Source organism: Rothia nasimurium, from assembly GCF_035916755.1.
Lineage (GTDB): Bacteria > Actinomycetota > Actinomycetes > Actinomycetales > Micrococcaceae > Rothia.
In genome coordinates this window covers 346,029-403,699 of the sequence record NZ_JAYWIX010000001.1, presented here as the reverse complement: position 1 = coordinate 403,699, position 57,671 = coordinate 346,029, and the positions used below count along the sequence as shown (strand labels likewise).

General features: G+C 59.9%; 51 protein-coding genes and 2 tRNA genes (2 of these 53 cut by a window edge). 19 read left to right on the top strand and 34 right to left on the bottom strand.

Annotated features, from left to right (window positions below; genetic code table 11):
- Positions 1-462 carry the 3' end of an SPFH domain-containing protein gene (locus VSX42_RS01740; protein WP_326502685.1) on the top strand. 663 nt of this gene lie to the left of the window's left edge, so the window shows 462 of its 1,125 coding nt (coding positions 664-1,125); its start codon lies beyond the left edge, outside the window; the stop codon is at positions 460-462.
- A gap of 93 nt (positions 463-555) precedes the next feature.
- Positions 556-894 carry an RNA polymerase-binding protein RbpA gene (locus VSX42_RS01735; RefSeq protein ID WP_135011868.1) on the top strand — a complete coding sequence of 113 codons (339 nt, stop codon included), beginning with the start codon at positions 556-558 and terminating at the stop codon, positions 892-894.
- A 64-nt stretch (positions 895-958) separates the two neighbouring features.
- On the opposite strand, the gene VSX42_RS01730 is transcribed toward VSX42_RS01735, so the two are convergent.
- The 15 genes from VSX42_RS01730 to VSX42_RS01660 form a co-directional block, all read right to left on the bottom strand.
- Complete coding sequence (locus VSX42_RS01730; RefSeq protein ID WP_326502684.1) at positions 959-1,693, bottom strand: polyprenol monophosphomannose synthase; 735 nt, start codon at positions 1,691-1,693, stop codon at positions 959-961.
- A 114-nt stretch (positions 1,694-1,807) separates the two neighbouring features.
- Positions 1,808-2,857: a hypothetical protein gene (locus tag VSX42_RS01725; protein WP_326502683.1), complete on the bottom strand. Its 1,050-nt coding sequence runs from the start codon at positions 2,855-2,857 to the stop codon at positions 1,808-1,810.
- A 34-nt stretch (positions 2,858-2,891) separates the two neighbouring features.
- Positions 2,892-5,732 carry a DEAD/DEAH box helicase gene (locus VSX42_RS01720; RefSeq protein WP_326502682.1) on the bottom strand — a complete coding sequence of 947 codons (2,841 nt, stop codon included), beginning with the start codon at positions 5,730-5,732 and terminating at the stop codon, positions 2,892-2,894.
- A 108-nt stretch (positions 5,733-5,840) separates the two neighbouring features.
- Positions 5,841-6,689 (bottom strand): twin-arginine translocase subunit TatC, encoded by an 849-nt coding sequence (gene tatC, locus VSX42_RS01715; RefSeq protein WP_326502681.1) that lies wholly within the window; start codon positions 6,687-6,689, stop codon positions 5,841-5,843.
- A 102-nt stretch (positions 6,690-6,791) separates the two neighbouring features.
- The gene (gene tatA, locus VSX42_RS01710) at positions 6,792-7,049 is read right to left on the bottom strand and encodes a Sec-independent protein translocase subunit TatA (RefSeq protein WP_135013989.1); all 258 of its coding nucleotides are present in this window, start codon (positions 7,047-7,049) and stop codon (positions 6,792-6,794) included.
- A gap of 5 nt (positions 7,050-7,054) precedes the next feature.
- Positions 7,055-7,402 (bottom strand): hypothetical protein, encoded by a 348-nt coding sequence (locus VSX42_RS01705; RefSeq protein ID WP_326502680.1) that lies wholly within the window; start codon positions 7,400-7,402, stop codon positions 7,055-7,057.
- Between the two features lie 114 nt (positions 7,403-7,516).
- Positions 7,517-9,466, bottom strand: coding sequence for a helix-turn-helix transcriptional regulator (locus VSX42_RS01700; protein WP_326502679.1), 1,950 nt, complete (start codon positions 9,464-9,466; stop codon positions 7,517-7,519).
- Between the two features lie 72 nt (positions 9,467-9,538).
- On the bottom strand, positions 9,539-9,940 hold the full coding sequence (locus tag VSX42_RS01695) for an FKBP-type peptidyl-prolyl cis-trans isomerase (RefSeq protein ID WP_237185669.1): 402 nt from the start codon (positions 9,938-9,940) through the stop codon (positions 9,539-9,541).
- Between the two features lie 38 nt (positions 9,941-9,978).
- Positions 9,979-10,953: an FKBP-type peptidyl-prolyl cis-trans isomerase gene (locus VSX42_RS01690; RefSeq protein ID WP_326502678.1), complete on the bottom strand. Its 975-nt coding sequence runs from the start codon at positions 10,951-10,953 to the stop codon at positions 9,979-9,981.
- 105 nt (positions 10,954-11,058) lie between these two features.
- The gene (gene pafA, locus VSX42_RS01685) at positions 11,059-12,492 is read right to left on the bottom strand and encodes a Pup--protein ligase (RefSeq protein WP_326502677.1); all 1,434 of its coding nucleotides are present in this window, start codon (positions 12,490-12,492) and stop codon (positions 11,059-11,061) included.
- A 52-nt stretch (positions 12,493-12,544) separates the two neighbouring features.
- Positions 12,545-12,742, bottom strand: coding sequence for a ubiquitin-like protein Pup (locus VSX42_RS01680; RefSeq protein WP_326502676.1), 198 nt, complete (start codon positions 12,740-12,742; stop codon positions 12,545-12,547).
- Positions 12,743-12,771: 29 nt separating this feature from the next.
- On the bottom strand, positions 12,772-14,373 hold the full coding sequence (gene dop, locus VSX42_RS01675; protein WP_326502675.1) for a depupylase/deamidase Dop: 1,602 nt from the start codon (positions 14,371-14,373) through the stop codon (positions 12,772-12,774).
- Between the two features lie 2 nt (positions 14,374-14,375).
- The gene (arc, locus tag VSX42_RS01670; RefSeq protein WP_326502674.1) at positions 14,376-16,061 is read right to left on the bottom strand and encodes a proteasome ATPase; all 1,686 of its coding nucleotides are present in this window, start codon (positions 16,059-16,061) and stop codon (positions 14,376-14,378) included.
- A gap of 87 nt (positions 16,062-16,148) precedes the next feature.
- Positions 16,149-17,183 (bottom strand): tRNA (adenine-N1)-methyltransferase, encoded by a 1,035-nt coding sequence (locus VSX42_RS01665; RefSeq protein WP_237185663.1) that lies wholly within the window; start codon positions 17,181-17,183, stop codon positions 16,149-16,151.
- Positions 17,184-17,248: 65 nt separating this feature from the next.
- Positions 17,249-18,394 carry a site-2 protease family protein gene (locus VSX42_RS01660; RefSeq protein ID WP_326502673.1) on the bottom strand — a complete coding sequence of 382 codons (1,146 nt, stop codon included), beginning with the start codon at positions 18,392-18,394 and terminating at the stop codon, positions 17,249-17,251.
- Between the two features lie 100 nt (positions 18,395-18,494).
- Here VSX42_RS01660 and VSX42_RS01655 point away from each other — a divergent pair, with 100 nt between their 5' ends.
- Positions 18,495-19,379, top strand: a complete 885-nt coding sequence (locus VSX42_RS01655) for a PAC2 family protein (RefSeq protein ID WP_326502672.1) — start codon at positions 18,495-18,497, stop codon at positions 19,377-19,379.
- Here VSX42_RS01655 and mshC read toward each other — a convergent pair.
- From mshC to VSX42_RS01635, 4 genes are all read right to left on the bottom strand, one after another.
- Complete coding sequence (gene mshC / locus VSX42_RS01650; RefSeq protein WP_326502671.1) at positions 19,376-20,680, bottom strand: cysteine--1-D-myo-inosityl 2-amino-2-deoxy-alpha-D-glucopyranoside ligase; 1,305 nt, start codon at positions 20,678-20,680, stop codon at positions 19,376-19,378. The genes VSX42_RS01655 and mshC overlap by 4 nt on opposite strands.
- Before the next feature lie 121 nt (positions 20,681-20,801).
- Entirely contained in the window at positions 20,802-21,632 is an 831-nt protein-coding gene (locus tag VSX42_RS01645; protein ID WP_326502670.1) for an undecaprenyl-diphosphate phosphatase, read from the bottom strand.
- 89 nt (positions 21,633-21,721) lie between these two features.
- Positions 21,722-22,009 (bottom strand): hypothetical protein, encoded by a 288-nt coding sequence (locus VSX42_RS01640; RefSeq protein ID WP_326502669.1) that lies wholly within the window; start codon positions 22,007-22,009, stop codon positions 21,722-21,724.
- 151 nt (positions 22,010-22,160) lie between these two features.
- The gene (locus tag VSX42_RS01635) at positions 22,161-23,123 is read right to left on the bottom strand and encodes an L-lactate dehydrogenase (RefSeq protein ID WP_326502668.1); all 963 of its coding nucleotides are present in this window, start codon (positions 23,121-23,123) and stop codon (positions 22,161-22,163) included.
- 387 nt (positions 23,124-23,510) lie between these two features.
- Between VSX42_RS01635 and VSX42_RS01630 the strand changes: the two genes are divergently transcribed.
- Positions 23,511-25,559 carry an MDR family MFS transporter gene (locus VSX42_RS01630; RefSeq protein ID WP_326502667.1) on the top strand — a complete coding sequence of 683 codons (2,049 nt, stop codon included), beginning with the start codon at positions 23,511-23,513 and terminating at the stop codon, positions 25,557-25,559.
- Positions 25,560-25,641: 82 nt separating this feature from the next.
- On the opposite strand, the gene VSX42_RS01625 is transcribed toward VSX42_RS01630, so the two are convergent.
- The 3 genes from VSX42_RS01625 to VSX42_RS01615 all read right to left on the bottom strand — a co-directional run bounded on the left by VSX42_RS01625 (position 25,642) and on the right by VSX42_RS01615 (position 27,836).
- The gene (locus tag VSX42_RS01625; RefSeq protein WP_326502666.1) at positions 25,642-27,147 is read right to left on the bottom strand and encodes a protein adenylyltransferase SelO family protein; all 1,506 of its coding nucleotides are present in this window, start codon (positions 27,145-27,147) and stop codon (positions 25,642-25,644) included.
- Positions 27,148-27,396: 249 nt separating this feature from the next.
- A tRNA-Leu gene (locus tag VSX42_RS01620) sits at positions 27,397-27,482 on the bottom strand.
- Positions 27,483-27,750: 268 nt separating this feature from the next.
- A tRNA-Leu gene (locus tag VSX42_RS01615) sits at positions 27,751-27,836 on the bottom strand.
- A 150-nt stretch (positions 27,837-27,986) separates the two neighbouring features.
- Between VSX42_RS01615 and pepN the strand changes: the two genes are divergently transcribed.
- A complete protein-coding gene (pepN, locus tag VSX42_RS01610; protein ID WP_326502665.1) occupies positions 27,987-30,647 on the top strand; it encodes an aminopeptidase N in 2,661 nt (886 codons plus the stop codon).
- A 115-nt stretch (positions 30,648-30,762) separates the two neighbouring features.
- The gene (locus VSX42_RS01605; RefSeq protein WP_326502664.1) at positions 30,763-31,932 is read left to right on the top strand and encodes a hypothetical protein; all 1,170 of its coding nucleotides are present in this window, start codon (positions 30,763-30,765) and stop codon (positions 31,930-31,932) included.
- An 87-nt stretch (positions 31,933-32,019) separates the two neighbouring features.
- Here VSX42_RS01605 and VSX42_RS01600 read toward each other — a convergent pair whose 3' ends face one another.
- The 4 genes from VSX42_RS01600 to VSX42_RS01585 form a co-directional block, all read right to left on the bottom strand.
- Entirely contained in the window at positions 32,020-33,177 is a 1,158-nt protein-coding gene (locus VSX42_RS01600; RefSeq protein ID WP_326502663.1) for an LCP family protein, read from the bottom strand.
- A 174-nt stretch (positions 33,178-33,351) separates the two neighbouring features.
- Positions 33,352-33,609: a type B 50S ribosomal protein L31 gene (locus VSX42_RS01595; protein ID WP_083091002.1), complete on the bottom strand. Its 258-nt coding sequence runs from the start codon at positions 33,607-33,609 to the stop codon at positions 33,352-33,354.
- Between the two features lie 96 nt (positions 33,610-33,705).
- A complete protein-coding gene (locus tag VSX42_RS01590) occupies positions 33,706-34,584 on the bottom strand; it encodes an RNA methyltransferase (protein WP_326502662.1) in 879 nt (292 codons plus the stop codon).
- A gap of 9 nt (positions 34,585-34,593) precedes the next feature.
- Positions 34,594-35,379, bottom strand: a complete 786-nt coding sequence (locus VSX42_RS01585; RefSeq protein WP_237185651.1) for an ABC transporter ATP-binding protein — start codon at positions 35,377-35,379, stop codon at positions 34,594-34,596.
- Positions 35,380-35,409: 30 nt separating this feature from the next.
- Here VSX42_RS01585 and serB point away from each other — a divergent pair, with 30 nt between their 5' ends.
- A complete protein-coding gene (serB, locus tag VSX42_RS01580; protein WP_326502661.1) occupies positions 35,410-36,345 on the top strand; it encodes a phosphoserine phosphatase SerB in 936 nt (311 codons plus the stop codon).
- A gap of 158 nt (positions 36,346-36,503) precedes the next feature.
- Here serB and VSX42_RS01575 read toward each other — a convergent pair whose 3' ends face one another.
- Together VSX42_RS01575 and VSX42_RS01570 are read right to left on the bottom strand one after the other, a co-directional pair.
- Positions 36,504-37,244: an SDR family oxidoreductase gene (locus VSX42_RS01575; protein WP_326502660.1), complete on the bottom strand. Its 741-nt coding sequence runs from the start codon at positions 37,242-37,244 to the stop codon at positions 36,504-36,506.
- Positions 37,245-37,487: 243 nt separating this feature from the next.
- Positions 37,488-38,195 (bottom strand): beta-ketoacyl-ACP reductase, encoded by a 708-nt coding sequence (locus tag VSX42_RS01570; protein WP_326502659.1) that lies wholly within the window; start codon positions 38,193-38,195, stop codon positions 37,488-37,490.
- A 183-nt stretch (positions 38,196-38,378) separates the two neighbouring features.
- Between VSX42_RS01570 and VSX42_RS01565 the strand changes: the two genes are divergently transcribed.
- The 3 genes from VSX42_RS01565 (at position 38,379) to VSX42_RS01555 (ending at position 40,994) form a co-directional block, all read left to right on the top strand.
- On the top strand, positions 38,379-38,894 hold the full coding sequence (locus VSX42_RS01565; protein ID WP_326502658.1) for a DUF3099 domain-containing protein: 516 nt from the start codon (positions 38,379-38,381) through the stop codon (positions 38,892-38,894).
- 257 nt (positions 38,895-39,151) lie between these two features.
- Positions 39,152-40,120, top strand: a complete 969-nt coding sequence (locus VSX42_RS01560; RefSeq protein WP_326502657.1) for an SURF1 family protein — start codon at positions 39,152-39,154, stop codon at positions 40,118-40,120.
- A 142-nt stretch (positions 40,121-40,262) separates the two neighbouring features.
- Positions 40,263-40,994 (top strand): metal-dependent hydrolase, encoded by a 732-nt coding sequence (locus VSX42_RS01555; RefSeq protein ID WP_326502656.1) that lies wholly within the window; start codon positions 40,263-40,265, stop codon positions 40,992-40,994.
- Between the two features lie 586 nt (positions 40,995-41,580).
- Here the strand turns inward: VSX42_RS01555 and abc-f are convergent.
- Positions 41,581-43,179: a ribosomal protection-like ABC-F family protein gene (gene abc-f, locus VSX42_RS01550; RefSeq protein WP_326502655.1), complete on the bottom strand. Its 1,599-nt coding sequence runs from the start codon at positions 43,177-43,179 to the stop codon at positions 41,581-41,583.
- Positions 43,180-43,349: 170 nt separating this feature from the next.
- Between abc-f and VSX42_RS01545 the strand changes: the two genes are divergently transcribed.
- The 9 genes from VSX42_RS01545 to VSX42_RS01505 all read left to right on the top strand — a co-directional run bounded on the left by VSX42_RS01545 (position 43,350) and on the right by VSX42_RS01505 (position 50,685).
- On the top strand, positions 43,350-43,952 hold the full coding sequence (locus tag VSX42_RS01545; protein WP_326502654.1) for a biotin transporter BioY: 603 nt from the start codon (positions 43,350-43,352) through the stop codon (positions 43,950-43,952).
- 14 nt (positions 43,953-43,966) lie between these two features.
- A complete protein-coding gene (locus tag VSX42_RS01540) occupies positions 43,967-44,773 on the top strand; it encodes an energy-coupling factor ABC transporter ATP-binding protein (RefSeq protein ID WP_237199044.1) in 807 nt (268 codons plus the stop codon).
- Entirely contained in the window at positions 44,770-45,387 is a 618-nt protein-coding gene (locus VSX42_RS01535; protein WP_326502653.1) for an energy-coupling factor transporter transmembrane protein EcfT, read from the top strand. The genes VSX42_RS01540 and VSX42_RS01535 overlap by 4 nt, the downstream gene beginning before the upstream one ends.
- A 145-nt stretch (positions 45,388-45,532) precedes the next feature.
- The gene (locus VSX42_RS01530) at positions 45,533-47,287 is read left to right on the top strand and encodes an ABC transporter ATP-binding protein (RefSeq protein ID WP_326502652.1); all 1,755 of its coding nucleotides are present in this window, start codon (positions 45,533-45,535) and stop codon (positions 47,285-47,287) included.
- Complete coding sequence (locus VSX42_RS01525) at positions 47,284-49,206, top strand: ABC transporter ATP-binding protein (protein ID WP_326502651.1); 1,923 nt, start codon at positions 47,284-47,286, stop codon at positions 49,204-49,206. The genes VSX42_RS01530 and VSX42_RS01525 overlap by 4 nt, the downstream gene beginning before the upstream one ends.
- Before the next feature lie 86 nt (positions 49,207-49,292).
- Positions 49,293-49,670: a TipAS antibiotic-recognition domain-containing protein gene (locus VSX42_RS01520; protein WP_326502650.1), complete on the top strand. Its 378-nt coding sequence runs from the start codon at positions 49,293-49,295 to the stop codon at positions 49,668-49,670.
- 90 nt (positions 49,671-49,760) lie between these two features.
- Positions 49,761-50,108 (top strand): DUF664 domain-containing protein, encoded by a 348-nt coding sequence (locus tag VSX42_RS01515; protein WP_326502649.1) that lies wholly within the window; start codon positions 49,761-49,763, stop codon positions 50,106-50,108.
- 59 nt (positions 50,109-50,167) lie between these two features.
- Entirely contained in the window at positions 50,168-50,422 is a 255-nt protein-coding gene (locus VSX42_RS01510) for a type II toxin-antitoxin system Phd/YefM family antitoxin (protein ID WP_326502648.1), read from the top strand.
- Complete coding sequence (locus VSX42_RS01505; protein ID WP_326502647.1) at positions 50,419-50,685, top strand: type II toxin-antitoxin system RelE/ParE family toxin; 267 nt, start codon at positions 50,419-50,421, stop codon at positions 50,683-50,685. Before VSX42_RS01510 ends, VSX42_RS01505 begins: the two co-directional genes overlap by 4 nt.
- Positions 50,686-50,842: 157 nt before the next feature.
- Here the strand turns inward: VSX42_RS01505 and VSX42_RS01500 are convergent, their stop codons facing one another.
- From VSX42_RS01500 to sufD, 5 genes are all read right to left on the bottom strand, one after another.
- Positions 50,843-52,105, bottom strand: a complete 1,263-nt coding sequence (locus VSX42_RS01500) for an FAD-dependent oxidoreductase (RefSeq protein WP_326502646.1) — start codon at positions 52,103-52,105, stop codon at positions 50,843-50,845.
- A 167-nt stretch (positions 52,106-52,272) separates the two neighbouring features.
- Entirely contained in the window at positions 52,273-55,455 is a 3,183-nt protein-coding gene (locus tag VSX42_RS01495; protein ID WP_326502645.1) for a fibrinogen-like YCDxxxxGGGW domain-containing protein, read from the bottom strand.
- A gap of 493 nt (positions 55,456-55,948) precedes the next feature.
- Positions 55,949-56,278 carry a metal-sulfur cluster assembly factor gene (locus tag VSX42_RS01490; RefSeq protein ID WP_326502644.1) on the bottom strand — a complete coding sequence of 110 codons (330 nt, stop codon included), beginning with the start codon at positions 56,276-56,278 and terminating at the stop codon, positions 55,949-55,951.
- Positions 56,279-56,305: 27 nt separating this feature from the next.
- A complete protein-coding gene (gene sufC / locus VSX42_RS01485; RefSeq protein ID WP_135011738.1) occupies positions 56,306-57,064 on the bottom strand; it encodes a Fe-S cluster assembly ATPase SufC in 759 nt (252 codons plus the stop codon).
- A gap of 29 nt (positions 57,065-57,093) precedes the next feature.
- A protein-coding gene (gene sufD, locus VSX42_RS01480; protein ID WP_326502643.1) for a Fe-S cluster assembly protein SufD crosses the window boundary here: on the bottom strand, positions 57,094-57,671 show its final stretch. 670 nt of this gene lie beyond the right edge of the window; only the last 578 of its 1,248 coding nucleotides appear in the window; its start codon lies off the right edge, out of view — the gene reads right to left on this strand; its stop codon occupies positions 57,094-57,096.

The following is a 57,671-nucleotide window of genomic DNA, read 5'->3' as shown; positions in this document are numbered from 1 at the left end:
AAGCAATCCCAGATTCTGACCGCTGAGGGTGATGCTAAGGCTGCTATCCTGCGCGCTGACGGTGAAGCCCAGGCTATCCAGAAGGTCTTCCACGCTATCCACGCCTCGAACCCCAGCCAGAAGTTGCTGACCTACCAGTACCTGCAGACCCTGCCCAAGCTGGCCGAAGGCGATGCTAATAAACTCTGGTTCATTCCCACCGAACTGGGCGATGCCCTGCGCGGTATCGGCAACGCCTTCTCGCCCCTGGGTAATGAGGGCACATCTGAGACCGAGGAAGTGTCTACCCCTGCGACTCCCCCGTCCTCTCCCCTAGTCGATACCCCGGTGATCCGCGTGACCCCTGAAGACCTCAACCCCAACCTCGACAAGCTCGATAGCGGCGTTGAAATTCCTCAGGAGGGCGAGCTACCTACCGGCGAATCAGCTGAGGGCACAGACCCCCACACCCCCGGCACCTAAAGGTTATAATGGGTATTTGGCCTGCAGGGTTTACCCGCCTTTGAGTAGTCACAAACCTGCAAGCACTTCAGTCACCGTTTATGGAGGAAGAAAATGAGCGATCGCAGCCTGCGCGGTATGCGCCTGGGTTCACAGTCAATGGAAACCGAATCAGGCGTGGAGCCGGCTCCCCGCCAGCGTGTGGAGTACCGCACCGAAGACGGTGAACGAGTATTCGTTACCTTCGCGCAGGAAGCTGAGATTCCCGCGACCTGGACCGCCAAGTCCGGCAAGGAAGCCTTCCTGGTTTCTGGCGACGGCAAGGTCGAAGAGAACGCTGAAAAGCCTGTTCGTACCCACTGGGACATGCTCCTTGAGCGCCGTAGTGTAGAAGAACTTGAAGAGACCCTGCAGCAGCGTCTTGAGATTTACCGGGAGCGTCACGCCCTCTAGACTAGCCCCGGAAGTAAAGGGCCCCGCCAGTTATCTGGCGGGGCCCTTCGTGTATCAGCTGGTATTACTTCTTGATCAGGGAGCGGACGCGCTCTGCTCGGGCGGTCAGGCCCCAGCGGGTTACCTTGGTCATGGAGTCAACGATGATGTTGCCGTCCATCTTGGAACTGCCGATTTCACGCTCTACAAAGGTGATGGGTACTTCTACAATTTTCAGGCCGGCCTGCTCGGAGCGCCAGGCCAAATCGACCTGGAAGACGTAGCCCTTGGAGTCGATACCTTCGAGGTTTAGCTTTTGCAGGGCTTCGCGGCGGTAGGCGCGGTAGCCGGCGGTGATGTCTTTGACCTTGGTGCCCAGAATCAGGCGGGTATAAAGGTTAGCACCGCGGGAAAGAATCTGGCGGTGCAGGGGCCAGTTTTTGGTTTTGCCGCCGGGTACGTAGCGGGAACCGATAGCCAGGTCGGCTCCACTTTCGATAGCCTGCAGGAGCAGGGGCAGCTGTTCGGGCTGGTGGGAGCAGTCGGCGTCCATCTCAACGAGCACGTCGTAACCAGCTTCTAGGCCCCAGTCGAAGCCTGCCAGGTAGGCGCCACCCAGGCCGTCCTTGACGGTGCGGTGGAGGACATTGATGTGACTGTCTTCTGCTGCCATGGAGTCGGCAAGCTGACCGGTGCCGTCGGGGCTGTTGTCGTCGACGACGAGGATGTCGCAGTCGGGCACGGCTGCGCGCAGGCGCTCTACTACGATGGGAAGGTTTTCCTTCTCATTGTAGGTAGGAATCACGGTTAGTACTCGCATGCGGTCTCCTTGTCATGGCCCATCCGAATCGTGGGATGGCTTGTAAACCAGTTTTTCATTATATAGGGTGCAGGTGCCTAAGCGTGTATCGCGGGCCGGGGTCTGAGGTGACGCCTAGCCCACTTTGTGGCCACTGCGGTACAGGCTGACCAGCTCGGGGCGGGGTACGTCGGGGGCCAGGACAGGGAGCAGGGGGGTTCGGGCGCGCGGATCGGTGCTCCAGGCAGCAATGCGGCTGTCGGGGGTCTGCACGATGAGTTCGGTGATGCCCCAGAGGGCGCAGTGGGCGGGTGCTCCGGGCACGAGCTGGCCGGTGAAGGGGTTGGGGGCGGACGCCGCCCGGTAGACAGCGCGGGTACAGGCGGCAAAAGCGGCGCGAGCCGATACTGCCTGTTCTGTCTGGGTGGGGTTAACGGCGGCGTTGACCAGCTCCCAGCCCAACAGTGAGGGCCGGTTACCGGGGTCTGACCCTAGGGTTACTGCAGCCCCTGCAGCTAGGGCCCGGCCAAAGGCTTCGCCGGAGCGGTCGAAGTCGCCTGAGAAACCGAGGGTGACCTGTAGGTTTTTGGCTTGTTCAAGATCGTCTTGGGCTAGCTCGGTGAGGCCCTCCAGACTGGGGCTGATACGTAGACGGGTGAGGCCGTCAAGAGGCACCAGGTGAGCCAGGTACTCCCCCACCTGGTTTTCGTCGCTAACCACCAGCATCAGTTGCAGATGCTCTTCTGCCAGCGAAGCCAGTAACTGCGAGCTGAGTTCTCCCGGTGCTGAGACAAAGATACCGCGGACGCCCGCCGGTAGCTCCCTGCCCCCGTCAAGGTTGTCTACGGGGAGGTAGTAGTCAGCAGCTACCGCAGGGTGCGCCGCCGGGAGCTCCTGCGCGAAATCAGTCAGTAGCAGGCGGGCGTAACCGTAGCCAGCTGCCGCTAGCTCATCGAGCAGGGTGGGAGCGTCCGCCCCGGTCGTAGAAGCCGCTGCCAGGGCAAAGCTGGGGGTGAGCAGGCGTCCGCCCAGCTCCTGCACGGTCATGGAGGAATCCGCGATAGAGCGGGCACCGGCGTCCTGCCCTACCCATTCCACCTGCCCCTCGTTCATGACCAGGGCGGTAGCGAAGGGGTCAGCGGGGCTGTAGATAGAGCCATCGAGCATGACAGTTGCGGGCATCATTGCCGTCCTTTCACAATACTGACAGTAAAACAGACTAAAGCTGGGTTGCTACCACGCCGCGGCGTAGCAGGTTGATAGCGGCCTCGCACTGGGTGCGCAGCTGGGGGTCAGACGATGCCACATGGGCAATCTGATCAAGGCTGTCGATGACCTGCTTGGTCCAGCGCACGAAGTCTCCAGCGGCCAGGTCGGTACTATCAATAGCCTGGGCGAGGCTCTTGCCCCGCGCCCACTTATAAACGGGCCAGACCATACCAAAGTCAGGCGAGGCGGTCTGCGGTAGCCGGTGGAGTTTTTCGGCGTCGTTAAGCTTGCTCCAGTTCTTCAGCACCGTCATCAGCGCCCCCTCAACCCCATGACCGGGGTAGCGAGAGAGCAGACCCAGCTCATCGCGTTTTGCCTCATAGACCAGGGCTGAGACCACCGCAGCGGTAGAAGCCGGGTCAAGGCCCTGCAAGAAGCCGTCCTCGAGGCAGAGGGAGGTCAACAGATCCTTTTCACCGTAAACCCGGCGCAGGGAGGCCCCCCGGGCGGTGAGCACGCGACGCCCCTCCACCGTCTCAACGTAACCGTAGCTAGCCAACAGCTGAGTGATACGCTCAAAGACCTGGGCAATGGTGTTGGTTCGCCGCTCAATCTGACGGCGCAAACCGTCGGTATCACGCGACAGGCGGTACCAGCGCTCAGCCCACCGGGCATGATTTTCGCGGTCAGAGCACCCGTGGCAGGGGTGGTTGCGCAGGGCCCGGCGCAGCTCTTCAATCTTTTGTTCGTCCCCGCGCTCGCGCTCGTTAAAGTACTTCTTCTGAGACCCCGAACGGGCAGGAAGCCCCTGATAAAAGGCCTCGCGCATACGAGAGGCCATGTCCCGGCGGTCCTTGGGGGTCTTGCCGGTGAACTTCTTAGACACCTTGATTTTAGAAATCGGCAGGACGGGCCCGTCGAGGTCACGGGGGTCAAGGCGGCGCAGCTGCGCCGCCATCGTCAGGATGGACGGTCGCGGATCGTCCAGAGACTCAGCCCTGGTCAGCACCACGGCTGGGCCCGCGTTACGGCCCCGAGGGATTTCGATGACATCGCCGGGCAGCAGATCAAGGACGGACGCCACCGCCTGGGACTGCCGCAGACGGCTACGGCCCTTCTCGGACTTTTTCTCGAGGTCAGAGAGGTCTCGGCGGATGCAGGCGTACTCGGTAAAGTCACCCAGATGGCAGGTCATCGCCTCTTCGAAACCCGCTAGAGCTTTTTCGTTCTTCCTCACCCGAGAAGCTACCCCCACCACCGACTTATCGGCCTGGAACTGGGCAAAGGAACTTTCCAGAATCTTCTTGGTGCGCTCAGTGCCAAACTGGGCAATCAAGTTGGCGCTCATATTGTAGGTGGGTTTGAAGGAGGAATTGAGGGGGTAGGTGCGCTTTGAGGCCAGGCCCGCTACCTGCTGGGGCTCTAGACCGGGACGCCACATAACCACAGCATGCCCCTCAACGTCGATACCGCGGCGGCCGGCGCGTCCGGTCAGCTGGGTGTACTCCCCCGGCGTGATATCTACGTGGGTCTCACCATTGAACTTGGTCAGCTTCTCAAGCACCACCGACCGGGCCGGCATATTGATGCCCAGCGCCAGGGTCTCGGTCGCAAAGACCATGCGAATCAGCCCCTCAGAGAAGAGGGTCTCAACAACCTCCTTGAAGACCGGCAGCAGGCCCGCATGGTGGGCCGCTACACCCCGCATCAGGCCTTCACGCCACTCGTAAAAACCCAGCACGGCCAGGTCACTGGTCTCGAGGCTAGCGGTAGCCTCAGCGATATAGGCCCGAATGGCCTGGGCCTCAGCCTCGGTTGTTAGGCGAATATCAGCATCGATACACTGCGACACCGCAGCATCGCAGCCCACCCGCGAGAAAATAAAACAAATACCGGGCAGCAGGCCCGCCTTATCGAGGGAGCGAATCATCTCTGGGCGGCTAATGCGCTGGGGGCGGACGAGCGCGCTCGCCTCGTCCGCGCTGGTGCGGCGCTCGCGGTCATAGCCCTGGGACTGGTAGCTCTGGTTGCGATTACGTTTGCCCTTGCCCAGGCGGGAGAAGGACTTGCCGCCCGGGCCGCGCGAGGGGCGGGGGCGGCGTCCGACCCGCACCAACTCCGGGTTGACCTCGGGCAGGTCGGTAGCGGCTGCGGCGTCCTCAACGGTGGTGTCACCTGCGAAGAGGTCCATGAGGTGTCGGCCCACCATCACGTGCTGCCAGAGGGGAACCGGGCGGTGTTCAGAAACGATAATGTCGGTCTGCCCGCGCACGGTATCGAGCCAGGCCCCGAATTCCTCAGCGTTAGAGATAGTGGCCGATAGGGCGATGACAGAGATCGATTCGGGCAGGTGAATAATACACTCTTCCCACACCGCCCCGCGGGAGCGGTCGGCCAGGTAATGCACCTCGTCCATCACCACATAGCCCAGGTTGGCAAGGGTGGCGGAATCTGCATAGAGCATGTTGCGGAGCACCTCGGTGGTCATCACAACCACAGGGGCTTCGGAGTTAATGGAGGTGTCGCCGGTCAGCAGACCCACGGCATCCTCACCGTAAGCTGCCACCAGGTCGTTGTACTTCTGGTTGCTCAGGGCCTTAATCGGGGTGGTGTAAAAAGCCTTTTTGCCCTGCGATAGGGCCAGGTAGATAGCGAACTCCCCCACGATCGTCTTGCCTGCCCCGGTGGGGGCAGCGACCAGCACTCCCCGGCCGTCCTCAACCGAGGTGCAGGCCCGCCGCTGGAAGTCATCCAGGTCAAAGCCCAGGGTCTGCTCAAAGCGGTAGAGAGCGGTCTTTGAGAAGGTGGCGCGTTCTTTGGCGCGCAGGTACTGTTCAGCGTAGCTAGCCATAGGTCTAATCTTAGGCGGTAGATTTAGGCTAGGGGCACCCCGCAGTCAGCTTTCGTTCCAGCGCGAACAAAAAACCGCCCCGGCACGGTCTGCCGGGGCGGGATAAGTTTAGGAGCGACCGAGCTGGTCGAGTTCTTCGAGGCTGGTAGCCCGGTTGAGCTCGTCGTCGGTAAGGCCTTCTGCCAATTTGGCGTTGCGGCGGTCGCGGCGCTTGTCGTTGAGCATAGCGATACCTATAGCGACAAAGAAGAAGAAAATCAGGGGAACCATGAGGTAGAGCATCGACATAATGTCGTTACCTGGTGCAGCCATAGCAGCGAGTAGGGCAACGAGAACAACAACCCAGCGCCAAGATTTCAGAATAGTTTTACCCCGAATCAGACCGATGAAGTTGAGACCTACCAGAATGACGGGCAACACAAAGGCGATGCCGAAGACCAGCAGGAATTTGACTACAAAGCTGACATAGACGTCGGCGGTAAAGAGGTTGGTGGCACCGTCGGGGCTGAACATGGTCAGGGTGCGGACGGCGGTGGGCAACACCCACCAGGCCAGGACGGTTCCAAAGAGGAACATGGGGATGGCGGTGAAGGTGAAGCCCAGGGTGTAGAGCTTTTCCTTGCGGTAGAGGGCCGGGGTGATGAAGGCCCAGAGCTGGTAGAGCCAGACGGGGCTTGCGATAACCAGGCCGATATAGAGAGAGATACGCACCATCTGGTCGAAGGGAGATGTTGCGGTGGAGTAGTTCAGGGCAGCGGTGCGGCCAGCTTCGGTGTTGATGGCGTAGACCGGGGCGCTGATGGCCTCCATGAAGGGCTCGTAGAGGAAGAAGCCGCCGATAGCGCAGATAAAGGTAGCAACAGCCGCTTTAATTAGGCGGTTGCGGAATTCGCGAAAGTGCTCGCCGAGGGCCATGGTGGCCTGGGGGTTATTCTTTCGGCTGGTTGATTTAGCCATAGGTGCCTTCTACTGAAACTCTGGGAGCCCATAAACCCGTGCCCTGGGTGGCCAGGGCACGGGTCGGGCGGTTAACTCACGAACGCTCTGGGGGGCGAGAACTTAGTTCTGTGAGCCCTTGTTCTGGTCGGTGGTGGTGGGGTTGTTGATAACCTCACCGGAAACGACTGAGCCGTTGGTGTCACCGTTTGCTTCGTTGTTCTTCTTAGAGTCGTTCTTCAGGCCGTCAACTTCTGACTTGAAGATACGCATGGACTGGCCGAGGCTGCGGGCCATGCCGGGGAGCTTGGGGGCACCGAAGAGCAGGATAATGATGACAAGGAGGATGATGAGATGGACGGGGCCGAGGTTACCGAGCACGAGCGTCACCTTTCTTGAAGACGTTTGAGGTCTCCGACGAGTTGGGGCTGTCCGAGTTCGTCGCGGCGCTGTGAGCGGCGGCGGGCTCGGTCGAGCGTTCGAGTGTTTTTGCCCTGGATGTAGTCTGCGTAGGCGGTTCCTACGGGGGTGAAAAGAGCCGGTTGCGGTTCTTCTCTGAGGGGCTGGGCGTGGTTGGCCTGCCCCAGTGCATTTGTAATGCTGGACTCCCAGTCTTGGGCGGCATCGAGTGCCCCTAAGGCTTTGCGGAAGACGCGGTATAGCAGCCAGGCTAGCAGGCAGAGCGAGCTCACGACGAGCACGGTCCACAAAACTATCCAAAACCACCAAGGCATAGTGACAATTATATATCCCAAGCGGCTTTAGTATTGAGAATATTTTGCTGTGGGCTTGCACCGATTCTGCTGGGATATGGGTGAGTAATGTGCCCGGTCAGTTGTTTGTGACCCCTAGTCGCCCAGTAGCTCTAGTAGGTCTTGCCGCAGGTAGGCAGGGGTAAGCAGGCGGACGGTCGGGCCCAGGTCTATCAGTAGGTTGAGAGCCCAGGTGGTGTGGGCGACCGGTATTTTGTAGAAGGTCACACCGTTTTCTTCGGCTGTTTCAAGGGTGTAGCGGTAGAGGGTGCTGTGGGTTTTTTCGCGCTGGGCTACCGGCAGGCTTTTAGCGACAGCCAGAATCATGATCTCGGCAGCTACCTGGCCGCTGGTCAGCTGGGTGAGCCAGCTGCGAGGGCTAACGGGAGCGGACGCGTCCTCCCCCGTCTCAGGGCCAGTCAGCACCTGCTGGGTGAAGCTATCACCCTTGACCGGGGCCATACTCAAGATCTGGTCAAGCCTAAAGTGCCGCACCTGCCCGCTCAAGCGACACCAGGCTTGCAGGTAGCGGGGCCCGTTATCAACGATGAGGGCCAGCGGTTCAATAACGCGGCGGGAGACAGAACGGTGGGAGCTGTAGGTGATATCGAGGGGAATCTGCTGATCAAGAGCCCGCTGTACTAGGGGGTCAAGGTCGGCCCGATAGACCCCTACCCGTTCAGACATGGGCGCAACTTCGGGCCGGTTCTCGGCAGCAACCGAGGCCCATACCTTCTGGCGCAGATGGCTGTAAAAGGACTCCGTATCGAGGCTGGCCGACAGGTCAAGAGCCAGGCTCAGCACCAGGGCCTCGGTTTCAGTCAGTGACACACCGCGGGTCAGCACCTGCTGCCCCCGCAGGGTCACAAACCCAGCCGAGTTAATGTCTAGGTTCAAAGACTCGAAACCAAGGCTGCTGGCTAAGCCTTCCAGCTGGGTACGGGCCTTCTGCTCCGTCGTTGAAAAGAAATCTGCCAAGGTAGCAAGGGGCAGGCCCCCGGTACTCTCAATCAGGGACACCATGAGCAGAAGCTTCATGAGCTGGTCAGACGCACTTTCACGGGCCCGCTGAGCAGCTACAGGCTTCCAGGCCTTAGTCCGTTCAGGACGAGCAATATCGGCTACCGGGGCATGCCAGGCCCGCAATTCCCGCCGAAGCCTTTCCTCTTCATCAGCGACCTTCTGCTGGTAGTCCTCCACCACGCCAAGAACCGACCTACCCTCCGGGATCCGGTGGGTGCGTCCGCCCTTCATCGCCTGCAGGGCAGACTCCACCACCCCGTAGGAGGGAGCCAGCTGCACCCCGTCCGCACCCTTCCCGGGCAGCAGGGGCACGGTAGCTACCTGCGGAACCTGCTCAGGCTCAAGGGCAGCTAACTCCCGCACCATCGAAAACGAAGCAGGAGGCTGCGGCCCCTCAACAGCCAGAACAGACAAACCTGCCGCCCGATCAAGCCTAAAAATACGCTGCCCCTGACGGGCCCGATCCCAGCCCACCAGGTACCAGTGGCCAAACCGCAACCCCAGGCCCCAGCAGGCAACCGCGCGCACCTCGTCCCTGCCGGCATAGCGAAAACTCACACCCTTACCCTCAGCCACCGCCGCCAGGCACTCAGCGACCCCGGGAACCGTGGTAAACCGGGCAGGCTCCCCCAGCTCACCGCCCAGACGCTGGCCCACACTCGCACCCACCTTGAGCAGGGCAGCACGAGCCAACCGCTCCACCTCGGTACCCTCCCAGGCTCGCGCACAGTGGCTCAACACCACCACGTCCAGGGCTGAAAAATCAGCCACCGCCTGCGACCTAGCCTCAAGCCGATACACATAACCCAGCCGAGAACGATCAGCCCGCTCAGCCACCAGCTCAACACCCAGGGCCCGCAAGACCTGCTTATCGCGCTCAAACATACGCTCAAACGCAGCATCGGTGGCCGCCTGGTCATAGCCCGGCACCCGCTGGCGCACAGCATCCCGGTCCAGCCCCCAAGGGGCAGACGAGAGCACATCAAGTAAGGCAGCAGCACGTTCAACAGCTTTAGAAGTCACATACATAAAGATAGCCCCCGGCTCTTTCGAACCGGGGGCCAAACACGCGCAGGCACAAGCCCGCAGCGAGAATTAACGCTTGATGACGTCTACCAGGTCAACCACGAAAATCAGTGATTCGTTAGGGCCAATAGCAGAACCGGCACCGCGGGAACCGTAAGCCATCTCGCTGGGAATCTCCAGACGACGGCGGCCGCCCACCTTCATACCCAGCAGGCCCTCGTCCCAGCCGCGGATTACCATACCGACACCGACCTGGAAACGCAGGGGCTCACCGCGACCCCAAGAAGAGTCAAACTCTTCACCGGTGGAGAAAGCTACACCCACATAGTGGGCTGAAACGGTGTCGCCGGCCTCGACGACCTCGCCAGCACCCTCAATCTCATCGATGATGATGAGTTCTTCGGGGGTACCGCCTTCGGGGAAGTCGATTTCGGGCTTGCTACGGTCGAGATTACGCTGACCAAATGACATGAGGTTTTACCTTTTCTAATGAAGTGATAACAGAGGTCTTATTCGCTGGCTGAGGCGCTAGCTGATGCTGCGGCGGTGCGGGTAGGTGAGGAGCCCAGGATGTCTACCACGAAGACCAGGGCACCTTCGGGGGCACCGCTGGTGGCAGCGTCCTCACCGTAAGCCAGCTCACTGGGGATTACCAGCAGGACGCGGGAACCGACGGTCTTACCGGCCAGGCCCTGCTTCCATCCCTCGATGACGCCGTTCAGGGAGAGGGCGGTGGGGGTAGCACCGAAGTTACCGTCGAACTGGGTGCCATCTGACCAGGTCACACCAACGTAGTTGACGTAGATAGTGTCGGATTCACTCACGGTTGCACCGGTGCCAGTGATGAGGTCTTCGGTGTAAAGCTCGGTGGGGGCATCGCCGCGGTCTGCTGACAGGGTCAGGGTGGCGCTGCCGTCATCAGCCAGGGAGAAGCTTTCCAGGGCGGATGACTTCTTCTCGTTCTCGGTGCCTTCAGCGCTCTTGAGCAGCTTGCCGGAAACGGTGTAGACCTCAACGTTGGTGGCGGTGCCTGCTGAAACGGTGGGGGTTGCCTCAGCGGTTGAGGTGGAGGCGGTATCGATGTTGGTGGAGTAAGAGAAGGACATGCCGACCTTTGAGCCGATCAGGATGTCATAGAGCTCGGGGGCGGCGTTCTTCAGGTCTTCGCCCACGGGGATAATCATGGGTGCGTCGGTGTAGGTGGTACCCAGGGAGGTGCCATCGGCCCCGTTGAAGACGGTGGCGTCAACGAGCAGGCTATCGCCGTCTTCGATGGTGGCACCGTCGCCATCCTCAATCTTGTAGGCTTCGGTGCCATTAGCTGCGAAGGGGGTTGCGAAGGAAACCGAGGGTTCGGCGGTTGCCCCGTTCATGGAGTAGTCAACATCTGAGAGGCTACTGCCGCTGCCGGAGCCACCGCAGGCAGAAAGAAGGAGGGCGAGCACGGCGCCGCTGGATGCGAAAAGGGCTGACTTTTTCTTCACTGGTTTCACTTTCCTTGAGGTTGCGCTCTTCGGCAGAACGCTTTTCTTCACCGCGTACATACTAGCGGATAGAGCTGGGTGGGGTCTGGTAATTTGCTGGTTTACCTAGATAAAGGGCGGGGACCAGGCATCCTGGGGGCCGGGGTTGAGGGTGGCCAGCAGGTCGTCCATGGCGGCACTTTCGGTGGCGAAGGGGTCCTTGCACATGACGGTCAGGTGGGGCTTGTTGTTGAGTTTCAGGTGCACCCAGTCCACAGTGAAGGGCTCCCCGGCGTTGCGGGCAGCACTAATGAAGCGACCGCGTAAGGCCGCCCGGGTAGCAGGCGGATGCACGGTGGCGTGGGCAATCTCATCGTGGCTGACCAGGTTCTTGACCAGGCCCTTGCTGGTCAGCAGACCAAAAACACCGCGGGTAGGGTCGATATCGTGGTAGGCCAAATCAAGCTGCTGGATTTTAGGGTCGGCGTAGCCACTGGCCCCGCGGGCGATGTAGGTATCGAGCAGCTTCTTTTTGATGGCCCAGTCGATTTCGGTATCAATGAGGGAGGTATCGCCGCTTTCCACCGCGTCCAGGGCCCGGCCCCAGAGATCCAGAATGTAGGGTACGTCCTCGTGGTGGGCCCCCTTCTCTTCGATGTAGCGGATGGCGGCTGCCTGGTAGTGGCGTTGCAGGGTCAGGGCATTGGCTTCACGGCCGTCCGCTAGGGGGAAGCTGGCTGTGCCGGTCAGGTCGTGGGAGATGACGCGCAGGGCGGTGGCAGTGTCTTTGATTTCGAAGTTCTCGAGGGGGTAGTAGTCCTCAAGCATACGAAGTACCAGGTCGGTGGCCCCGAGTTTGAGCAGGGTGGTGGCCTGCGACATGTTGGAGTCCCCGTTAATCACGTGCATGCGACGGTAGAGCGAGGCGTCGGCGTGGGGTTCATCGCGGGTGTTAATGATGGGCCGGGCCCGGGTGGTGGCTGTTGATGAGCCTTCCCAGATGTAGTCGGCCCGCTGGGAGAAGGAGAAGCTGGGCTGCCCCTCTGCCCCGAGCGGACGTCCGCCCCACTGCGGGGGGCCCGCAGGGTGAACCTTACCCGCCCCGACCACAATCTGGCGGGTAATCAGGAAGGGAATGAGGGAGCGGACCAGGCGGGAGAACTCCACCTTGCGCTCTAACATGTAGTTCTCGTGGGATCCGAAAGAGTTGCCCGCCGAGTCAACATTGTTTTTGAAGAGGAAGATCTGCCCCTGATAGCCCTCTGCTTCGAGGGAATCTTCTGCCTGGTTGACCAGGTCATTGAGCAGGTACTCCCCCGCCTTGTCTTGAATGAGGGCATCTCGGACCGAGGCGGTCTCGGCGGTGGCGTATTCGGGGTGGGATCCCACATCGAGGTAGAGTCGCCCGCCGTTGGGCAGGAAGACATTGGAGGAACGCCAGGTGTCTACCACCGGCTTGAAGAGCTTGCGGGCGGCCTCTTCTGGGGCCAGGGGGCCAAGCCCTTTCGGGATGTATCTGATGCCGAACTCGGTTTCGATGCCGAATATTCTGCGTTCCACGGGTCTTCCTTAGGCGTTGGGGCGAATGCTGGCTGCTGGTGAGGGGCTGGGCCTACTGGCCGCCCTTTTGGACGAAGCCCTTGACGAAGTCTTCGGCGTTTTCTTCGAGCACGCCGTCGATTTCTGCCAGCAGGTCATCGATGTCTGATACTGCCTGCTCGTTCACCTCTGTCTTCTGGTGGGCGATGGCTACTTCTTCTACCTGCTGGGAGGTGGTTGAGGTGGTGTTCTGGCGCTGGATGCGGTCCATGATGTCTCTCTTTCTGTGGGGTATGACGGCTAGCTGGTCTGCTGGCCAGCCAGTAGGGCAAAAAGCTGGTCTGCGTGCTCTAGCCCCAGGTGGGGTTCAACGATTTCGGCGGTAAAGTGCTCGGGGTTATCCATGGTTAGGCGGTGCAGGTCGATGGAAAGCGGGTTGCGTACCGAGAGGGTGTCCCAGTTGGCTCCCACGACCTCGTCGGGCCAGGTGGTGATGAGCTTGCCGCGCAAGTAGGCACGGGTGTCGCGCGGTGGCTCGGCCGCAGCCCGGGCGATTTCTTCGGGGCTAAAGATGGTCTTCATGCGGCCCAAGGCTACCAGCTTGTGGTACAGGCCCTTGGCGGGGCGGACGTCCGAATACTGCAGGTCGATGGCAGCCAGCTTGGGGTTATCCCAGCTCAGGCCCCGGTCAACGTAGCCCTTCAGTAGGGCGTACTTGGCAACCCAGTCCAGGCGGTCGGCCAGAGACAAGGGGTTATCGCCCAGGGCCTCTAGCACCTCGCCCCAAAGCTGGAGAATCTCGGCGGTCGCTTCATCGGGGTTGGTCTCTAGCGCGATGGCAGCATCGAGGTAGGCCCGCTGAATCTGCAGGGCGCTCATGCTGCCCCCGCCCGTGAGGGGTAGCTGGGCGCTTAGGGTTAGGTCGTGGCTGACCGTGTGCATGGCAGCAACCGGGTCAGCCAGTTCAATGGCAGGAGCGGTCTTGGCCTCGATGAGGTTCAGTACCAGGGACATGGTGCCAAACTTGAGCAGGTTGGAGGTGTGCGACAGGTTAGCGTCACCGGTAATCACATGCAGGCGGCGATAGCGGTTGCTGTCTGCGTGGGGCTCGTCGCGGGTGTTAATCAGCGGGCGGCGGACGGTGGTTTCCAGGCCGACGGTGCGCTCAAAGAAGTCAGCACGCTGGGAAATCTGAAAACCTGCCTGCTCCCCGGAAGTACCCAAGCCCAGCCGTCCTGCCCCCACCATGACCTGGCGGGTCGCGAAGAAGGGCAGCAGGCTAGCTGCCAGGTACTCAAAATCGACGGCGCGGGGCACCAGATAGTTCTCGTGGGAACCGTAGGACTGGCCCTTGCCGTCCGTATTGTTCTTGTAGAGGTTGACCGCGGACATCGCCGAGCTCTGGCTAGCGGTCACCTTTTCAATGGTGGCTACGGTTTGTGCGGCGATATGGTCGCCTGCTGCATCCCAGAGGACGGCGTCGCGCGGGTTGGTTACCTCGGGCGAGGAGTACTCGGGGTGGGCGTGGTCCACGTAGAAACGGGCCCCGTTGGGCAGAATCGAGTTCATGGTGACCGCATCCCAGTCGATTCGCTCGGCAAAATGCCCGGCCTCACTCAGGGCTTCTGCCGCGATGTCTTCGCTGGTGAGCACATGGGCGGTATCGGTCAGTTGGGTGGGGTGGGCCTGCTCGCGTGGCATGTCGAAACCGCGGGCATCGGTTAGCGGGGCTTCTGAACCATACTCCCAGCGGGTTTCAAGGGCCGCTGAGAGCTCCTGCTTGAAAAGGGTGTCGTAGGTGTTGATCACAAAGGCAGAGAGCACCGTGGGGTTGGCGTGGGGCTTTGCCGGGGCGTGCACCCCGTACTCGGTCTCGGCCCCCATGATACGGCGAACAGTCATCGCTAGACCCCCGCTCCGGTATCGACGGAACGAGCCGGGGCTGCGTTGAGCACTCGCAGACGAATGTTGAGGGTAGAGAGGACATCCTCAATTTCGCTGGCCTGGGGCACCTCGACCTGGTCCTCGAACTCTGCGCGCACCGCCTCTAGCAGGTGCTCGGTGCTGATACCCTCAGCCCCGGTAGAAAGGTAAGACTTAATCGCCAGCTTCTTAGCCTGATCGACGATATTGCGGATTACGGCGCCCGAAAGGAAGTCGCCCCTGAAGAGCCAGCGACTCACGCCGTTCTCTAAATCAACGCTGATGTAGCGGTTCGCCGGCTCAGCAGAGAAGAGGTGTTCAATGACCGTCTCAATCATGCTGGCAACCGCCTGCTGCTGGGACCCGGCTCTTGCCACCTCAGCCTGACTAATCGGCAGGTCCTCTGTCAGGTAAAGCCCGAAGATTTCGGCAGCACCGGCCCGGTTGGGGCGGTTAATGCGGATTTTCACGTCCAAACGCCCCGGCCGCAGCACAGCCGGGTCAATCATGTCTTCGCGGTTGGTCGCACCAATCACAATGACGTTATCCAGGCTCTCAACACCGTCAATCTCAGCCAGAAGCTGGGGCACAATGGTGGTTTCGACGTCCGAAGACCGGCCCGAACCGCGGGTACGGAAGAGCGACTCCATCTCGTCAAAGAAAACTACCACGGGATGACCCGCTCGTGCCTTATCGCGGGCAGCAGAGAAGATATCGCGAATCTGGCGTTCGGTCTCACCCACATACTTATCCAGCAACTCCGGGCCCTTGATGTTCAAGAAGTAGCCGGTCTTTTTACCATTCTCAGACCGCTCCGCAGCGCGTGCTGCCAGAGAGTTAGCCACAGCCTTAGCAATCAGGGTCTTACCGTTACCGGGAGGGCCGTAGAGCAAGATACCCTTGGGCGGAGTCAGGCGGTACTGACGGTAAATATCGGGGTGCAGGAAGGGCAACTCAACAGCGTCCCGAATCAGGTCAATCTGGTCGCCCAGACCACCGATATTGTCATAGGTAACATCGGGCACCTCTTCCAGTACCAGCTCCTGGGCATCGGTATGGGGAACCAGGGAGGTCACCATCTGAATACGCGAATCGTAGGTGACGGTATCACCCACGCGCAGCTCGTCCGGGTCCAGGGCACCCGAAATACGGGCCACAGCCTTTGACTGGTTGGGCAGGTCAACCACCAGGTGGTCGTGATCTAGCACCTCCCGCACCGTCACCACATCACCGTAGCCTTCAAACCCCAGCGATGCCACCGCCTGGGTATGCTCGTTGAGCAGGACGGTCATCCCCGGCTTCACCTGCGCAATCGGCAGCAGAGGCGAGCAGGTGATACGCACCAGACGGCCGCCCAAGAGAACGTCCAGATGCTCCTCAATCTCAGCCGGAGTCTTGCCCTCGGCAAGATCCTGGTAGGTCATCGTCGCCCCGTGCACCCCCAGCACCAGGGCAGAATTCAGCGGCGGAGCCACCTCCTGAGCCAGCGCCATGCGCAGATGCTCAATCTCGTTCTTAGTCTTGGTCAGAGCCGTCACCAGCTTCTGGTTGCGCTCGCCAGCCGCCCGCAACTGCCGATCAAGATTGCGGCGGTTATCGTTAGCGATATTGAGCTGCCGCAGAATACGCTCGTAATCTACCGACGAAACGGTTAAACGTTCACTCATGCTGGGGCACTTCCTTCTGGTGACGACTCACCGGTGAGTCAGAACCCCGCCACCCCAATCATCGGGTGGCGGGGCCGTCCTGGGGTTTTAGTTTTCGGAATCCTGGTCAGCCTGTGCGGCCTCAGCCTTCTGGGCAGCGGAGGCGGCCTTTTCAGCCAGGTTCAGGGCATCGCGACCGGCCCGGCGGAGCTTACGGTCAGAGACATTGCGCTCGCCCAGGGCTGCGGGAGTCCAGGCGTTCATATCCTCTTCTGAGAAATCGGTCTTTGATGCTCGGCGCTTGGGGGCAAGACGCTCTGCCCCGTCAGCTAGGCGGCGGGCGGTAATGAGGAAGCCGGTGTGGGCTACCATGCGGTGGTCGGGGCGTACTGCCAGGCCCTCTACGTGCCAGCCTCGCACCATGGTTTCATGGGATTCGGGCTCGGTGAAGCGGCCGTCGGCGCGCAGGGCCTCGGCCACGCGGGAGAGCTGGGTTACGGTCGCAACGTAGCAGATGATGACGCCGCCGGGCGCCAGGGCGGTGGCTACGGCGTCCAGGCACTCCCAGGGGGCCAGCATGTCGAGGACGGCGCGGTCTACGCTACCGGGTTCTTCGACCTCGCCCAGGGCTTCAGCCAAATCTCCCAGGGTCAGTGACCAGGCGGGGTGCTCCCCACCGAAGAAGGTTTCGATATTGCCGCGGGCGATATCGGCAAACTCTTCTCGGCGTTCGAAAGAACGCAGGTGGCCGCCGTCCCCCACGGCCCGCAGAAGGGCGATAGAGAGGGCACCGGAGCCGACGCCAGCTTCAATCACGCGGGCACCGGGGAAGATATCGGCCATGGCCACAATCTGGCCGGCGTCCTTGGGATAGACCACGGCAGCGCCGCGGGGCATAGAAAGCACAAAGTCCTTGTAGAGCGGGCGCAGGGCCTGGAACTTGAACCCCTCGGAGTTTTCAATCACGGTGCCCTCAACGTTGCCGATGAGCTCGCTGTGCTTAAAGAAACCGCGGTGGGAGTGGTATTCCCCGCCTTCAGCCAGGGTAATGGTGGTCATGCGTCCGCGCTCGTCGGTCAGCTGGACGCGCTCTCCCGGGCGGAAGGGGCCACGGCGGTTGACGCTACCGGTAGGGGTGCTCATAAGGTCAGATTTCTCTTTCGTTTTTGGTCTGGTTTCTTCTATTGTCTCAGAAAAGCGCGGTGGGGTCATTTAGATGAAGACGTGCCAGCGCCCACGGTGACCAGCACCGCCTGAGTAATGGCATGGGAGGTTACCAGCCCCACGGGGGTGGCGGCATCCATCACCACCCAGGTGAGGTTCTGCCCCCGTTGCTCTTCGGGCAGGCGGTAGTGGGCAAAGCCGCTGTACTCATCGAGGGTGTCGATGTAACCGGTCTGGGTGCCCAGAGTGCGGGCGGCAAGGGGCTGAGCGATAGCGGCCAGGGGCTGCTGGTCAAGAGAGCCCAGCGAGGCAGCGAGCGTTGTAGGTCCAACAAAGGCAAGGGGACGCACGGACGCCCCCTGCTGCTCTACTAGAAGCAGGTGGGAGGTGCCGTCCCAGCGCTGATGGGCGCCACCGATGCTGCTACGAGGGTCAGCAAGCTGGGCGGGAACCATCAGGGCGGACGCCCGTAGGGGGTGGCGAGAATCAGAATCCTGCGCGAGTTGTTTGAGGGAGTGGTTGGTGCCGCTCCACAGATAAAAGGCCAGGGCAGCGGCTACCAGTAGCACCCAGGGAGACCGCCACAGGCCGGTGAAGAGCAGAGCGCTAGCTAAGAGGGCAAGGAGCAGAAGGCCCGTATAGGCTGTCACCCGGGTTGCCACCGACCGGCGGCCTACCAGGATAAAGACCAGAGCTTCGAGGGCATAACCGCCGTCGAGGGGGAAGGCCGGTATCAGGTTAAAAATACCGATAGCGAGGTTGACCTGGGCAGCCAGGGCGAAGCCAAAGAAGTCAGCGGAACCCGTCGCCCACCATATCAACTGACACAGGGCCGCTACCGCAAAATTCACCAGCGGGCCAGCCACCGACACCAGTAGCGAGGTCGCCGCCGAAGCGGTCTGCATCTTGGTCTGCCCGCCCCACATGTTCAGGGAGATGGACGAAATCCGTACCCCCCGAGCCCGGCCGACCGCAGCGTGTGCTAGTTCGTGGGCGAAGACTCCCAGCGCCAGGGTACCGGCAACCACACCGGCAGCAAGATAACCCTGCGCTTCCGTTAAAGACCGCGAAGACGCCAGGTTCATACCGTAACCCACCACGACCAAAGCCATGAGGGGGAACCAGGAGAGGCGCAGATATATTGGCGCCCCCGCGAAAGAACCAATCCGAAGACCCGGATGGGACGTCATACCTTTACCTCCTGAGCGCTGCATCACCGGAGCTGCCACCCCGGAACTCTCTAGTCTATTGCCTGTAGAGGTTACGGCCTATCAGGGGTAGGATATGGGGGTGATTAATCAGCCCCTCCCCCTCAACGCTCTGAACCATTTCGCAAGCACCTCCACCCTACCGGCTCATGCCCCCACCGTGCTCCTGGTCGGTTTCACAGGGTGGAATGACGCCGGCGACGCCGTTATCGACGCCTTCCGCGCACTATGGGAGCACTACCCCGCCACACCGGCGCCCGGCTTTGACGTGAGCGGCTGCTACAACTACACCGAAACCCGACCTCTTCTGAGCATCGACGAGGACGGCACCCAGCGCATTACCTGGCCCGATACCATCTTTAGTGAAGCGCGCACCACCGCCGGCGTCCGCCTATTGACCCTCGCTGGCCCCGAGCCCTCCATGAACTGGCAGACCTACATCGAGCGTTTTAAAGACCTGGTGCAACAGGAACAGGTTGACCTGGTTGTTTTCTGCGGGGCCCTACTCGATGAGGTCCCCCACACCCGTCCCCTGCCGCTGAGCGTCACCAGCTATACCAGCAGCGTCCTCGCCTTAGAGGGAGTAGAGGCCAATACCTACCAGGGCCCAACCGGCCTGATTGGTGTGCTGGCGTTCGAAGCCGGGCAGGCTCACATACCGGCCCTCTCCCTCTGGGTATCGGTTCCCCACTATCTGCCTGAGCCGCCCCACCCCAAGGCAACTTTCACCCTGCTCTCTGCCCTCGAAGCGATTCTAGGCTTCCCCATGCCCCTAGAGCGCAGTGCGGATGACATCGCCAGCTGGAACCACCAGGCCGACGCCCTAATCGAGGACGAGCCCGAGCTGGCCAGCTACGTACGAACCCTAGAATCAATAGCTGAGGCCAACGACGATATCGCTGACCTCAGCCAAATAGATATTGCGGCCCAGTTCGAGAAATTCCTCAAGAACCAGGGCGACAACTAGGCAGCAGGTGCCAGATCAACGCCCAGGCGGGCCATGAGCAGGTCAGCTACCAGCTGACCGCCGCCACCACCGTTCTCAAGGGTAGAGAGGGCCCACTGGTCAAGGGCAACCAGGGCGGCGGGGGTGTTGAGGTCGTCGGCAAGATGCTGGCGGACGGTCTCAAGCAGGGCCAGCGCGGCCTCATCGGCCTGCCCCTCGGCAACTGCCGCAGCCGAACGGTAGAGTTCCAGACGCCCCTGGGCCTTGGTTAGCAAATCTTCCTGCCAGAACCAGTCGGTGCGGTAGTGGTTATCCATAATCGCCAGGCGGATAGCGGCAGGTTCTACGCCGGCAGCCCGCAGCTTTGATACCAACACCAGGTTTCCCAGGGACTTGCTCATCTTCTCCCCGTCAAGACCCACCATGCCGGTGTGCATGTAGTGGCGGGCCATAGGCTCGCCGTTCAGGGCAAAGGAATGGCTCGACCCCAGATCGTGGTGCGGGAAAATCAGGTCAGAGCCACCGCCCTGAACAGAGAAGGGTGCGCCCAGGAACTCACTCGAAATCACGCTGCACTCGATATGCCAGCCGGGGCGGCCGCGCCCTAGCTCCCCCGCCTCCCAGGCAGGCTCCCCCGCCCGCTCAACACGCCACAGCAGGGGGTCAAGGGCATTGCGCTTACCGGGGCGCTCAGGGTCGCCGCCGCGCTCACCAAAAATGGTCAGCATCTCTTCCAGGCTGTAGTGGGCTACCTGGCCCAGCGACCAGCCGTCTTCGCGGCCTTCACCCAATTTCTGGGCGGCCTCAATATCGAAGTAGATATCACCGTCGGGATGGGTAGCACCCTGCTCATCAGTGAAACCCGGCACGCGGTAGGCCACGCCCTCGTGCAGTAGTTTCTGCACGGCAGCCGCCACAGAGGGCACTGAGTCGACAACGCTTACGTAGTGGTCGGGGGCAATGACGTTCAGGGCTACCATATCGGTGCGGAACAGCTCGGTCTGTTCCTCAGCGAGCTGCCGCCAGTCAACGCCGGTCGCTTCGGCGCGCTCAAGCAGGGGATCATCCACGTCGGTGACGTTCTGCACGAAAGTTACCTCGACCCCGGCATCGCGCCAGGCCCGGTTCAGCACGTCAAAAGCAACGTAGGTAGAAGCATGCCCCATGTGGGTCGCGTCGTAGGGAGTAATGCCGCAGACGTACAGCCCAGCGCGGCTCTCACGCTCAAGGGCCTGCCTGCCTCCGGCCGCAGTATCAAAGACGGTGGGAAGGGGCGCCTGCCCCGGGAGTGACGGAATGGTGGGCTGGTCCCAAGCTCGCATGAAAACCTCACTATAGTTGATGTGCGCCTACCCCGAATAGCCTGGGGGCGGCGCTTTTTCTCTTCCTAAAACAATACCCGCCCGGAAAGGTATTTCCGGGCGGGTAAAAAGTGAGACAGGTCTATGCGGCGAGGACGCCGGTGCCCAGCAGGATGTACAGGGCAAGACCCAGGGCGATACGGTACCAGACGAAGATGCTGTAGCTCTTGTTGGAAACGTACTTGAGGAACCAGCCGATGATTAGGTAGCCGACCACGAAAGCAACCAGGGTTGCGACCATAGTGGAACCGAAACCGTAGTAGCCGGTGAAGCCCTCAGAGATGCTGCCTGCCAGCTTGTAGAGGCCCGATGCGAAAACCGCGGGGATCGCCAGCAGGAAGGAGTAACGGGCTGCTGCCTCACGGGTGTAGCCCATGAGCAGACCGGCCATGATGGTGCCGCCGGAACGTGAAACACCGGGAACCAGGGCCAGCGCCTGCGCGAAACCGTACAGAATACCGTGCTTGATGGTGAGGTCTTTCAGCTCGCGCTGTTCGCGACCGATACGGTCTGCGATGCCCAGGAAGATTGCGAACACAATCAGCATGGTTGCGGTAATCCAGAGGCTGCGGAAGGTTGAATCGATGTAGTCCTCGAGCAGGATGCCCAGAATACCAATCGGCAGGGAACCGATGATGATGAACCAGCCCATGCGGGCGTCCGGATCTTTCTTATCAACCTTGCCCACCAAAGAACCGAACCAGTTCTTGATGATGCGAACGATGTCCTTCCAGAAGAAGACCAAAACAGCCGCTTCAGTACCCAGCTGGGTGATAGCGGTAAAAGCCGCACCGGGATCCTCGTCGTTCGGCAAGAACTGACCCACGATACGAATATGACCCGATGACGAGATCGGCAAAAACTCAGTTAGACCCTGGACAAGACCCAGGATGATTGCTTGTATCCATTCCACAGCAGAAAACTCTACGCGAGTCAAAGAAAAAGCACAGCACCGCTCGCGGTGCTGTGCCTGGAATAACAGGTAGAACCTGGGTAACCGGTCTACTTCTGCTCTTCATCGAGGTAGTACTCCACCTCATCATCGTCTTCTTCATCGAAGTCGTAGTCAAAGTCATCATCGTCTTCATCTTCGATGAAAACTTCGAGCGGGGTGACCTCTTCGTAGGCGTCGAACAGGGCTTCTTCGTAGCGTTCAAAGGCGTTTGCGATGGCTACGTAGGTGTTGTCAACGGCGGCGTCGTGTTCACCGCGGCTATTGATAATAGCGTTGAGGTGCTCTTCGAGGGCGGCGGTCAGGTGCGCCAGTTCGGCACGAGGGTTATTACTCATACAGTAGACGTTACTCCCTTTCGCGGTGGGTGGGAAATACCGGGCGGTAAAAATTAGGTAAATCATAAAAGCGGTGCCACCCCACTCGTAGGTGAGTGGGATGGCACCGCCGTTGGGCATATCTACCGGTTGGGCTAGGTAGACCTAGGTTTTAGAAACCCAGGGTTGCCAGTGAGGAGTTGATGGCGTTGGCTGAGGCGCGCAGACGCTCGATTTCCTCGTCGGTCATGGGGACGTCGAGTACGCGCTTGACGCCATCACGTGAGACAACGGAGGGCAGTGAGAGAGCAGCTTCGCCCTCGATGCCGTAGCGGCCGCGTACCTGGGTTGCGACGTTGAGTACGGCGTTCTGGCCGTGAAGGATAGCTTCGGCGATGCGGGTAGCTGAGATGCCGATGGCGTAGTTGGTGGAACCCTTACCTTCGATGACCTTGTAGGCTGCACGCATGGCTTCTTCTGCCAGTTCTGCCTTGACCTCTTCGGTGAAGACCTTTTCGCCGTCTTCGTTGGTCCACTCGTCAAGGGGAACCATACCGATGTTAGCTGCTGACCAGACGGGGAATTCTGAGTCGCCGTGCTCACCAACAATGTTGGCGTGAACTGACTTGATGGAGACGCCGGCCTTTTCAGCGATCAGCCAGCGCAGGCGGGATGAGTCGAGCACGGTACCGGATGCGAAGCAGCGCTCGGTGGGCAGGCCGGTAATCTTCTGAGCAACAACGGCGAGGACGTCGCAGGGGTTGGTGACGATCATGAGGATAGCATTGGGGGCTACCTCCATGACCTTGGGAAGCATGGACTTGAAGATGTTGACGTTTGCTTCTGCCAGTTCGAGGCGGGGCTGGCCGGGCTTCTGGCGGGCGCCTGCGGTAACGATGATGAGGTCTGAGTCGCGCAGGATTTCTACGTCGCCGCTGCCTGAAACTTCAGCTTCGTGGGCGAACATGGTGCCGTGGGCGATGTCGAGGCCTTCTGCCTCAGCGCGCTCACCGGCGATGTCGTAGATAACGATTTCATCAGCTACGCCGCGCAGGGTTGCTGCGTAGGCGGTTGCTGAACCAACACCACCTGCGCCGATAACGCCGAGCTTGGTGTGCTTCTTTTCGAGAGCCATGGGAGGTTCCTTTCAGCAGATGCTGTGGGGTTGTTTTGTGTTCGTTACATCTCAAGTATGCCAGAAAAAATGCGCTTTTATGTGGGTTTATCTGCTTTTTATTTGGGGTTTTACTGACCTTTACTTAGAAAAGCCCACAAAACCAAATATGTGCAGGGTGACCCTTTGTGAAAGGTCACACCCGGTCTTACGTAGATAATTTCAAACCGCCCTACCCACTGTGGCACACAAGACGCTTCCAGAAGGAAGTATTTTTGCAGAACTGCACTTAAGCTTGTTAAGTTCGCGAACCCAAGACTACGCAACCGCCCGCCACAAGCGTCCGCGCACCGTAGACCAAGCAAAACCGCGCGAGCCCACAATTCACTCCAAACCTAAAGGTTCGTCATGTCTACAGCACCAGCTACACCAGAGCAGACAACCGCCCAAGACCAACCCCTCATGACCCATCGGCAAATCATGCTGGTCATCGTCGGTCTTATGGCGGGCATGTTCCTCTCGTCCCTCGATCAAACCATCGTCTCTACAGCTATCAGGACGATCGGTGATGACCTCCACGGCCTAGAACAGCAGGCCTGGGTCACTACCGCTTACATGATCACCTCCACGATCACCACCCCCATCTACGGCAAACTCTCCGATCTCTTCGGCCGCCGCCCCCTCTACCTCTTTGGTATCGTCGTCTTCATTCTGGGTTCGCTTCTTTCCAGCTTCTCCACCTCAATGATCATGCTAGCTGCCTTCCGCGCCTTCCAGGGCATCGGTGCGGGCGCTCTCATGTCTCTGCCCATAGCGATCATGGGCGATATGCTGGCTCCCCGTGAGCGCGCCAAGTACCAGGGCTACTTCCTGGCCGTCTTTGGTATCTCCTCTGTGCTCGGCCCCCTCACCGGTGGCCTCTTTGCCGGTAGTGACGAAATTCTGTGGATTACCGGCTGGCGCTGGGTCTTCCTCATCAACGTCCCCATCGGCATCATTGCCCTGGCTATGGTCTGGAAGTTCCTGCACCTGCCCCGCATCACCGATGTGGCCCTCAAGCCCCGCGTTGACTGGTGGGGCACAACCAGCGTTGTCGTAGCTCTAGTTCCGCTCCTGCTCGTTGCTGAACAGGGTCGCGAATGGGGCTGGACCTCCGCAGCATCCATCACCTGCTTCGTCATCTCCGCCCTGGGCCTTGCAGCTTTCCTCATCATCGAATCCAAGATGGGCCAGGACGCCATCCTCCCGCTGGCCCTCTTCCGTTCAGGCGCCTTCTCCATGTCGTCCATTCTGGGCTTCTTGGTTGGCTTCGGGATGTTCGGCGCCATGATGACCATCCCCCTCTACCTGCAGATTGCCACCGGGCTAACTCCTACCGAATCGGGCTTCGCAACCTTACCCATGATAGCCGGTATTATGACCGCCTCTATCATGTCGGGTCGCATGGTCGCCAGCACCGGCAAGTACCGCATCTTCCCCATTCTGGGTACCGCCCTCATGGTAGTTGCCTACTACTACCTGACCTTCATGACGGCGGACCGCCCCCTCTGGTTCCTCATGCTGGGCATGTTCATCATGGGTCTTGGCCTGGGTCAGCTCATGCAGTCCCTGACCCTGGCAGCCCAGAATGCTGTTGCCCCAACCTACATGGGTGTCGCGTCGTCCGCTTCAACCTTCTTCCGTCAGATTGGTGGCACCATGGGTACCGCCGTCCTGCTGTCGGTTCTTTTCTCAGCTATGCCCGGCAACATTATGAAGGCCATGGGCAACGAGGACGACCTGCGTTCGGGTCTTGACGCCGCGCTGACTCCCGCCGTGGCCTCCGCTCCTGAGAACCAGGGCATCATGGAGCAGATGTGGAATCAGATTGTGGAGCCTGCTCAGAACTCTATCGCTTCCCAGCTTTCAGCAGCCGCTGACCAGGCTCGCACCGCTGGAGGTGAGGCTGCCCTGGCATCTGCAGCTGAACAGGCTCACGCCTCGGTTCAGGACGGTACCCTGGTCGTTGACTGGTCCGATGAAGCCCAGCGCTCCTACTGGGTGGATCAGCTTACCCCCACCCTGGCAGAGCAGATTTCTTCTACCTCCACCGATGCTGAAGAATCAGGCGTTTCAACCTCTGATACCTCTTACCTCACCGGTGCAGACGCCCGCCTCACCCGCCCCTTCATGGTTGGCTTCAACGCTTCAGCCCTGTCGGTCTACTGGGTCGGCTTCTTTGCCACCGTTCTGGCCTTTGTTCTAGCTCTCTTCTTCAAGACTCCCCCGCTGCGTGCATCTTCGGGCTTGCAGGAAAACGCCCAGGGCAACAAGCAGACCGAAGACGCAGCTGAGCCCCAGGCTCCCTTAGCGTCTGGCAAGAAGCCGCGGGCTGGCGTCCTTGCCGCTGCTGCAGGGCCCCTGGCGCTAGGTCTAGGTGCCGCCCTGTGGAGCTGGCTGCGCCGCCGCTCTAGGTAGCAGAAGGACGGGGCCTGCCACCGACGAGTTCGGTGGCAGGCCCCGTCCTTTTTAAACCAAATTCTAGATAAGAGAAGTGGCTCTACGTTCCGCAAAAGCTCGTGAAGAAGCGGGACTCGATAGGCGCGCCTTCCAGGTAGTCAAGGCCGGCACGGCGTTCAAAGGGGTTACTGACAGCTTCCAGCAGCTCCTCAAGCGGCAGCTGGTTTCCGCGCTCCACCTGCCGCAGGGCAGCATCGAGTGCCAAATTTCTGGGGATGCAGACCGGATTATGTGCCAACATGAGTTCCGTGGCGCGTTCAGGAGTAGTACCTATAGCACTCTTCAGTTCTTCCCACCGGGCCAACCAGCCCTGCCGGTCATCCTCCGGAATCAGACAGGTTCCTTCGGCCAAAGACCTAAAGAACCCTGTAAAGTCTAGGGCATGGCGCTCCAGCAGCCCCAAGGTAGCCTGCCCAAACCTACCCACCTGGGCACGGACGTCCTCACCAACCCCATCCAGGTCAAGCCCCAGCTTGGTAGCAAAGGCAGCTATTTGCTGCTCCACCACTTCATCTTCGAACTCCGATATCACTTCGGTGGCTAGGTGGATTGCCCGGTTCGGGTTTTCAGGGTCGATGATATCGAGCAGGGTTTCGGCAAAACGGGAAAGATTCCAGGCGGTGATACCGGGCTGGTGGTTATAGGCGTAGCGGCCCTGGCGGTCGATAGAACTAAAAACCTTGTCGCGCTCAAAAGCATCAATGAAAGCGCAGGGACCAAAATCGATAGCTTCGCCGGAAATAGTTACGTTATCGGTGTTGAGCACCCCGTGCACAAACCCCAGCGCCTGCCAGCTAGCTACCAGGTGAGCTTGCCGCTGCGCCACAGCACGAAGCAGGGCAAGGGCCCGCTCACTACGGGTTTCCCCCGGGGTGAGGTGGGGGTAATGACGGGCCAGGGCATAATCGACCAGCTGCCCCCGCACCTCAGGGTCGCAGTGGTACTGGGCAAACTGGAAGGTACCTACCCGCAGGTGACTGGCGGCAACGCGCAGGACCAGACCCGCCGGCTCCGGTTCAGGTGCGCGGCGCTGCACCTTCTCTCCGGTCCCGAACACAGCCAGGGCCCTGGTAGTCGGCAGGCCGAGCGCATGCAGGGACTCCCCGATGACAGCTTCCCGCCAGGCCGCCGACAGCGGAGCCTTGCCATCCGAACCGGGGCGCGAGAAGGGCGTCCGCCCGCTGCCTTTCAGGTGAAGATCACAGCGGGTAGCACTACCGCCTTCTTCTCGCGCGGGTACAGCCAGTTCGCCGATGAGGTGGGCCCGCCCGTCGCCCAGCACCGGCGAAAGCTGCCCGAACTGGTAGCCCGAGTAGGCCAGGGTAGCCGTGGGGGCCTCTCCCCTGCCCGTCATCCAGGCTAAACCGGCGTCAGTGCGCAACCAGGCCGGGTCCAGCCCCAGGTCACGGGCAAGATTCTCGTTGAGCCAGGCCAGGCGGGTACCCTGCGGGATATCCGGCTGGGCATGGCGAGCAAGGTCAGGGAAGGCCTCGCTGTAGGTATGGTCAAGGAGCGGGGCGGACACACGAGGTTCAGTAGGCTGCATAGGGCTAGTTTATCGCCCGGTCGAAGGCTAGTGAGACTGGCTTAGAGGCAGGGAGTTGCCACCGATTTTAAAATTTCTTAAAGACACCAACCGAAAATAATCAGTTTAACTGATGAGTAAAGTTGATAATCTATCAAGGCATAAAAATCCTGCCAGGGGCCAATGTGCTACGGCAGGGCTTAAGTCAACAAAAAACCGGCTCTTATCAACAAGAGCCGGTTTTTCTGTGTCCCACATGGGGTTTTCTTGTGCGCGAGGGGGGACTTGAACCCCCACCCTCTAATACGAGGACTAGCACCTCAAGCTAGCGCGTCTGCCTATTCCGCCACCCGCGCAAGGTGTCTTGCACTTCTTCAACCGAAGGCGTGCTGGCAACGAGTAATAACTATACCGGGCGCTTTTCGCGCACGCAAACCAGAAAGGGGATTTGGTGGCATAAGCTCCATCACACCCAAGCGCTGGATGGTTACCAGACAAGCACTCCCCTACGGGCTGGCGCTCAAGTTTCCTGATTTAAGCCACCTCAGCAGAGTCCTTCTCAACAAAAAACCGGCTCCTGTTGACAGGAGCCGGTTTTTCTGTGTCCCACATGGGGTTTTCTTGTGCGCGAGGGGGGACTTGAACCCCCACCCTCTAATACGAGGACTAGCACCTCAAGCTAGCGCGTCTGCCTATTCCGCCACCCGCGCAAGGTGTCTTGCACTTCTTCAACCGAAGGCGTGCTGGCAACAAGTTATTACTATACACAATGTTTAGAGAACCTGCAAAATCCACCTCTCACTGCCCCCACCAGCGCTACCCAACTCGACCTTGTACATACAGGGGCTTACTATAGTGATGTGAATAACGAAAATTTGACCCAAGAAGAGGCCGCTCTGCGCGCCCGTACTATCAGCGTTGATACTTACGATGTGCATGTTGATCTCACCCATGCCAGCTCTGACTTCGAAACCTACCCGGTAGCCACTACCGTCCGGTTTACGGCGACCGAGGGTGCTAGTACCTTTATTGACTACATTCATCAGTCGGTGGAGTCGGTGAAGCTGAATGGGGTGCCGCTGCCTGTTGATGAGGTGGTTGAGGGCTCCCGTATCGCCCTACAGGATTTGCAGGCGGAGAATACCCTCACCATCAAGGGCCGGTCGTACTTTAGCCGCTCAGGTGAGGGCCTGCACCGCTACATTGACCCGGCTGACGGCAAGATTTACCTCTACACCCAGTATGAGCCCGCCGATTGCCGACGGGTCTTCCCCAACTTTGAACAGCCCGACCTCAAAGCTGTGTTCAACTTCCGTATTACGGCCCCTAAGAGCTGGGTGGTGAGCTCGAATGCTGAGCTGGACCGCGAAATTGATGACCCGTCAGATTCATCGATTTCTAAGCGTGTTTTCAAGCCGACTGCCCGTATTTCTACCTATATCACCGCTATTGTGGCGGGCGAGTACTTTACCGCTTTCGATACCTATACCCCGGCGTCCGCTGTTAATTCCGGGCCTATCCCCCTGGTTGCCTACTGCCGCCAGTCGCTCAAAGAGCATTTTGACTACCAGAATATTTTTGCCGTGACCAAGCAGGGCCTGGACTTCTTCCAGGACCTCTTTGACTATGCCTACCCCTACCCCAAGTACGAGCAAGCTTTTGTACCGGAGTACAACCTGGGGGCGATGGAGAACCCCGGCCTGGCGACCTTTACCGAGGGGTATATTTTTGTCTCCGGTGCTGATGAGTCCCAGCTTGAGGGCCGGGCTAATGTGATTTGCCACGAGATGAGTCACATGTGGTTTGGTGACCTGGTCACGATGAAGTGGTGGAATGACCTGTGGCTCAAGGAGTCTTTTGCAGACTTCATGGGGCACCTGGGCGCTGCTGAAGCCAATGGCTATAAGGACGCCTGGGTCACCTTTGCGAATTCCCGTAAGGCCTGGGCTTACCGTCAGGATCAACTGCCGACAACTCACCCGATTGTTGCGGATATCCCCCACCTTGAAGCTGCCCGTCAGAACTTTGACGGTATTACCTACGCCAAGGGTGCGAGCGCCCTGAAGCAGCTGGTTGCTTATGTTGGGTTTGATCAGTTTATTGAGGCTGCGCGGGTTTACTTTAAGCGGTTTGAGTGGGGTAATACGACTCTTGATGATTTCTTGGGTGTGCTCGATGAGGTCTCTGATCGTGATGTTCGTACGTGGGCTGAGGCGTGGTTGCAGACGAGTGGTTTGTCTGAGCTGTCGTGTGAGCGTGTAGCTGGTGCTGATGGTTCGGTGCAGTTGGTGGTGCGTCAGCAGTTGCCTGTGGGTGTTCCCGCTGAGTTGGGGCGTCCGCATCTGTTGAAGATTGCCCTGTTCGCCTCTGAGGGTGGGGGTCTGGTGCCTACGGGTGTGGTGTCGGCTGATATTCCTGTGGGTCAGAATGAAGTGCTGGTTGAGTTGACTGAGCAGGAGCAGGCTCTTGTGGTTGCTGCTGATGTGGTTTTGCTCAACGCTGAGGATTTGACCTATGCCAAGGTTGCCCTGGCTGAGGCTGATGGGCTTGAGCTTGCTTTGAGTCAGGTCTCGTCGGTGGAGGACGCCCTGTCGCGGGGTCTGTTGTGGGGTAGCTTGTGGAATATGGTGCGTGATGGCAAGCTTGCTAGCCGCCGGTTTGTGCTGGCTGTGGGGCAGGCTGCCGCTGCTGAGCCGTCCGCTACCCTGCTGTCGAATATTGTGGATCAGGCGCAGACTGCGATTTCTTTGTATACCCCGGTGGGTGCTCGTGGGGAATTGTGGGATACCCTGTATGCTGCGCTGTCTGAGGCGCTTGCCTGCGCTAAGGAAGGTAGCGATGAGCAGCTGATTCTGGTGAGGGCGTTACTGTCTGTGTCAGCGCATTCACAGCTGGGTCTTGAGTTCGCTCAGGATCTGGCGCGGGGTGCGCGCGGGCAGGTTGAGGGCTTTATTTCTGATGCTCCTGGTATGAGCTATAACCAGACTCTGGGTTGGAAGGCTCTGGGGGCACTTGCGGTTCAGGACGCGGTGACCCAGCAGGAGCTGGATGAGGCGCGGTCTTTCCGTCCTTCTGCGACGGCTGAGCGTGGCTATGCTTTTGCGACCGCTGCCCTGCCGGTGGCGGCTGCGAAGCAGGCCGCCTGGAACCTGGTGACTGAAGATATGAGCCTTTCGAATGAGTTGCTGTCGGCGACAGCTGCTGGTTTCCAGCACGGCCCGGAGGAGCTGCGCACAGGTTACCGGGATGCTTTCTTTGAGCTTCTTGCCCCCACCTGGGCTGCCCGTACCGGCGGTATGGCTACTCGCGTTATCCGCGGCCTCTATCCGGCGGTAGAGATCGCTGAGGGGGACGAGGCAACCCACCCGGTTATCCGCGCCACCGAGCGCTGGCTAGCCGAGCACACGGACGCCCCCACCGCCTTGGTGCGACTGGTGCGGGAGCTGCTCGATGATGCCGTCCGCATCCTTAACGCTCAGGCCTATAACGCACCTGCTGCCGAAGAGGGGGCAGGTAACTAGTTCTTTACCTGGGAATCTACGCAGAAAGCCGGTTTTGGGGCGCAGCATTGCAAACCAAAACCGGCTTTTTCGTGAGAAGCTATAGAGAGTAACTTTTTGGGATAAGGAGCCTACTGTGACCGACTACGTACTGGGCGATCGCGGCACCGTGCAGGTCATCACCGATGACTACTACGATGCAGAAATTCTTCAGGTTTTTGAAGAACTCTTGATTGACCGCGAGCGGGTCTGGAACGGTGAGGTTCGCCTTGTACCAGAGCCCGATAACCCCTACCAGCCCCAGGCTATTGCGGTCTATGCTGACGACCTCAAGCTGGGGCGGCTTTCCCCCGAGGACTCCGCTGCCTATTGGGGCCCGATTACCCGCGTTGTGGCCTCGGGCTACGATGCGGTCACCCGTATGCAGCTCTCTGCTGTTCTGCGCGGAGTCACCGGTGAAACCCACATCGAAAGCAGTGGCCAGCTCTCCCTGAGTGCTCCCGGTTCCCTCTTCCCCCTCAACAATGCCCCCACCCAGGCAACCCTGTTGCCCCAGGGGGCCTCCATGAAGGTGCTCGATGAGAAGGACCATTCCGAGTACCTGCACTCCATCCTGCCTCCCTCCGGTGAGGGGCGGGTGATTCTCTCCCTGGAGAACAACCAGATTAAGCACGCGGACGGGCGTGTGGTTGACTCGGTCGACGTCCTGCACGACCGCAAGGTAGTGGGCCGTCTCTCCACCCAGATTTCCGAGCAACTGGCCCCCGTCATCCGCTACGCCTACGAGCACGATAAGCTCACCAGCGCCTGGGGCACCATCCGCGGCAATTCCTTTGAGCTGTCCCTGACGGTTCAGGCCGTCCGCCCCTCTGAAATTCCTGCCGAGTGGTATCAGGAGCTCCCCAACTACCTACCCGAGCTTCTACCGGCAGCGCCCTCCTACGAGGTGCCCCCCGCCTACGCGCCGACCGAGGGTGAAGCGATCCGCAGCAACGCCCCTAAGAAGAAGCGCTCACTCATGCCCAGCCGTCCTGCTGTAAGCGAGCCCACTGCCCTTGAAGCCAACAGCGCAGAGGCCGCAGAGCCCACTACAGCAAGTTCCCTGGGCCTACAGCGTATCTCTGTTCTCCTTGGGCTTGTCGGCGGGCTTATCCTGGTCACGGGCCTGGTTCTTGTCTTCTTCAAGCCCCTGCTCGGCGTCCTCGGTATCGTACTGGGAGCCTCCATTGCCTTCCTCGCCCTCTTCTTCGGGCGCGACAACAGCTACACCGAAGAAGAAGTATCAGCAGACCCGCTCGAACACTAGCATCACTATCAAAAGAAAATACAAGGGGAGACCCACCACAAACTGGTGGGGCTCCCCTTATACCCTCTGGCGAGGGGCTACCTGGGCTTAGTCAGAACCGTAGGTAGCAATGTAGTTAGGCATGGTATCGGTCTGCAGGGCATAAGACAGGGCGCTGGTTGCAGCAGCATCGAGAACCACGATGGACTGGCCATCCCAGGACCAGCCGGTACCGGCATTCGGCAGGGTCATGGAGACCAGCTGGGTGTTACCGTTGGAAAGCACAGGCTGGGCAATACCCACGATGGCTGAAGGTGACAGACCTGAGTCAACACTCATGTAAGGTGAGACAGACTCAATGACCTGCAGCAGCTTGCTGGCAGAAGACAGGGCGCCATCGGCCTTGAGCTCATTGTAGACACCGCGCAGGAAGGCACGCTGGTTACGGACGCGCTGGTAGTCACCATCAGAGAAAACGTAGCGTTCGCGCACGAAGACCAGCGCCTCACCACCGGTCATGGTTTGGGGACCGGCAGCAAAGGAATACCCAGCGGGAGTTGCGTTAAAAGCGAAGGGAACATCAACAGTTACCCCGCCCAGAGTATCAACCAGAGCCTTAAAGCCCTGGAAGTCAATTTCAGCAACGTGATCCATCTGAATACCGAGAAGCTGCTCAATGGTAGCAACCTGCAAGTCAACACCACCGTAGTTTAGACCGGCATTAACCTTGTGGGAGCCGTAACCGGGGATATTGACCCAGGTATCACGCATAATTGAAATCAGGTAGGCAGCTGAGCCGTCCTCAGGGATATGAAGCACCATGATGGTATCGGCACGGGCACCGGTCACATACTGTGCCTCGGCACCAGAGCGCTGGTCAGAGCCCAGCAGCAGAATATCAGTGGAGGCGGTGTTGACCGGACGGTCGGTGACAACACCACCGGCTACAGCATCCAAAATGCCGTCGCCGTTAGCATCGCCCTCAGAGACGTTGCTTTCTAAGGTAGCGCCCGACTCATTAGTAATCGTTGCCTCAGCTGCCTGATCAACCAGGGCCTGCAACTCGTCATTATGGGGGGTAGTGACGGAGCCGTCCTCATTGGGCATGGCGTTATCAAAGGTCTCGGACTTATTCCAGGCCTTATTAATCATGAACAGGTAGCCGCCCACAGCGATAACCGGAATCAGCAACAGAATGAGCAAGGTAATCCAGAGGGCTTTTTTGCTTTTCTTCTTTTTAGGTTCTTCGTGAGCCGCGACGGACACGGTACCTCCCTAACTAATCTCAAAAGGGGCGCGCACCGCACCCGGCAAAAGGGTGCGGCACGCGGAGTGAATCGAACCCAATTCTACGCAGTGAACCTACAAAAACACCCCGTAACGCGTGATAAATCACGGTCGCGGGGTGTGATATTAAGCCTGAATAGACTGGCTGTAAACTTAGGCCTTCTTGCCGAAGTTTGCGAAGCGAGCGTTGAAGCGCTCAACACGACCAGCGGCGTCCATGATGCGCTGCTTGCCGGTGTAGAAGGGGTGTGAAGCTGATGAGATTTCAACTTCTACGAGGGGGTACTCATTGCCGTCTTCCCACTTTTCGGTCTTCTGAGAAGTCATGGTTGACTTGGTCAGGAAGGTCTCGCCTGATGCGAGGTCGCGGAAAAGAACGTAGTTGTATTCAGGGTGGATGCCAGCCTGCATGATATTTACCTTCTTCGTGCCCTGGATTTTGCCAGTGCATATCTTGTTGCTACCGGGGCGGGTGCCTACCGGTGGTTGCGGTTTACAACCGAGGAACTACTCTACCATCTTTGGGCGGGTTTCCCAGAAGGCAACGGCTGAGGCGGCCGCTACATTCAAGGAATCGACCCCGTGGCTCATGGGAATCATGACGGTGTGCTGGGTAACTGCCAGGGTGGATGTGGCCAGCCCGTGCCCCTCGGTGCCCAAAATCAGGGCCAGCTTCTCGTCTTTGCGGTCTGCCAGTTCGGTCAGGCTCAAAGAATCTTCTTCCAGGGCGAGCGCCGCGGTGGTGAAGCCCGCTGTGTGCAGGGTGTCGAGGGCGCCGGGCCAGGAGTCCAGCCTGGCCCAGGGTACCTGGAAGACAGTGCCCATGGAGACGCGGATTGAGCGCCGGTAGAGCGGGTCGGCGCAGCGCGGGGTTACCAGCACTAGGTCGACGTCGAGGGCGGCTGCTGAGCGGAAGATGGCGCCCACGTTGGTGTGGTCCACGATGTCTTCCAGAATTGCGATGCGCCGCACCCCCTCAAGCAGGGACTGTAAGGGGGTGGGTTCAGGCCTGGCCATGGCAGCCAGGGCCCCGCGGTGCAGGGCGAAGCCGGTAACCTGCTCCAGCTCGTCCTCACTTCCCACAAAGGCGGGCACCTCGGGGTGTTCCTGCAGCACGTCAATGAGGTCGTCAGCCCATTTTTCGCTCATGAGAAACGAGAGAGGCCGGTGCCCGGCGGCGAGCGCCCGGCGGATTACCTTGGAGGATTCTGCGATGTAGATTCCCCATTCGGGTTCTTTGATGGAGCGCAGCTTGACGTCGGTGAGGTGGGTGTAGAAGCGGGTGGCCTCGCTCGGGGCTGTGCTGAGCGGACGCGTGTTAGGCAGGGCGGTGACGCGGGCTGAGCGTTCTGCCAGCCGCTCGGGGGTGAGTTGTTTGGGTTTCATGCTTGTGAGCTAGCGGGCGAAGGCTGAGTAGCGGCCGGACTCGTGAATGGTCAGGTCGAGGTCGAGGCCGTAGGTGGCTGAGACGTTGGCCTGGGTGAGGGTTTCTTCGATGGGGCCTGCTGCTACGATTTCGCCTTCGCGTAGGAGCAGGGCGTGGGTAAAGCCTGCGGGGATTTCTTCGAGGTGGTGGGTGACCAGGATGGTGGCTGGGGCGTAGGGGTCAAGGGCCAGGTGGGTGAGGCGCTTGACCAGGTCTTCGCGGCCTGCAATGTCCATGCCGGCGCCGGGTTCATCGAGAATCAGCATTTCGGGGTCGGTCATCAGGGCGCGGGCGATGAGCACTCGCTTTTTTTCGCCCTCAGACAGGGTGCCGAAGGGGCGGTCAGCTAGGTGGGCTACCCCCCAGTCGTCGAGCAGGGCCTTGCCCTGGTTGTCGTCGAAGGAGTCGTATTCTTCGTTCCAGCGGCCTGCTACGCCGTAGGCTGCGGTGATGACGACATCGAGCACGGTTTCGTTGCCGGGGATTTGGGCTGCCATGGGGGCTGATGAGAGGCCGATGCGGGGGCGTAGTTCAAAAACGTCGACGGCGCCGAGGATTTCGTCGAGGATGTCGACTTCTCCGCGGGTGGGGTGCAGGCGGGCTGCTGCGATGGAGAGCAGGGTGGTTTTGCCCGCGCCGTTGGGGCCAAGGACGACCCAGCGTTCGCCTTCTTCGACAGACCAGGTGATGTTGTGGATGAGGTTCTTACCGCTTCGTGAGACAGTAACCTTATTAAGTTCAAGAACTGATGCCATGGTTCACAACTTTAGTAGATAATGGTGCCTATGAGTACTTCTGTGAATATTGTTGCTATTTCTCGTGCGGACGCCCCCCTGATTGCTACCGAGGAGCAGCTGGTTGCTGCGCTGCAGGCGGTTGAGGGTCTGGAACTTGAGTCGGGTCTTTTGATGGAGGTTCCTGCCTCTCGCGTGGAGCGCGAGGCTGAGGGCCCGGCCTATTCGGTCTATATTGCCGCAGCTTCGTGGGAGCGCGGTGATGTTGAGGACGCCCGCGGCGCCTTGGATCTGCTGGATGGGGAGCGTTCGCTGGGCTTTGATTTGAATGTGGTGCCCGCTGAGTTGGCCAATGATGAGAAGAAGCTGCTCATTATGGATGTTGACTCTACCCTGATCCGCCAGGAGGTCATTGACGAGCTGGCAGCTGCGGCAGGACGCGGCGCTGAGGTTGCTGAGGTGACCGAACGGGCGATGCGAGGAGAGGTCGATTTTGAGGCATCCTTGCGTGAGCGGGTTGCCACCCTAGCCGGCCTCGAGGAGTCGGTGATTGATGAGGTGGCTTCCAAGGTGCTGTACTCCCCCGGCGCCACCAAGTTGGTTGAGGTTTTCCTGGCTGCCGGGCACGAGGTCTGCGTGGTCTCGGGCGGGTTTGTGCAGGTTCTCTCCCCGCTGGCGGGCTACCTGAACCTTTCCAAGGCGCGGGCCAACGTCCTTGACATCATCGAAGGTAAGCTGACCGGCAAGGTCACCGGAGAGGTCATTACAGGTGAGGTCAAGAAGGAGTCGCTGAAGGAGTGGGCTAAGGAGTTCGATATAAAGTCCTCCCAGACCATTGCTGTGGGCGATGGTGCCAACGATGTGCTCATGATTCTTGAGGCGGAGCTGGGTGTTGCTTTCAATGCCAAGACTGCCCTGCTTGAGGTTGCCGATGCCCAAATCAATACCTTGCGCCTGGACGCGGTGCGCCATTTCGCTGGGCTCTAAAGATTTGCGGGGCTCTGCCCTCACGCTATATAGATAAAGGACGCTGGTAGGTGGCTACCAGCGTCCTTTTACGTGCTGAAATCAGCGGGTTTGTACCATGCCCTGCCCACTTTTGACCTTAAAAACGGGCAGGGCGCGGTACAAAGTCCGCCAGGAGATTACTTGATGAAGCCGCCCGCGCCGCCGACCAGCTCGATGTGACCGGTTTCAACGTCGGCAGTTACCATCTTGGCAACTTCCTGGGCGAACTCGTTGACGGTGTAGAGCTTGCCGGCTTCTTCGCGGCGGGCCTCGATGGCGCCGGGGTGTAGGCGGTTGAGCAGGGCCGCAGTGACGGTACCCTCAATCATGTCGGCGGAGACAACCACCAGGGAGATGCCCTTTTCGGTGAGTGCGGGGATTTCTGCTAGCAGGGCGTCCTCGCCGGCGCGCTTGGACTCAGCAACCGGCTTGTACTCGGGCATGGTCTCTACTTCGCGGATGAAGTGGGCCTGGTGGCTAGTCACAAAGACGATGCGGCCACCCTCGGGCATCTTTTCAGCTGCCAGGCGGGCCAGGCGCAGCTGGGAGTCGCGGTTGAGCACCATGGCGTAGTCGTCGGGCATGCCGGCTTCCATGCCTCCAGAGGCGTTGAGAATGAGGTAGTCCAGGGAACCGAAGTTCTCGATGGCAGCCTCTACAAGGGCGGCGGCGTCCTCAGCCTTGGTCACATCCCCCTGTACGGCAACGGCCTTACCGCCGGCCTCTTCAATGGCGGAAACAACCTTGGTGGCGCGGGGTGCCTTGGAGCGGTAGTTGACGATGATGTTGGCTCCCTGGGCGGCAAGGATCTGGGCGGTATCTGCGCCCACGCCGCGGGAGGAACCGGTAATGATAATGGTCTTGTTCTGAAGTGACATTCTTAGTCCTTATAAGCGTTGTACAAATGATTTGTTTAAGTAGCAATGGGCGGCAGCTCCCCGGCAGCCGACTGGCTGGGGCTGGCATGAATCGCCGTGATGAGTGCCGAGATTCCGAGCAAGCGAGGAAAATAATCTCGGCGCGAATCTGGCGAGCTTGCGAGCCAGTTAGCGAACCGGCGAGAAGGTTAGTCGGCAGAGGGGAGCTGCTGCCCTTCGCTGGCATATACCGGCCAGGCTGTTTTAGTGCCCCATACCCAGGCCACCATCGACGGGAATCACGGCACCTGAGATGTACCCTGCGGCGTCGGAGGCAAGGAAGAGAGCTACGTCGGCGATTTCTTTTGGTTCGGCGAAGCGGCGGGCGGGGATAGAGTCGGTGTACTGCTTTTTGAGGTCGTCGGAGAGTTCCTCGGTCATGTCGGTTTTGATGAAGCCGGGGGCGATGACGTTGGCGGTGATGGAGCGGGCGCCGAGTTCGCGGGTGATGGAGCGGGCCATGCCGACGAGGCCTGCCTTGGAGGCGGAGTAGTTAACCTGGCCGGGGTTGCCGTAGAGTCCGACGACGGAGGAGATGAAGATGATGCGGCCGCCCTTGTTTTTGAGCAGGCCCTTGGTGGCGCGCTGGGCGACGCGGAAGGCGCCGGTGAGGTTGGTGTCGATGACGGAGGTGAAGTCGTCTTCTTTCATGCGCATGAGCAGGGTGTCTTTGGTGATGCCTGCGTTGGCGATGACGACGCCGACGGGGCCGAATTCTGCTTCAACGGCGGTGAAGGCTGCGTCGATAGAGGCTGAGTCGGTGACGTCTGCTTTGACGGCGAAGAAGTCGGCGGGGGGTTCACCGCTGCGGTAGGTGATGGCGACGTTGTAGCCGGCTTTTTTGAATTCGGTGGCGATGGCGTAGCCGATGCCGCGGTTGCCGCCGGTGATGAGTACGGTGGGGTTGGTCATTGTTTCACCTTGTTGTGGGGTTTTGTTTCTGCCCCTATCTTACGCTCTTGAGAAAAAAGTGGTGGTTTGTTCAAGTAGGCGCGTGTTATTTGGCCTGACGGGTTTGGTTAAGGGGTCGGTCGGGGTGTGCATGCGAGGGGTAGACTAGTGGGGTGAGTTTGAGCCTGTGTGAGGAGGGTACCGGTGGTGCAGAAGTATTGGACTGCTGAGGATTTGAAGGCTGCCGGGTACTCTTCGGGCGATTCTGAGGTTTTTGAGATTACGGACGCCGCTGAGCGGCAGTCGGTGGGGGTCAGCTCACGGGCAAAGGTGTATGCCTTCAAGATGTTTTTGCGCATTGTTTTTATTATTGCTGCGGTGATGGTGGACGGTGTGTGGCAGTGGGTGTGCCTGGCGGCTGCTGCGATTATTCCCTGGACGGCAGTGGTGGTAGCTAACGGTGAGGCTAAGCAGGGTGGTGGCGGGTTTTCGGCCATGCTTCCGCCGGAGCAGCAGGCTGCCATTGAGGCGGCCCAGGCAGATCGGGCTGCCCGTGCTGCGGCAGCAAGTGGACGAGACACCGAGGGCGCGGACGCCGGTTGGCCAGCTGGTAGTCGCACCCAGGCGAGCACTCACCCGGCAGATTCTGCGACTGAGGGTTCTGATGAGCCGGTGATTATTGATGGTGAAGTGGTTTTTGATGAGGACGGCAAGGAGTAGCGGGTGGATATTTTAGGTTCTTTGAATCAGGGGCAGACTGCTAGCAGCGGTCAGGGGCCTGATTTTGTGAAGTGTAGCCGTAAGGGCTGCCAGAGGCAGGCTCGTTTTGAGGTGCTGTGGAATAACCCGAAGGTACATGCCCCGGAGCGGCTCAAGAGTTGGGCGGCCTGTGAGGAGCACGTGCAGTATTTGCAGGATTTTTTGGTGGCCCGTAGTTTTTGGAAGCAGACTGTCCCTCTGGGATAGGGTGGTTGGTTGTGAAGAAATACGGTTTTTTGCTCTCTGGTAAGTGGGTTGGCCTATTTGTGCTGACGGTGGTCGCCTCGCTGGTGTGCCTGTATTTGGCGAGCTGGCAGATGAGCCGCAAGGAGGCGCTTGATTTTTCGAATGAGCGTATTTCGCAGAACTACGATGCCGCTCCCCTGGCTTTTGCCGATGACCCTACCCTATTTGCGTCCGCTCATTCTGAGCTGCGCTGGCAGCCGGTGACCATGACCGGCCAGTACCTAAGTGAGCACCAGTTGCTGGTGCGCAACCGGCCCTATAACGGTTTGAATGGTTATGAGGTTCTGGTGCCTTTCCAGACTGACCAGGGCCATATTGTGGTGGTGAATCGCGGCTGGATGGAGGCTGCTTTTGGAGATGCCGGTTCGACAGCTACCCCGGTACCTGCTCCCCCAGCTGGGCAGGTAACCATTACAGTTCGCCTGGTGGAGGGTGAGATCGATACGGGTGCTTCATCGGTGGACGGGCAGATTACCAGTATTGACCTTCCCGAGGTTGCTGAGATGACCGGTCTTAATGTTGATACGGTCAACTATGGTGTGCTGGCGTCTGAAGACCCGGCCCCGGCGAGCGCCCCGGTCGCTAAGGATAAGCCAGAAGAGGATTACGGGCCGAACCTGTCGTATTCGGTGCAGTGGTACTGTTTTGCAGCCATGTTTTATATCGCTTATTGCTGGTCTGCCCGCCAGAAGGTGCGCAACGATGAGCTCGATGCTCAGGTCGCCGCTGAACTTGAGGCCTATTTTGGTCAGTTCTACGATGCCGATGGCACCTATATCGGTGATGAGGACGAAGATGTGGTGCGCCGCCGTATGGAGTTTGTGGATGATATGCCCGCGCACATGAAATCTATTGTGCGCCCCAAGGCTCCTAAGCGCAGTAAGAAGATTACCGATGAAGAGGTGGAGGACGCCCTGCTCGATGAGCAGCTCTACCGCTAGGTTTTGTGGGTGCTTGAGATAGAAAATGCTCCCCAGCTACGCCAACTCCGTGACCACCGGCGTCCTTTTAGAACAAATATTCGAAACTGTGTTAAAGTGGTGCTTTCACTTCCAGAGGATTATTCATAAGGATCGCACCATCATGATGGGTTATTCCCACTCCATTAGCGCAGCAGCAGCCTGGCTAGCCCTCAACGAGGCGGGAGTCTTGGGCCTTGACGACCCCACCACCCTGGCCGTCACCACCCTAGCGGCTGCCGGTGCGGGCATGCTCCCCGATATTGACCACCACAACGGCACCATCGCCCACTCGATTTCGCCGGTCAGTCGCTGGGTTGCCCTGTTGGTGGGCCGACTTTCAGGCGGCCACCGCAAGGGAACCCACTCCCTGGTGGGGCTGGCAGCTTTTTGGGCGCTCGCCTACTTTGCCGACCGGCTGACCTACGCGGGCATCCCCGTCCTAGCCCTGGCCCTAGCCGGTTTTGCTGGCGGCCTGGCCCTGCGCACCTTCAAGGCCCCGGGGGGCTGGCTGGGGGCGCTCGCGGTCATTGCCGGAACCATCTATACCGATTCACTGGCCCTCATGCCCTGGGCTGTTCTCACCGGTGCGACTGCCCACCTTATCGGCGATGCCCTGACCACCCGCGGGGTTAACCCCTTCTGGCCAGCAACTATCAAGCCCGTAGTGCCCAGCAAGCTCTGGCGCAAGAGCGGCTACATGGCCCTACCCATCCTGGGCGATGCTGGCTCAGCCCGCGAGAACTTCCTCACCGCCACCCTGACCGTCTATATCGGGGCCTACACCCTGGCCTTTTTCGGTTTCCTCACCAGCTACCCGACCCAGCTGGTCAGCGGCCTCTTCGCCGGAGCCTAAGACTTCAGGCAAAGACAGCAGGGCCCGGCACCATACGGTGCCGGGCCCCTGTCTTTCACCCGTGTATCACTTCTATGTAGTCACTCATGAGGTGGGGTGGGAAGGAAAACAAAAATATATCTGTGCCGCTGAGGCAAACGATGTTTAGTCTTCGGTCCAGAAAACGTCGACCTCTACGCCCTCTTCAGCGATTTCGGGGTAACGCACATCGTGTGATTCCAGCATAGAATCATCCTTTCAAGGTTCGGCCCAACGTCGGTGTTGGATTTGTGTGCCGCCTCATCGGTGAGGCGGTGTTCTTGAGGTATAGCTGGGGAAGATTGGCTTCCGAAGCTGGTATTCACTCTACGCTGCCCGACCCGCCCTGCACCAGGGAAATAGGGCCGTTATCATTTCGTGACCTTTGTTTGGGAAAGGAAAACCCACGAAACACACAGAACTTTTTCGTAGAGTGTGGTGGCCCCAACAGCGGGTTTATGTAAGAAACAGACAAACAAGCCTATTTGTACGGACCAGATAGGGTGCTGACACAAGACCGCCCCGCCCGGTCAACTACCGGGCGGGGCGGGCGTCCGCTCATTCCAGCCTAAGCCAGGGAGATAAGGTCCTGATATTCCTTGCTCCACAGGTCTTCGACCGCATCGGGCAGCAGTAACACGCGCTCGGGGTCAAGGGCCTCCACTGCCCCCTCATCGTGGGAAACCATCACAATGGCCCCCCGATAGTTCTTCAGGGCGTTCAAAATCTCTTCGCGCGAGGCCGGGTCGAGGTTGTTGGTGGGCTCATCGAGCAGCAGAACATTGGCAGACGAGGCCACCAGGGTTGCCAGCGACAGGCGGGTCTTCTCGCCACCAGAGAGCACGCCTGCGGGCTTATCGACGTCATCTCCCGAGAAGAGGAAGGAGCCGAGAATGGTACGGACGCGGGTGTCATCAAGGTCGGGGGCCGCCGACTTCATGTTCTCAAAGACGGTGCGGTCGTGGTCCAGAATCTCGTGTTCCTGGGCAAAATAACCCACCTTGGCCCCGTGACCGTAGGTGACCTCGCCAGTATCGGGCTGGGTGCTCTTTGCCAGCATGCGCAGCAGGGTGGTCTTACCGGCGCCGTTAAAACCCAACACCACCACGCGCGAGCCGCGGTCGATAGCCAAATCGACGTCGGTAAAGATTTCGAGGGAGCCGTAGCTCTTAGACAGACCCGTCGCCGACAGGGGTGTCTTGCCGCAGGGGGCAGGGTCGGGGAAGCGAATCGCGGCCACCTTATCGACCTGGCGCTCTTCCTCCAGCCCGCGCATGAGCTTTTCAGCGCGCTTAATCATCTGCTGGGCGGCAACAGCCTTGGTGGCCTTGGCACGCATCTTATTGGCCTGCTCCATTAGAGCTGAGGCTTTCTTCTGGGCGTTGGCGCGCTCGCGCTTGCGGCGGGCCTCGTCCTGCTCGCGCTGCAGCAGGTAGTTCTTCCAGCCCATGTTGTAGATATCGATGACGCAGCGGTTGGCATCCAGGTAGAAAACCTTGTTGACCACCAGTTCCATCAGTTCCACGTCGTGGGAGATGACCAGGATGCCGCCCTGATAGTTCTTCAAAAACTCGCGCAGCCAGACCACTGAGTCGGCGTCCAGGTGGTTGGTGGGCTCATCGAGCAGCATGGTGTCAGCATTAGCAAAGAGAATGCGGGCCAGTTCAACGCGGCGGCGCTGACCACCAGAGAGGGTGGACAGGGGCTGATTGAGGACGCGCTCGGGCAGGTCAAGATTGGCGGTGATGGTAGCTGCCTCCGACTCAGCGGCATAACCGCCACCGGCAATAAACTCAGCTTCGAGCCGGTCGTAGCGGCGCATGCCCTTGGCGTGCTCTGCGGGGTCTTCGCTAGCCATCATTTCCTGGGCCTGACGCATTTTGCGGGCAACCCCGTCCAGGCCGCGGGCCGAGAAGATGCGGTCCTTGGCGAGCTGGGTCATGTCATCGACCTTGGGGTCCTGGGGCAGGTAGCCGATGGTGCCACCGCGGGTGACAGTGCCGTCAGCGGGCAGTGTCAGCCCGGCCAGCACCTTGGTCATAGTGGTTTTACCGGCGCCGTTTCGACCCACGAGACCGACCTTATCGCCCTTATCAATGCGGAAGGTGACGTCCTCCATGAGCAGGCGAGCGCCAGCTCGCAGTTCGAGGTTGTTGACTGACAGCACGGGTCTGCTCCTTGGGTGGGGTGGGTTGGCCAGCTATCTATCTTACCACCCCGGTGTGGTGCTGGTCGATGTTGGAAGGACCACCGGGCGTTGATTCGGGCTGGCGTCACAGAAGCGAAAGAAAAGCGGAGTTTTTGAACGGTGTTCAAAACCTGTTTATAGTAGTGGGCATGACATCATCACAGACTTCCCCGCGCCCGGAGCGCACCGTTGCTAATCCCGGCCGCGATTTGGCCCTTATCGCTGTTTTTGCCGCTTTTATTACCGTATGCGCCCTACTGCCCGCTATTCCGGTGGGTCCGGCCGCTGTTCCGATTACCCTCCAGACCCTGGCGATTTATATCGCAGCCCTGACCCTGGGGGGCACCCGCGCTGCCCTTGCCGTCACCCTGTATGTCGTCGCTGGCCTGATTGGCCTTCCGGTTTTCTCTGGAGGCAAGGGCGGCTTCGGCACCATCGCCTCCCCCTCCTTTGGCTATCTGCTGGGCTTCATTCCCGGTGCCCTGGTCACCGGTGGGCTTGCCTACGCAGCCCTGCGCCGCCGCATGAGCGGGGCCGGGCTGTTTGGCGCCTTTGTGGTGGCTGTACTGGCAGGTTTTGCCATCATCCAGGTCTTTGGCGTTGCCGGCATGATGATTAACGCTGACCTTGAACTGGGTGCTGCCGTTGCCGCTGCCCTGATTTACGTCCCCGGCGATCTCATTAAGTGCCTGGTAGCCGTACTAGTTGCCCTGGCTGTGCACCGGGCCTTCCCTACCCTGGCCCGCCGCTAGGTACGATAGAGCCCGTGTTTTTTTCTCGCTCTTCACGCGCAAGCGCTGCAAGCCCGTCGACCCAATTTTCGGACGACGGGCTGCTTGCCACCCGCTCAGCCACCGTAACCGTTGACACCGGCACCAGCGACCGCACTCTCTTACACAACATCACCGTGGAGCTCTCTACCCCGCGTACCGCAGTGCTCGGCCTCAATGGCTCGGGCAAGTCAACCTTCCTACGACTCTTCAACGGGCTCTCCCAGCTCACCTCGGGCGAGGTCACCGTACACGGGGTGAGCGTGAGTGAGCATCTACCCGCGGTGCGCTCGCGGGTAGGTATGCTCTTTTCAGATCCCGGCGCCCAGCTGGTGATGCCGACGGGGGTTGAGGATGTCGAGCTCTCCCTTCAGCACATCAAGGGCAAGGACGCCCGCCGCGCCGCCGCCCTGGAGGCCCTTGCTGAGCGCGGGGTTGAGCACCGCGCTTTTGACTCTGTCTATAACCTCTCAGGCGGTGAAAAGCAGTTGACCGCCCTAGCTGCCGTACTTGCAGTAAATCCTAAGGTTCTACTTTTAGATGAACCCACAACGCTTTTAGACCTCAAGAATAGGTTAAGACTATTTGACCTGCTTGACTCTCTTCCCCAGCAGCAGGTCATCTCCACCCACGACCTTGACCTGGCAGCAACCTGCGATGAGGCAATCGTTATCCACGAGGGTCGCCTGCTGGCGCAGGGGCCGGCGGCAGACGTCCTGGCAGATTACCAGCACTGGTGTGCCACGGACTTCCCAGCCCCACCTGAACCTGCTGACCCCCAACGTCCCGGGGGGCAGGTGTGAACATTGCCAACCAGCTCTTTGGCATCTACCAGCCCCTTAGCACCCCGGTGCACTGGGCACCCCTGTGGGCTAAAGGCGTCTTTATTCTTCTGCTGGGCATCTCCCTGGCAGCTACCAGCCACTGGGGGTTTGGCCTTGCGGCCCTCGCGCTGGTGCTGGCTCTTGGGGCTCTGGCAAAAATTCCCTGGCGTACCTGGGTGCAGTCCCTGGCTTCCCTTTCCTGGTTGCTGGCGATTCTGTTGGTCTACTACCTGGTGAGCGGCAAGCTAGAGTCGGGGGCGGACGTCCTGCTGACCCTGCTCACCATGATTGCCGCTTCAAGGGTCTTACTCTGGTCAACTCCCCTGCCGGTGCTTATTGACGGCTTCATCTGGCTATGCACCCCTCTCAAGTGGGTAGGAGGATCCCCTGAACGGGTGGGCCTGGCCCTGGCATTAATGGTTCGCTCAATCCCGGTGATTATGGATAACTGGAACCTCATTCAGGCAGCTGTGGCAGCTCGCGGAATCAAGGTGGCCCCATTCCGCCTCTTCATTCCCCTGGTCATCGCCACGGTAGCCTACGCCCAGGAAACCGGCGACGCCCTGGCAGCCCGGGGCCTTGATGCACCATAAAGCCCGCAAAGGAGCAAGGTGGTGAAAAGTACAGCCCTACCAGGCGGCAGAATACCGCCTGCATCAGCGGCAGGTGGGCCATAATAGGAAGGACGAAGGTGCAGAGATGCACCTTTTTTCTTTGACAAAAACGCCCTAGGATTCCATGAAAATCAACCAATTCATTCACCGGCGAGAATGGTTACTCGTCCTGGTGGCGGTGCTGTCCATCGTGGCTCAGGTCTACCTTGACCTCAAGGTACCCGAGTACATGGAGAACATCACCCTCACCATCTCAACCCCCGGGTCCAAACTGAGGGACGTCACCTCTGACGGCACTCTCATGCTGGCAGCAGCCCTGGCCTCTATGGTCTGCGCCATTATCACCGGCTTCTGCACCGCAATTTTCGGTACCACCCTAGCCCGGCGCATGCGGGCCGGGGTCTACAACAAGACCTTTGACCTCTCCAGTGCCGAGGTGAACCACATCGGCACCGACAGCCTCATCACCCGCTCCACCAACGATGTCACCCAGGTGCAGATGTTTGTGGTCATGGGCCTGCAGATGAGCATTAAGGCCCCCATCATGGCGGTCTGGGCTAGCTCCAAAATCGCTACCCAGTCGCTGACCTGGACCATCCCCACCGGGATCGCCGTCCTTGCCACCCTGCTGGTGTTGGGCGTCGCCATGGGCCTGGCCATCCCCCGCATGATGCGTATGCAGAAAATCACCGACCGTCTCAACCGGGTGACCCGCGAGCACCTGACCGGTTTGCGCGTCATTCGGGCCTACACCACCGGTGCCTTCCACGAGGAGCGGTTTGAGGAGGTCAATACCGACCTGCGTAACACCACCCTCTTCATCAGCTCCACCATGGCCTTCATCATGCCCCTGCTGACTGCCATTATGACCGGCCTGTCGCTCTCTATTTATGTGCTGGGTGCTGTGCTGATTAACGGTACAGCCGACTTGACCGAGCGCGTCACCCTCTTTGGGCAGATGGTGGTTTTCTCTACCTACGCCCTGCAGGTTGTCACCAGCTTCATGATGATGACCGTTATCTTTGTGATGGGCCCGCGAGCGCTGGTTGCCTGGCGCCGTATCCGCGAGGTTCTTACCACCCAGGCGGCGGTTGTGGACGGCGGGGTTAGTGCTGGTGCGGCCCCGGCAGGTTCCCTGGAGTTTAGGAATGTCAGCTTCCGTTACCCCGAGGCGGACGGGGACGCTCTGCATTCAATTTCATTTACGGCTGCCCCGGGTGAGACCGTGGCGATTATCGGCTCGACCGGCTCGGGCAAGTCGACCCTGGTGAACCTGATTCCGCGTTTTGCCGATGTGCGCGAGGGGGCGGTACTGGTGGACGGCGTTGATGTTCGTGACTGGAACCAGAAGGACCTGCGCGACCGCCTGGCCTATGTGCCCCAAAAGAGTGTGCTCTTCTCTGGTTCGGTGGCCTCGAACCTGGCCCTGGGTGAGGGTCTGCGCCCGGTGACCCCCGAGGACGTGGTGGCGGCGGCTCACGCTGCTGCGGCGGCTGAGTTCGTGGGGAAGAAAGAGGACGGCTACGCCTCGGCTGTTGCCCAGAACGGCAAGAATTTCTCGGGTGGCCAACGGCAGCGCCTGTCGATGGCCCGGGCCTTTGCCCGTGGCGGGGAGATCATGATTTTCGATGATTCCTTCTCAGCCCTGGATTATAAGACCGAGCGGGATATCCGCAGCCAGCTCAAGAACTCCGCTCAGGGGGCGACCATTGTGGTAGTAGCCCAACGTATCGGTACGGTACGGGAGGCCGACAAGATTCTGGTGCTTGATAAGGGCCGTCTGGTGGGATCCGGCACCCATGAGGAACTTCTGGCTACCAACGAGGTCTACCAGGATATTGCCCTGTCCCAGCTCTCTGAGGAGGAACTTCGCTCATGAGCCAGTCACCAGTGTTTACCCCCGAAGAGCTAGAGTCAGCCCGCCGGGGCCTAGAATCTGCCCAGAAGCTGCGCGATAGCCAGCTCAAAAGCGAGAAGGGCTCCCGTCCAGGGGGCCCGGGTGGCCCCGGTGGCCCGCCGCGCGCACCCATGCCGGGGCAGGCGTCCGCGCCCTTTAAGCAGACCATGGGCAAGCTCCTTGCCTACCTACGCCCGGTGCTGCCGGGCATGGTGGTCGCTATCGTCGCTGCCGTCATCGGGGTAATTCTCAACATTGTGGCCCCGCAGTTCCTCTCGGCTATCACCGACGAGATTCAAAAGGGTTTTACCGGCCAGCTGGATATGGGCGAAATCTACCGCCTCATGTGGATATCCATCGGCATGCTGGTGGCCTCCCTGCTCCTAAGTCTGGTGGAGGGGCAGATTATGGCCCGCTCGACCGTCTGGGTATCGCGTTCCATGCGCCACGACCTAGACCGCAAAATCGACCGACTGCCCCTGGCCTACATGGACAAGGGTTCTACCGGCGATACCCTCTCGCGCGTGACCAACGACGTCGATACCCTACAGCAGACCCTCAATAACTCCCTGGCTACCACCATCACCGGCGTGGTCACCCTGGTGGGCTCAGCCGTCATGATGTTTGTGACCGACTGGCGCATGGCCCTGGCCGCTATTGCTGCCTCCCTGCTCGGCATTGTGGCCTCCGGCTTCGTGCTGGCCCGCAGCCAGAAGTACTTCGTGGCCCAGCAGCAGCTCCTCGGCAAGCTCAACGGCCACATCGAAGAAACCCTAAGCGGCCACTCCATGATTCGCGCCTACAACGGAGAAACCGCCGCCCGCGCCGAATTTGCCGACCGCAACACCGACCTCTACCGGGTGGCCTGGAAGTCCATGTTCTTCTCGGGCCTCATGTTCCCCCTCATGAGCTTCATCGGCAACCTGGGCTACGTGGTGGTCTGCGTGGTCGGCGCCGCCCTGGTGCTGAACAACACCATCACCTTCGGCGTCATCGTCGCCTTCATCGTCTACGTCCGCCTCTTCACCAACCCCCTGGGCCAGCTCGCCCAGTCGGCTACCTCCCTGCAGTCGGCGGCAGCTGCGGGCGCTCGCGTCTTTGAGTTCTTGGAGGCCGAGGAGCTGGCAGACGAGTCCGCCAAGACCGGCGCGCTACCCCAACCCGTGCGCGGCGCTGTGGACTTTGAGGACGTGCGGTTCAGCTACGAGCCGGGCAAGGAGATTATCCACGGCTTTACCGCTTCGGTGGCACCGGGCCAGAAGGTGGCGATTGTGGGCCCGACCGGGGCCGGTAAGACTACCCTGGTCAACCTGCTCATGCGCTTCTACGAGCTGGATTCGGGGCAGATTCGCATTGACGGGGTACCCACCACCGACCTGACCCGTGAACAGGTTGATTCCCTCTTTGCCATGGTGCTGCAAGATACCTGGCTCTTTGAGGGCACCCTGCGGGAGAACGTGGTCTACGGGGCTGGGGAGGTGAGCCAAGAGCGCCTGGATGAGGTCATGGCCTCGGTTGGCCTGGACGAACTCGTATCACAGCTGCACCACGGGTACGACACGGTACTAACCGACCAGACCCAGCTCTCAGCTGGCCAGAAGCAGCTGGTTACGATTGCCCGCGCCATGGTGGCTCAGAAACCCCTGCTGATTCTGGATGAGGCGACCTCGTCGGTCGATACCCGCACCGAGCTGCTGATTGCCCGGGCCCTGGGCCAGCTAGCCGTGGGCAAGACCTCCTTCGTGATTGCCCACCGTCTCTCTACCATCCGGGACGCCGACGTCATCTTTGCTATGCGCGACGGCGATATCGTCGAATCCGGCTCCCACGCTGAGCTGCTGGAGCGCGGCGGCTTCTACGCCGAGCTCTACAACTCGCAGTTCGCAGGGGCGGACGAGTAGGGAGGGCGGAGCAGGCTCCCGCTCACTGCCCCCAAGGGGACTGATTTCCACAAAGGGACCGCATCATGTGCGGTCCCTTTTAGGTTTTGAGCTCCTTTTATCCGTTACTGCCCATTTACCAGGCCGAAGCTGAGGAGCGCTACCCCGAAACGGACGACTGGGCCGCCAGCAAGGAACGCTTAGCAGACATCGACAGCAAGCTAGCGGACGCTGTGCGCCGCTGCCTGCCGATAGACAGCGCCGAGGCGAGCGAGCTCGTCCGCGCCCACCGTCAGCTGCTGAGCGAGTTCTTCCCCGTTACCCCCGCCAAGCACTACCTGATCTCTCGTGGTTATATTACCGATGAGCGGTTCACCAGCTACTACAAGTCCCAGCAGCCGGGCCTGGCTCAGTGGCTGGCCGACGCCATCGAGGCGGAGGCCCAACGTGCCGGGGTGGATCTGGCTAACCCCACCTGGGACTAACAACCGTCTCTTCCCTAACCGAGCGTGCGTCATATCGCTGAGCGTGCACTTATCAGCCGCACACTCAGCGATGTGGTGCACGCTCGTTGTATGGCTGGGCACCTCTGGTTCGTTGAGGACTACTGGCGCGAAGAAATCCTGCTCGGCCGCGCCCTACCTGAGCCTTGGGCGTCCTTCGACTGGGAGCAGGATACGGACGCCGACTGGCATCTGACTCTTTCCCTACCTCAGGTTCTAGAGAACCTACAGACCAGCATGGAAGCTACCCGGAAACTGCTAGCTGAGCGCAACTGGGATAACCTTAGCGAAGGTGCCCTCAAGGACGGTACCCGTTTTAGCTACCGCTGGGTCGCCCTACACCTCATTGAAGAGTGGGGCAGACACCTGGGCCACGCCGACCTGCTCCGAGAGAATATCGACGGAGAAATCGGCGACTAAGTTGAAAAATAATCTGCTCAGCCATAGCCCTCACCCTGTACGTAATGTACATTTAGTACATGACAACAACTACCGGAACAGCAGAATTTCGCCAGAACCTCGGCCACTACTTTGATGAAGTACAGCGAGAGCCCGTTGCTATCGAAAGCAGAGGCCGCCGCCGAGCTGTCCTTGTCTCCCCAGTCTTTTTCGATCAAGCACTCGAAGCACTCGAAGACAAACTTGATGCTGCTAAAGCTCGTCAAGCCCGCCAAGAAGCAGACGAAATCCCCTTTGACCAGCTCATGGATGAGCTCGGCATTAAGCTCTCATGACAGCTAACTACTCAGTTACCTTCAAACCTTCTGCGGCAAAAGAACTGCGCAAAATCAATAGAAACGATCAGACCCGCATTGCCAAGAAAATCCAAGAGCTTACCTCAAACCCCTACCCACCAGGGATCAAGAAAATAGTTGGAGGAGACGGCGAACTCAGACTTAGAGTTGGCAACTACAGGGTAATCTACACTGTCGAAGAAGGACGACTCATCATCTTGGTTCTAACAATCGGTCACCAGCGAGAAGTCTATAAAAAATAGAAAACGGACTCACCCAGCTCGCTATACCAACCAATAACTATTTTGGCTGATTGAAGGATAAGAGACCTTTATGGAAAACTACATGGCCCATAGGAGACCCTAACCGAGCGTGCACCATATCGCTGAGCGTGCGCATGGTCGGTGCACGCTCGCTCACCTAAGCCAGCAGCGCGTTGAACACCTCGGAGGTCGAGGGGTGGGTATAGATGCCCTCACCAACCGCAGTAGCCGGAATCTTCTGGGTCATGGCCAGGGCTACCGTATTGATTAGCTCCTGGGAGTCAATGCACCAGAGAGTAGCACCCAGAATCTGGTTGCTCTCCTTATCGAGTACAAACTGGGCGATACCCTCTGGCCGACCCATGATCTTGGGGCGGGGCACAATCGCCAGGTCAGCGATTTTTGACTCGCGCACCTCAATCTCGTGGTGGGCACCAGCGGCCTCAGCGGTGAGCCCTACAGTTGAGAGCGGCGGATCAATAAAGGTCGTGGTGGGCAGCAGACGGCCGGTACGGGTTCGGGAGCCATCGCCCCAGCGGTGTGAGAGCACAATGCGGTGGTCATCATAGGACGCGTAGGTGAACTGGGGTGCGCCGGTTACGTCCCCGACCGCGTAGATACCCTCCACGCTGGTGCGGCAGTGCTCATCAACCGTGATGCCCTTCTCTGTGTGCTCAACCCCGGCAGCCTCAAGGTTAAGCCCGACAACCACAGGACGGCGTCCGGTCGCCACCAGAATAGCCTCATCGTCAAGCTGCTCGGTAGCCTGCTCCACTGAGATACGCTGATCAACGATTGTAATGCCCTGGTTCTCCAGGTGCTCGCGCACCGCCTGGGCGATGTGCCGGTCGAGGGCGGGCAGGAATTCCCCCTCGCCCTTGTACATGGTCACCCGGCTGCCGAAGCCAGAGAACATAGTGGCGAACTCAAGACCAATCGGCCCGCCGCCAATAATGGCCAGAGACGCCGGGGGGTGCTCTAGCTGCTGGATGCTGGTGGAGTCGTGCACGCGTCCGCCCACCTCAACACCCGAGCTGGCCCCGGTGTTAATAATGATGGTCGAGGCGCTCATCTGCACCTGCTCCCCCACTTGAACAGTAGAAGAATCAAGGAACCGGGCAGCGCCGTCTAGAAGCAGCACGCCCTTGCCTTCCACCATCTTCTGGTTAGCGGCGTTCAGGCGGTCGATGAAAGTATTGCGGGCATCGCGGGCCTCAGTAAATTCCCGGTGCAAGTGGGTCTGCTCCAGCAGGAACTTAGTGGGCACACAACCAATATTGATGCAGGTACCGCCGTACATGGCCGGGTCTTGTTCTACCAGCGCTACCCTATCGCCGGCAGCTGCCCGCTTCATGGCAATCGTTTTCCCGGCCTTACCAAAGCCCAGTACCAGCACATCGACGGTGAGCTGTTCCATCATGACTCCTCTGTAGTTTCTTAGGGGTTTACCCTGCCTACTTTACTCCCGGCAGACGTCCGCCCCGGGCACCTGCCCAGCAATTTCGCGCAGAAAAAAACTCCCCGCACCAGAGGCTGAACATCTAGGGACGGGGAGTTTTCAGGGGCTAGCTCGGTTTTAAACCTGCGCTATCGCACCTCACCAATCATGTCGAAGGTGGTGGCTGCGCCCTTGGTGTTGGAGTTGACCATCACCGCAATGGAGTTCTTACCCTGCTTGAGGTCAGAGGCGGGAATCTCAATGACCAGCGGGGTGGTGCGGGCAGCGCCGAAGTCCACAGCGCGGGTGGCGGTGTAGGTGGGCAGGGCACCCCAAATCAGGTTCTGGCGGGTGTACTCCTTGCCGTTGACCCAGATCATCATGCCATCATCCACGTAGGTGGTGAGCACCAGTTTCTGACCCGCTGCCAGGTTCAGGTCGAGCTCCTTGCGTAGCATCATCGATACCGGCTGGTTGGTGGACGAGAACTGGTACATGGTCGCCACACGCGGCTCACCCCAGCCCACAGAGGAGTAGGTGGTGTACCACTTGGCGGTGTCGTACTTGTAGTCGGTGGCGCGCCAGGTGGAGTCCAGGCCCTGCCAGGCTTTCAGACCGAAGGCAATCTTCCACTCGTCACCCGATGCCAGAACCGGCTCAGAGTTTTCTACCGGAACCGCAAACGGCTCGATGGGAGCGGGATTGTTGATGACGGTACCGTTAGCAGGAGCCTCAGCAAGGCGCTCGGGCTCAGCGGGAGCGGGTTCTTCAACGACCGGAGGCTCAACCGGGGCGGGCGCCTCGGTGGTCGGCTCTGCGCTCGCCTCAGCAGTCGGAGTGGGCTCAGCGGTCGCCTCGGCGGTGGGCTGGGCAGTCAGTTCAACCGGGGCGACCGGCTGCTGGGCCTGCTGGGCCAGCGCAACGGGGGTTGAGGCAGAGAAGTTGCCTGCGGCGTCCGCTGACCGCACGAAGTAGCGGGCATCATCGGTGTGGGCTACCGAGTAGGTGGTGTCGGTGGTGGTTGCGATGACACGGTTATCACGTAGCACCTGGTAGATCACGTTACGACCGGCTGAGGGCCAGGTCAGGACGTCAGTGGCACCGTCGGTGCTCACAGCAAGCGAGCGCGGAGCGGCGGGGGCGGTCACATCTCGCGGGGCGAAGCGGGCAAAGCCCACGGTCTGCTGTATGCCGTTAGCACCCTGGGAGCGGTTGATGTCGCCACCTAGCCAGAGGGTACCGGTTGAGTCGACGAACTGCTCCCACACACCGTCGCCGCGCGGGCCGCGCAGGTTGGGGGCGAATTCGCCGATGACGCGGCCGGTTTCAGCGTCAAAGGCTGCTGAGAGGCGGATGGACTGCAGGTTGAAGAAGCCCTTGTTGGTCCAGGGCTGTAGCCAGGTGCCAGAACCTTCGTAGATGTAGTTGCCGCAGTGGCAGGCGCCGTAGATGACCTTGTTGTTCTGGTCTTCGTAGAGGTCCTGGAAGTCGCCGCCCTCGATGGTGATCGCTGAGTAGAGGCGGCTCATGGTGTTCTTGGCGTACTGGTGGATGATGTGCTCTGAACCGGCTGCCCAGACGGTAGCACCGGCGTCCTCAACGTCGTTCTGGTAGCCCTGGCGCTGGATGGTCGGGAAGGAGGGCTCCCAGGTCCATGCCTTGGCAATGTTGCCCTCGGTGGTGTTCAGCTGGGCCAGCTTCCAGGTCTTGGTGCCGTTGACCTCTGAGAAGTAGCCTGCGGCAGCGACGGTTGCACCGTCATCTGAGGCTGAGAGGCCGTTGACGGTGCCGTTGAGGTAGGGGCGCCAGCTACCGTCCGGCCCGTTCTGGCTAAAGCTGAAGCGGCCGGCGTTACGAGAGTAGCCGGTGGCACCGGTTTCGGTGTTGACCACGTGGGAGAAGGCACCACCCACGTAGAGGTAGTCACCCTGCACATCGAGGGTGCGGGCGCTGGTGATGGAACCTGCCCCTCGGTTTTCGATACCGAAGTTGTAGGTGCGGTCGATCTCACCGGTGACGGGGTTAAGAATGACCAGGCCAGCAACCTTTTCGCCGTTGACCTCGGTGAACTCGCCGCCTACAGCCAGGGTGCCGTTGGGCAGGGCTTCAAGGGCCTTAATCTGACCGTTGAAGGTGGGCATGAAGGTGCGCACAAGCTCGCCGGTAGTAACGTCGTAACCTGCCAGGAACTTCTGCTGTACCTTCTCTCCGGTGGCAGCGTTTTCTACCCAGGCGAAGTCGCCGCCGGTGAAGACGGTGTTACCGACCTGGGTGATAGCCTGCACGTAGGTGTTGAGTTCGCCCAGGTTGCCGGTGCCGGTGGTGTCGCTGGTGCGCCAGGTGACCTTGGCGGAGTAGGAGTTGGGCAGGGCGCGGCGGGTGGATGCGGACGCGCCTGCGTCAGCGTAGTCGGCGAGGTTGAGATCTGCTTGTGTCAGCTTGGGGCGCAGGAAGACCTGGGAGAAGGGCAGGGGGCTAGCGCCGGTCTTGGACCAGAGGTGGGTGGTGGCGTTATCGGAGCCACGGGCAATGGGGCCATAAGCAAAGCCCATACGCCAGCCCTGCTCGCTGGTGCCCAGGAAGTTGACCTGGTACATGGAGAGTATCGGCTTCATCATCTGACCCGTCAACGAGGAAAAGTCTCGGTAAGAGGCAGTGACAGTCGGTGAATCGCCGCGGAACTTGACATCGCGCCAGGCCTGGGTACCAGAGAGAGCCCAGGTCCAGTCTGTTGCGTTTGAGCGGGTTACAGTGACGTTCTGCCACTTGGTGCCGTCAGCGTTGGCTGCGCGGCGGATGCGGAAGCCCTCTTTGAGGTCTGATACTTTCTGTTCACCGATGAGGGCATCAATCGTGGTGGAGGGCAGCTGTACGGGGGTGAAGGCATCGGTGCCATCTGGGTTGGTGTAGAGCTGGGAGGCCTTACCCTTACCGTTGTAATTTTCTTCCCAGCCGTCGCGGCCGCGGCCGATCATGACCCAGCCTCCGCCGTCAGTTTCCTGGTCGCAGTAGAACTGTTCGGGGGCTGCCATCTCTGGGGTCCAGAGCCAGTAGGTGCCGCTAGTAGCAGCGGGGTCGGTTTGCTTGGCTTCCCAGCAGCTTGCAGCTGCGGTTTCGCTGGTTTTACCGTCGGGGGTGTAGGTATCCGAGGCAGTTGCGCCAGGGAGTATGGTCACGGCGGTTGTCAGGGCGAGGACGCCCACCCCGGCCTTGGTGGCCAGGTTGGGCTTTTTGAGCGCGAAGGGGGCTTTGAGCTGGGTGCGAGTAGCAGCCCAAAAATCGCGCGCTGTAGCGCGCTTCGACGGGCGCGCCGAAGTGTCTTTATGTTCCATGTATTCCCTAGTGTGCGAGTAGCCCGCCGGTTGTTCGGCGGTGCAAGGTGTGTATCTAGCTTAGGGTTTTCTGTGCCCACCCCGCCTACTGCGATGTGTGGTCATTGCTGGGGATAAGAGCCACCAACCGGCCCACAAGCTACACAGGATATGAGTGTATGCCCTGGTGAAACCGATTGAGGAACATATAAGAAGCCCGTGAAAGAGTTCCGTGCCTCATGTTGTTTTAGACACGGACCCTGCCACGGGCTATTGAGCTTAGTGACGGAATTAGCTCACGACGTAGTCGATACCGGCGAAACCACCGTTATCGGGGCCGCCTTCCCACATGATTTCAGCAGATCACTTCTGAGATACACCAGCTTTGCCAATACAGCCGGATGGCAAAAGTTATTAAAAACACAGGGCGCAAAGATAGGGACGCCACCCCGCGCTCCCCTGCCAAAAGGCAAGAAAAGTGCGGGGAGGCGTCCTCACATGTTAACCGCGTTGGCTAGATGTTGAAGCCGAGGGCGCGCATCTGGTCGCGGCCGTCCTCGGTGATGCGCTCGGGGCCCCACGGAGGCATCCAGACCCAGTTCACGTGCCACTCGTCAATCATGGTTTCCAGGTTCTGCTGAACCTGTTCCTCGATGACGTCCTGCAGGGGGCAGGCGGCGGTGGTCAGGGTCATGTCGAGCACGAGGGCGCCTTCGTCATTCCAGCGCATACCGTAGAGCAGACCCAAATCAACGATGTTGACTCCCAGTTCGGGGTCAATCACGTTCATGAGAGCCTCTTCAATGGCCTCTTGGCTGGGGGCACCAGCGGGGGCATCTGACATAGCAGTCACCTTTCAGTTCAGCCGCTACTACTTAGCAGCCAGGTAGCGCTCGTAGCCCTCTTCTTCAAGACGGTCAGCGAGCTCGGAGCCGCCCTGGTCTACCATCTTGCCATCCACGAAAACGTGAACGAACTGGGGCTTGATGTAGCGCAGGATGCGGGTGTAGTGGGTAATCAGCATAACGCCCATGTCATTGGCCTGGTGGGCTCGGTTGACGCCCTCAGAAACGACCTTGAGAGCGTCGACGTCCAGGCCGGAGTCGGTCTCATCGAGAATACCGAACTTGGGCTTGAGCAGTTCTAGCTGCAGAATCTCGTGGCGCTTCTTTTCGCCGCCGGAGAAGCCTTCGTTGACGTTACGGGAGATGAAGGCGGGGTCGATGGAGAGGTTCTCCATGGCTGCCTTGACGTCCTTGGTCCAGGTGCGCAGGGCGGGAGCTTCGCCGTCAACAGCGGTCTTGGCTGAGCGCAGGAAGTTGCTCATGGTGACGCCGGGGATTTCGACGGGGTACTGCATAGCCAGGAAGAGGCCGGCGCGGGCGCGCTCGTCGACGGACATCTCAGTAACATCTTCGCCGTCAAGCAAGATCTCGCCGGAGTCAATCTGGTACTTGGGGTGGCCAGCGATGGTAGAAGCCAGAGTGGACTTACCGGAGCCGTTGGGGCCCATGATGGCGTGGATTTCACCCGAGTTGATGGTGAGGTTGACGCCCTTGAGGATGGGCTTGGTGTTTTCGTCGTCCAGAATAACGGAGACGTGGAGGTCCTTGATTTCAAGGGTTGCCATAGTTTGTTTCTCCTGTAAAAGGTAAAGCTTTAGTTGTTGGAAATCGCGAGTTCAGCTTCGAGGGCATCGGTGAGCTGTTCTTCGAGCTCGGGGATACGGATCTGCTGAATAATCTCGTTGAGGAAGCCACGGACGACCAGGCGGCGGGCTTCAGCCTCGGGAATACCGCGGGCCTGCAGGTACCAGAGGTGCTGCTCGTCGAGCTGACCGGTAGTGGATGCGTGGCCGGCGCCCTCGATGAGGCCGGTTTCGATTTCCAGGTTTGGCACGGAGTCAGCGCGGGGGCCGTCTTCGAGAATCAGGTTGCGGTTGAGCTCGTAGGTGTCGGTGCCTTCTGCGTCCTTACCGATGAGCACATCGCCTACCCATACCGAGTGTGCTCCCTTGCCCTGCAGGGCACCCTTGTAGGTGACGCGGGACTTGCAGTTGGGTTCGGTGTGAGCGACGAAGAGACGGTTCTCAATGTGCTGGCCGGCATCGACAAAGTAGAGGCCGTACATCTCGGTTTCAGCGCCGGGGGCGGTGAACTTGGTGGAGGGGGTGACGCGCACCAGGTCACCACCGAGGGAGATGTTGACGTGCTTGAACTTGGCGTCACGCCCCAGAG

Excerpts from the sequence above, each read along its gene's own strand:
- VSX42_RS01735 (WP_135011868.1), top strand. The coding sequence starts at position 556 with ATGAGCGATCGCAGCCTGCGCGGTATGCGCCTGGGTTCACAGTCAATG.
- VSX42_RS01730 (WP_326502684.1), bottom strand. The coding sequence starts at position 1,693 with ATGCGAGTACTAACCGTGATTCCTACCTACAATGAGAAGGAAAACCTT.
- VSX42_RS01725 (WP_326502683.1), bottom strand. The coding sequence starts at position 2,857 with ATGATGCCCGCAACTGTCATGCTCGATGGCTCTATCTACAGCCCCGCT.
- VSX42_RS01720 (WP_326502682.1), bottom strand. The coding sequence starts at position 5,732 with ATGGCTAGCTACGCTGAACAGTACCTGCGCGCCAAAGAACGCGCCACC.
- tatC (WP_326502681.1), bottom strand. The coding sequence starts at position 6,689 with ATGGCTAAATCAACCAGCCGAAAGAATAACCCCCAGGCCACCATGGCC.
- VSX42_RS01705 (WP_326502680.1), bottom strand. The coding sequence starts at position 7,402 with ATGCCTTGGTGGTTTTGGATAGTTTTGTGGACCGTGCTCGTCGTGAGC.
- VSX42_RS01695 (WP_237185669.1), bottom strand. The coding sequence starts at position 9,940 with ATGTCATTTGGTCAGCGTAATCTCGACCGTAGCAAGCCCGAAATCGAC.
- VSX42_RS01680 (WP_326502676.1), bottom strand. The coding sequence starts at position 12,742 with ATGGACCGCATCCAGCGCCAGAACACCACCTCAACCACCTCCCAGCAG.
- dop (WP_326502675.1), bottom strand. The coding sequence starts at position 14,373 with ATGACTGTTCGCCGTATCATGGGGGCCGAGACCGAGTACGGGGTGCAC.
- arc (WP_326502674.1), bottom strand. The coding sequence starts at position 16,061 with ATGAGTGAACGTTTAACCGTTTCGTCGGTAGATTACGAGCGTATTCTG.
- VSX42_RS01665 (WP_237185663.1), bottom strand. The coding sequence starts at position 17,183 with ATGAGCACCCCTACCGGTAGCGTCAACCGCCGTGGCCCCTTCCGCCCG.
- VSX42_RS01660 (WP_326502673.1), bottom strand. The coding sequence starts at position 18,394 with ATGACGTCCCATCCGGGTCTTCGGATTGGTTCTTTCGCGGGGGCGCCA.
- mshC (WP_326502671.1), bottom strand. The coding sequence starts at position 20,680 with ATGCGAGCTTGGGACCAGCCCACCATTCCGTCACTCCCGGGGCAGGCG.
- VSX42_RS01640 (WP_326502669.1), bottom strand. The coding sequence starts at position 22,009 with ATGAGTAATAACCCTCGTGCCGAACTGGCGCACCTGACCGCCGCCCTC.
- VSX42_RS01635 (WP_326502668.1), bottom strand. The coding sequence starts at position 23,123 with ATGGCTCTCGAAAAGAAGCACACCAAGCTCGGCGTTATCGGCGCAGGT.
- VSX42_RS01630 (WP_326502667.1), top strand. The coding sequence starts at position 23,511 with ATGTCTACAGCACCAGCTACACCAGAGCAGACAACCGCCCAAGACCAA.
- VSX42_RS01625 (WP_326502666.1), bottom strand. The coding sequence starts at position 27,147 with ATGCAGCCTACTGAACCTCGTGTGTCCGCCCCGCTCCTTGACCATACC.
- VSX42_RS01595 (WP_083091002.1), bottom strand. The coding sequence starts at position 33,609 with ATGCAGGCTGGCATCCACCCTGAATACAACTACGTTCTTTTCCGCGAC.
- VSX42_RS01590 (WP_326502662.1), bottom strand. The coding sequence starts at position 34,584 with ATGAAACCCAAACAACTCACCCCCGAGCGGCTGGCAGAACGCTCAGCC.
- VSX42_RS01585 (WP_237185651.1), bottom strand. The coding sequence starts at position 35,379 with ATGGCATCAGTTCTTGAACTTAATAAGGTTACTGTCTCACGAAGCGGT.
- serB (WP_326502661.1), top strand. The coding sequence starts at position 35,410 with ATGAGTACTTCTGTGAATATTGTTGCTATTTCTCGTGCGGACGCCCCC.
- VSX42_RS01575 (WP_326502660.1), bottom strand. The coding sequence starts at position 37,244 with ATGTCACTTCAGAACAAGACCATTATCATTACCGGTTCCTCCCGCGGC.
- VSX42_RS01570 (WP_326502659.1), bottom strand. The coding sequence starts at position 38,195 with ATGACCAACCCCACCGTACTCATCACCGGCGGCAACCGCGGCATCGGC.
- VSX42_RS01555 (WP_326502656.1), top strand. The coding sequence starts at position 40,263 with ATGATGGGTTATTCCCACTCCATTAGCGCAGCAGCAGCCTGGCTAGCC.
- VSX42_RS01545 (WP_326502654.1), top strand. The coding sequence starts at position 43,350 with ATGACATCATCACAGACTTCCCCGCGCCCGGAGCGCACCGTTGCTAAT.
- VSX42_RS01530 (WP_326502652.1), top strand. The coding sequence starts at position 45,533 with ATGAAAATCAACCAATTCATTCACCGGCGAGAATGGTTACTCGTCCTG.
- VSX42_RS01525 (WP_326502651.1), top strand. The coding sequence starts at position 47,284 with ATGAGCCAGTCACCAGTGTTTACCCCCGAAGAGCTAGAGTCAGCCCGC.
- VSX42_RS01515 (WP_326502649.1), top strand. The coding sequence starts at position 49,761 with ATGGCTGGGCACCTCTGGTTCGTTGAGGACTACTGGCGCGAAGAAATC.
- VSX42_RS01510 (WP_326502648.1), top strand. The coding sequence starts at position 50,168 with ATGACAACAACTACCGGAACAGCAGAATTTCGCCAGAACCTCGGCCAC.
- VSX42_RS01505 (WP_326502647.1), top strand. The coding sequence starts at position 50,419 with ATGACAGCTAACTACTCAGTTACCTTCAAACCTTCTGCGGCAAAAGAA.
- VSX42_RS01500 (WP_326502646.1), bottom strand. The coding sequence starts at position 52,105 with ATGATGGAACAGCTCACCGTCGATGTGCTGGTACTGGGCTTTGGTAAG.
- VSX42_RS01495 (WP_326502645.1), bottom strand. The coding sequence starts at position 55,455 with ATGGAACATAAAGACACTTCGGCGCGCCCGTCGAAGCGCGCTACAGCG.
- VSX42_RS01490 (WP_326502644.1), bottom strand. The coding sequence starts at position 56,278 with ATGTCAGATGCCCCCGCTGGTGCCCCCAGCCAAGAGGCCATTGAAGAG.
- sufC (WP_135011738.1), bottom strand. The coding sequence starts at position 57,064 with ATGGCAACCCTTGAAATCAAGGACCTCCACGTCTCCGTTATTCTGGAC.